Origin of the sequence: Serratia sp. N21D137, from assembly GCF_047530005.1 — a bacterium.
Taxonomy (GTDB): domain Bacteria; phylum Pseudomonadota; class Gammaproteobacteria; order Enterobacterales; family Enterobacteriaceae; genus Chania; species Chania fonticola_B.
Genome location: NZ_JBLJAJ010000032.1, coordinates 1 through 55,701 on the forward strand (window position 1 = coordinate 1; position 55,701 = coordinate 55,701).

Sequence of the window (55,701 nt, forward strand, 5' to 3'; positions counted from 1 at the left end):
AATTTGCCTGGCGGCAATAGCGCGGTGGTCCCACCTGACCCCATGCCGAACTCAGAAGTGAAACGCCGTAGCGCCGATGGTAGTGTGGGGTCTCCCCATGCGAGAGTAGGACACTGCCAGGCATCAATTAAGCCAAGAGGCCATCCGCAAGGATGGCCTTTTTGCTATGGGTCGGAAACAGAAATGCCCCTCACCCCAGCCCTCTCCCAGAGTACCAGACGAGAACATCCTGAACACCGTGCGCGGGGAGAGGGAACTGTCCGGCGTCGTGGATGAGTGAGTGCGGCTACGGCAAGTCGGAACCTTTGATGAACCCATGCCGTTTCGGCAGTGATGAGTAATCAGAAAGATAAGAAGTTCAGAGGAATACCAGCGGACTCGATCGGTTCCCTCTCCCTTTGGGAGAGGGTTAGGGTGAGGGGTCATTACCAAGCTTCAACGCGCCAGATGATAAATACTGTACCCTGTCGCAGCCCCTGCCACATCCCAGGCAAAATCCTTCCAGCTCCAGCCCGTACCGCCTTCGCGGCTGTCATACAGCTCTTTTGCCGCGCCCAACCCAACCGAAAATAGCAGGCCAAAACTGCGACTACGTGCCTCATTCCAGTTCTGATGATCGCCATAAGCTGCGCCAGCGGCGGCAAATGCAGCGGAAGCCACAAAGTGCTGAGCCTTGTCTTTACCGGTCCAACTATCATTGGCCATATGGGTACAGCCACTGGAGAACAACAGGACCGGAAGGAGGATAAACGGGCGGAGTGGGCGCATAGTGAAAACATCCTGTCTCAATATGGACAAAAAAGCCCGGCATTGCCGGGCTGTGGTGCGGTTAATTATAGCGAGTTTACAATATACGGCTAATCAAGCGATCGATACGGATCCGACGCAGACGACGGATCAGTTTACGCACCTTGACCGGATATTCCTGAATGCTTTGCAATTCGAGATAGTGGCCAACCACTGTGGTATGGGTACGGATCGTTTCCAACTCTTTATGCCGTTGTTCCTGCATTTCGTGCTTGGGATCGTGGAACAGAATGGCGTTCTCCAGATCCAGCCGCCAGGCGCGCGGGTTGAGGTTGTTACCGGTGATCAACTGCCACTCGTCATCGACCCACATCCCTTTGAGGTGATAGCTGTTATCGCCGTCTTTCCACAGGCGCACAATCAGCTGGCCGGTATCAACATAGCGTTGCAGGCGGCTCAGGAAGCGGCGCAGGTTGATTTCATAGAGATAAGGCAGCGCACCGATAATCTTGAACGGCTGATCTTCAGGAATGTAGAAGTCATTGGCCGTCTTGTCACCCACGATGATCTCCACCTGTTTTCCTTGGCGCAGCAGATAAATGATATTGCGCACCAGCAAGGCTGGCAGGTTGAAGTAAGGCGTGCACAGCGTCAGTTTCTGATCGGTGCTGGACATCAGGTGGTGGATCGTTTTGTTCAGAATGCTCTGTTTACCCAGGCCGACTAACGGGGTGACGGCTAGCTCATCATTACTGGCGTTCCCCTGAAATTGATAGGCGGCACGGCGTAGGGCAAAGCGGAACAGGCGGATTTCGTTTTTGATCTCGAGGCTTTTGGGCCTGTCAGCACGATCAAGACGCTGCACGGCACCGGCGGTTAACAGATGCTGTTTGATGTAATCGCACAGGGTCACCGCCAACGGGTTATTGGTGATCAGTTGATAGCGATCGTAACGATACTTATCATGCTGATGCAGATAGACATCATTAATACTGGCACCGCTGTAGATCACCGTATCGTCAACGACAAAGCCCTTCAAATGCAGTACGCCCAGCGCTTCGCGAGTATTGACCGGAACGCCGTAAATCGGCACCGAAACCTGCGGGTGCTGTGCAGCCATAGCGCAGTACCAGTCGGCATTGGTATTGGCCGCTGCCGCACCGATACGCCCACGTTGAGCACGATGCCAGTCTACCAACACGCAGATCTCCAGCTCAGGGCGCTGCTGCTTGGCTTGATAGAGCGCATTGAGGATATCGCGGCCCGCATCGTCATGCTCCAGATAGAGCGCTACCAGATAAATGCGGGTTGTTGCGTTAGCGATCGATTCCAGCAGCGTTGCACGGAAATCAGCCGGCGTAAAAAGGGTACGGACATCAGCAACCGTCTGGGGGAGTTTGGGCAGTTGTGCAAGGTGTTGTTGATGTTTGCTACGTTTAAATTTTGACAACATCACAGTGCGCTTCTTCTCTCATATTTGGATGGCCGGAACGCCACTTCCATGAATAAAATGCTTCGAACAATCGGGCGATAATACCACTAGTTGCCCCGATTGTGCGTATGTTTTGGCGTTAAGTAGTGGATTCGTATTACATTGCGACAGCGGTCACGGCGTCGCCCCATCCTGTAGCGGCAGGGTTAAATTGACAATCCCTTCGTCAATTTGCACATCGACCTTGAACCCCAGCTTTTGAGCCAGTGTGACCATTCCGCGGTTATTCGGCATCGTAATGCCTGTCAGGCGGATCAAGCCTTGCGCACGCGCATAGCCAATCATTTTCATCAAGAGCTGTCGGCCCAGACCCAGACCTTTCAGATCGGAACGTACCAGTACGGCGAATTCGGCGTCGGTGTTGTCCGGATCTGACAGGGCGCGCGTCACGCCGATGATCTCTTCGCCATGGCGTACCGCTACGAAAGCCATTTCTCGATCGTAGTCGATTTGGGTCATGTTAGCCAAATCGTCGTGGCTAAACTCGTTGATCTCACTAAAGTAGCGGTAATAGAGATCTTCTTTGGTGACGCGGTCGATAAAGTGCTTCAGCGCCGGTTCATCCTCCGGCAGGATCGGGCGGAACAGGCATTGAGAACCGTCTTTTAATTCAATGGTTTCTTCCAGCTCATGGGGGTAAGGGCGGATCGCCAGGCGTGCCTGTGGATCGCCACAGAAAGGCGTTAACTGCATGGAAACGTCCAGCAGGGTAAATTCGCTGCCGGAGGCTAATACCGGATGAATATCGAGGCGTGAGATCTCTGGGCAGTCAAGGATCAGGTTGGAAACCTGCACCAACAGGCGGCTTAAGCCGGGGATATCAAGCGGCCGCAGCGCACTGCGCCCACGGATTTTGCCTCCTTTCACCGCCTGCAACACCAGATAACGCGCCAGCGCCATATTCAGCGGCGGCAGGGCAACGGCGACTTGGTTTTCCTTGCGCCATTCGATGCCGCCTTCGCCGAGCATTATCAGCGGGCCGAAGGTGGCATCCTGTTCAACGGCAATCCGCAGCTCCTGTGCCCCGGCACGGTTGGCCATGCTTTGCACTAACAGACCGTGGATGCGCGCTTGCGGGTAAGTACGCTTCACCCGATCGAGGATCGCTTCCGCCGCACGTTGCACCTCGGTGGCGGTACGTAAATAAAGCATGACCCCCTGAACTTCGGATTTATGCGAGATATCCGGAGAGCGCAGCTTGAGCGCTACCGGGTAGCCAATCTGTTCGGCAATGTGCACCGCTTCAGCGCTGTCACTGGCAATCCAGGTTGGCAGGGTGCTGAGGCCGTAAGCCTGCAAAATCGGTTGGACTTCATGGGTATCCAACTGGCTAGCCCCTTCGCCCAACGCTTGATGAATTAACTGGTGCGCGGCAGCGGTATTGGCCGTAAGCCCAATCGGTAGCGCCGGGGTTTCCTTTAGTTGCTTCTGGTTACGGCGGTATTCCACCATATGCATAAACGCGGTGACCGCGCCTTCTGGCGTGCGATAGGTTGGGATCCCAGCCTCGGTAAACAGGCGGCGGGCCTCCTGAGAGGAGTATTCGCCACACCAGTTGGTTAACAGCGTAATGCGTTTCCCACGTGGGTGCTGGCGGATGGCCTCGATCAGCCGTTCGGCGGTCTCAGTGCCCGGAGAGGCGGCGCTAGGGGCATGGATCAGCAGCAGGGCATCATAGTCGTGGCTGTCGAGCAGCGGTTGCAGAGCGGCCAGATAGCGCTTGGGGGTTGCATCATCACGCAGATCGATAGGATTTCCTGGCCGGATAAACTCCGGTAGGGCAGTGCTCAGCTTCTCCTGAGTCTCATCCGTCAACGTTGCCAGCTTACCGTTGCGGGAGAGTAATTGGTCCAGAGCCATGGCTGCGGGGGCCGCACCGTTGCTGATAATCATTAGCCGCTCACCGCGCAGCGGGTGCATATGGCTTAAGGTTTCCACGGCGGAAAACAGCTCGTGAGTATCCTGTACACGCAGCAAACCGGCGCGTTGGATGGCAGCATCGTAGGCGGCGTCCAATCCCTGCTGGCTGTTGAGCAGTAGCTGCGCCTGTTGGCTACGGCCACTTTTGATCACCAGGATCGGCTTATTGCGTGAGGCACTGCGGGAGGCGGAAAGAAAACGCCGTGCGTCGTTGATGTTTTCCAGATACAGCAGAATGGCGCTGGTTTTGCTGTCGCGGGCCAGGAAGTCGAGCAGATCGTCGACGTCGATATCCAGGCTATCCCCTAACGCGATGAAGTAGGAGAAGCCAACCTCCCGTTGTTGCGCCCAGTCCAGAATGGTGTTCGCCACGGCGGCAGACTGGGAGATAAACGCCAGCTTGCCTTTCTGAATGGGGACCGGCGAAAAGCTGGCGTTGATACCTTGCCAAGGCGCCAGCAAGCCCAGGCTGTTTGGCCCCAGCAGGCGCATTGAGTAACGTTGTGCGGTGGCCTTCAGCTCGGCGAATTGTTCCACGGGGGAGGAAAGTACGATGGCGGTTTTGCAGCCGCGCTCACCCAGGGCTTCGATCAGTGCCAGGTTACGCTGGGCATTGGTACACAGCACGGCCAGATCGGGGGTTAGCGGCAGGCTGGCTACGTCGGGATAGGCCATCACGCCGCAGACAGCCTTGTAGCGAGGCGTGACCGGCAGTATCGGGCCGGTAAAACCGCCAGCCAGCAGATTGCGCATCATCAGGTAGCCAGCCCGGCCGGGCTGTTGCGAAGCGCCGAGCACGGCAATTGATTTGGGACGTAATAGCGCTTCTAACCCTCTCTGGCTCATTTGCGGCTCCTGCTCCTGATCGGCTTGCCTGAAAGAGGCAAATTATCGTCTGATTCTAGGCGCTTTGTGGCAGATTTGCTGTGACCGGTGCCTCTGGGCGGTGAGGTTTCCCGGCCAGATACTGTTCACGGAAGTAATTGAAATGTTGGCTCAGCCCGGTCGTGGCCTGTTCATCGCCTGCCTGTTGGAGCAGGGCGGCAGCGACTTCTGCCGTACAGTGCTGTTCGGGGCGGCTGGCAACACGTAGCAAATAGTCCGATGAGGCCAACACGTTCAGTGAAAAGACCGGGAACTGATTCAGATAGGGGCTTTTACGGAACATCTTGCGCGCTTCCGACCAGGTACCGTCGAGCATGATAAATAAAGGCGGCTTGCCACCGGTGGGCACGCTGCTAACCACCGGGCGATCCGCATCGGCATAAGAGGCCGGGAATACTACGTAGGGTTGACGAGTAGGATCGTTGATGGCTGCTAACAGGCCCGGATCGACTTCGGTACGCGACCAGGTAAACGCCAGGGTATCAGGCAGGATATCGGCGATCAGGCGTCCGGTGTTGCTGGGTTTCAACGGTTCTGCGCCGAACATGATCAGGCAAAAGCGGCTGTTGGCCTGCTGCGGTTTGATGGTGGCACACAGGCAGTTTTGCTGCGGCAGCAAACAACCCTGACAGCGCACGGCGCGGCTTCCTCTGGCCAGAAACGGGCGGGTGGCGCGGTCTAAACGGTTTTGGCGCAGACGAAGTACGGCGTTGTCAGTCATAACGATCCTGAAAAACTGCCATTGTAGCGCAGAAAAAAGCCCGGCGGGAGAGGCGCACGGGCTTTCTGGGTGATGAGATGCCGACAACAACTGGCGGCATAGTAAGCGCTTTTGCGTTAAACTAGCTCGTTAAGCCAGTTATCGAACGGCGCTTTCGGCATCGCGCCGTTGAGCATATCGACCATCTTGCCTTCACGGAACACCATGATGGTAGGGATGCTGCGAATGCGGAAGCGGGCGCTCAACTCGGGTTCGGCTTCGGTGTTGACCTTCACGAAACGCACCTTGCCAGCACGCTCCTGTGCCACGTCTTCAAAGATCGGCGCGAAGCTGCGGCACGGGCCACACCACGGGGCCCAGAAATCGACCACGATCGGCAAGTCGTCTTGCAGGAGCTGGTCCAACGTGGCGGCGGTGGCGTTAATCACTTCACCGTCGAACAATTCATGGCCGCAGCGGCCACATTTAGCGCCGTCCGCCAGACGTTCTTCCGGCACGCGGTTGGTGGCATTACAAGCTGCACAAACTGTATTCATGGTTACCTCTGGGGCTGACGCAGCATGTTAGCCGCGTATATGTATCCTTAATGTTGCTTATTATCGGTAAAAGCGTGGCATTCGACCAAGTGATTTGTTCGATGAATTTGATAGATGCTAGCTTTTAGCGCAAGTTGGTGGCTTAGCGCACCAACATCAGGTAATCTTCGCGCCCTGCGCGTTGGTGGAGAAGACAATGAACGATTCATTTAGTGGCAAGAACGGTAAGGTTAAAGTGATGTTCGTCCGTAGTGACGACGATAGCGGCGACAACCGTAACAAGAATAAACGACCTGACGGCAAAGGCCGCCCGGCTGACAATGCACGCTCTGGCCGTGCCGGTCAGGATAAGGCGCGCGGTGGTGACCGTCGGGGTACCGATCCCCGTCGCAGCAGCAGTGAAAGCGATCGTCCTCGCCGTCCGGCGCGCACCGAAGACAGCGGTGGTTATGAATCACCGTGGAAAACCGTGTCCCGTGCTCCGCAAGAAGAACCGGCGTTCGATCATGGTGGCATCAGTGGCAAAAGCTTTATCGATCCCGAGCAGCTGCGCCGCCAACGTGCGGAGGAAACCCGTGTTTACGGTGAGAATGCCTGTAAAGCCCTGTTCGCCAGCCGTCCAGATGCCATCGTCCGTGCCTGGTTTGTGCAATCCGTAACCCCACGTTTCCGTGAGGCACTGCGTTGGATGGCGGCTAACCGCAAGGCTTACCATGTGGTAGATGAAGAGGAACTGGCCAAAGCGTCCGGTACCGAACATCACGGCGGCGTGTGCTTCCTGATTAAAAAGCGTCAAGGTCTGGATGCGCAGGCTTACCTGCAGAATGCACCGGCCAAAGATTGCGTGCTGGCACTGGAAGAAGTGGGCAACCCACACAACCTGGGTGCGATCGTTCGTTCTTGTGCTCACTTTGGCGTGAACGGCGTATTGCTTCAGGATCCAGCGGTGCTGGAATCTGGTGCTGCGGTGCGTACGGCTGAAGGCGGGGCGGAACACATCAAGGCAATCAATGCCGATGACTTCCTGTCCGTGCTGGATACGTTCCGCAAAGCGGGTTACACCATCGTCACCACCTCCAGCCATAAAGGTACGCCGTTGGCGCAGGCTAAACTGCCAACCAAGATGGTGCTGGTGTTGGGCCAGGAACGTGATGGCCTGAGTGACAGCGCTTGGCAACAGGGTGATATGAGCGTGTCTATCGGCGGGACTGGCAAAGTAGAAAGCCTGAACGTCTCGGTAGCGACCGGTATTCTGTTGGCCGATTGGTGGCGTCAGAACCAGGCGTAATGCTTTACGCGATTAAAATCCGATTAATGACAAAGCCCTGGCCGTAAAGACAGGGCTTTGATCTATCAGAGTCAGTAGAAAACCGGCTGACTATCATGGAGTGTCTTCAGGAGGCTCGTCATCCGGCGTTTTACCGCGGATAGAAAGGTATTCTGAGTTTATTTGCCGCAGGTTACGCATAAATGGTTCATCGTATTAATTGTCACCCTCAGCGAAAAGCATTTTATGATCTGAGACAGCATGAATGACCGCCTGCTCATAGGCTGAGTCATACCCTGCAGGGGGCGGTATAATTTCACCACGAAAGGAGACAACCACTAGAGGATCATGTTTTCCGGCAATAACGCGGCCATGAAAAAAGCCAGCGTAAAACCCAAGACCGGCTCGAACGCGCCCGTCGTCTTTGAGTGAATCGCTGGCTTTCAGCCTACCCCAACCTTCTTCATCGCTTTCGGTATAGATTTCGAAGTAGTTACGTTGTTCAACCTTTTCTACAAGTCGTGTCAACGTGTCGATAAGACGTTCACCAAGAGTAATGTTCATCTTGCCTAACTTCGCTATCCCGTACCCTAATTTGGTACTGGCATAGGCAAAACTTTCCGTGTAATCAACCCTTGATACGAAACGTTTCTCTATCGCCACGGTAGTGTTCTTCCCTCTTGATCCTTGCTTCGGCTTCGTCAAACATGGTTATCAACTGGTCTGCTTTTTGACGACGTGTCCCTGTTAAACGAACCACTGGCGCGTTCAGGCCGAGTACTTGTGCGTTGTTCTGTGGAGTGTGTTTCATAGAGAACCTCCGTTAATCTACCCATACAGTATAAACTGTGTACAACCACAAATATAGCTGAAACTAGTAGTGTGATATGGGACGGTTCAAAGATGAATCGCCCATATCACAGAAGATCCGATAGGGCCTTCGCCATTCACATAAGCCTCTGTGGGCGTGACTCGATCAGTGGGCTCCGCCCCCACCGCCCCCGGAACTGAACGGTGGTTTGGCGAACCAGACCAGCGCCAGCAAGATCAGGAACACCCCCGCCGAAAGCCAGAATATCTCGTTGGCCGAGATGATCAGCCCCTGCGCGGTGATCTCGTTGGCGATATACGCCGAAGCCTGCTGCTTGCTCATGCCGAGCTGCTCCAGCTTGCTGTACATCTCCTGCGACTGCGGGTTAAACGGATTCACAAACTCGCTCAGTTGCGAGTGATGCATCGCCTCCCGGCTGGTCCACAGCGTAGTGGTGATCGAGGTGCCGATAGAGCCCGCCAAGGTACGGGTAAAGTTCGACAGGCTCGATGCTGCCGCTATGCGATCCGGCGGCAACCCAGACAGGGTAATGGTCGTCAGCGGCATAAAGAAGCAGGCAATCGCAAAGCCCTGGAAGAACTGCGGCCAGGCGGAAGCGCCAAAATCCATCCCCGGCTCAAACGTGTAGGCGCGCCAGTAGAAGCACACGGCATACATGATGAAGCTGAAGGTGACCAAACGGCGCATATCCAGCCGATGACCGAAGCGGCCGATAATCGGTGACAAGATCACCGGCAGCAGCCCGATCGGCGCAGACGCCAAGCCGGCCCAGGTGGCAGTGTAGCCATATACCTCCTGTAGCAACTGTGGCAACAGCACGATCGCTCCGAAATACAGCATGTAGGCCAGGCTGATACACAGACAGCCGATGGTAAAGTTGCGCGATTTGAACAGCGACAAATCCACCACCGGGTGATCGTCCGTGAGCTCCCATACCACCAGGAACACCAACGCCACCACGGCCACGACGGTCAGGACAATGATCTCGGTCGAGTTGAACCAGTCCAGCTCCTTGCCCTGATCGAGCATGATCTGCAGCGCACCGATGCCAACCACCAGCAGTACCAGCCCGACGGTATCGATCGGTTTGATCTCGGTTTTGGTTTCCCTGCCTTTCAACGTCGACATCGCGACCAGGATCACAAACAGCCCAATCGGAATGTTGATGAAGAAGATCCAGCCCCAGTGATAGTTATCGCTGATATAGCCGCCCAGGATCGGCCCGAAAATCGGCGCGACGATCACGGTCATTGACCATAGCGCCAGGGCCATCGAACGCTTGGCGGGGGGATAGTTATTCAGCAACAAGCTCTGCGACAACGGGATCAGCGGCCCGGCGACGATGCCCTGGATCACGCGGAAGAAGATCAGCATGCCCAGACTGTTAGAGATACCGCACAGCCAGGAGGCCAGGGCGAACAGCGCCGTGGACCACAGGAACAGGCGAACTTCACCCACGCGTTTCGCCAACCAGCCGGTGATCGGAATGGAGATGGCGTTGGCCACCCCAAACGAGGTGATCACCCAGGTGCCCTGCGAGTTGGAAGACCCGAGGTTACCCGAGATGGTCGGTATCGCCACGTTGGCAATGGTGGAGTCCAGCACCTGCATAAAGGTCGCCATGGCGAGCGCGACCGTCATCCAGGCGAGCTGGGCACCTTCAAGCGGTTTCTGTGCCAAGGTAGCCTCCCGCTCGCTTAACCGGCGTTTGCATGGATCACATCGGCGATCATCTGATTTACCGGCGCCAGATCCAGCGTCAGCGCGTTGGTTTCAAACAGCGGTTTTTGGCGTACCGTATCGGAGAGCACCAGGCCGTCCAGATTGGTGGTGTCGACTTTGACCAGCGTAGAAAGACCGATACGCAGAGGATGCTCAGCAACCTGTTGCGCATCCAGTTCGATACGCACGGGTAAACGTTGCACCACTTTGATCCAGTTGCCGGTCGCGTTCTGTGCAGGCAACAGTGAGAATGCGCTGCCGGTACCCATATCGATACCCACGACCTTGCCTTTGAACACCACGTCGCTGCCGTACAGGTCACTTACCACGGTAGCCTCTTGGCCGATACGCATATTGGCGATCTGCGTTTCTTTAAAGTTGGCGTCCACCCAGACATGGTCCGGTGCCACTATGGCCATCAGAGGCGTTCCAGGGGAGATCTGTGCCCCCACCTGAACGCTACGGCGTGAAACGAAGCCGGTGATTGGGCTGACGATGCGGGTACGCTGCAGCGCCATCCAGGCGTCGCGCATCTGTGCGGCGGCTTGCAGCACGGCGGGCTGTTTATCCAGCGGGGTATTCAGCACCATCGCCTGATTGGCATTATATTGCTGCACTGCGACTTCCAGTGCCGCTTTGGCATTGTCTACCGCGTCACGCGCATGTTGCAGCTCTTCGCGGCCAATGGCATCGGCGTTGCCCAGCACGATACGACGCTTGAGATCGTTTTCTACCTTGCTCAGCTCGGATTTGCGCAGCGCAATGTTAGCCTGATACTGCTTACCGTTGATCACCAACTGATGCGTTTGGCGCACGCTGTTGGCCAGCGCGGTTTTGGCCCGTTCAAACGCCTGTTCGGCGTCGGTAGGATCCAGCGTTAACAGCACATCGCCTTTGCGGACAAAGTCGGTGTTATCAAAGGTCACGCTGTTCACGCTACCGGAGACCTGTGCCATGATCTGCACCTGATTACCGGCCACGTAGGCATCGTCGGTTTCTTGGTGATGACGCAGCACCAGGAACCAATAAACTAAATAGGCCACCCCAATAATCACAAAAATAAACGTCAACAGCAGCAGCCAGAATTTACGCTGCCGTTTTTTGCCAGCCGGTTGCTGCGGGGTTTGAGTTTCCGCACTTGCACTCATGGTATTCTCCACGCTCTAAAATTATGCTTTAGGTTCCGCTGCCGCCGGGGCCTGGTAGCCACCCCCCAACGCGCGTACCAATGCTATCTTCGCCTGCATCAAGTTGCTGCTGGCATTCAGTTGTGCCTGTTGCTGCTGTAATAGCTGCGTCTGGCTGGTCAACAGTTCATCACGCCCAATAATTCCTGCCTGGTATTTGGCGTTGGCGACCCGGTACACATCCTGCATGGATTGGGAGGCAGAGGTTGCCTGCAGCAGCTGCTTGCTACTGCTCTGTTGAATGGTGATGGCGTCGGCCGTTTCCTGTAACGCATTGACGAGCGTTTGGTTATAGGAACCCACCGCCTGATCGTAGAGTGCAGACTCTTCACCCAGCTTGCTGCGTAGCGCACCGGCATGGAAGATTGGCAGGGAAATGGCTGGAACCACGCCCCACGCCTGGCTGGCGGCCTCAAACAGATTCGGGCTGGTGCCGCCGACGTTGGTGGTGGTCAAGCCAGCAAAGGCCGAGATCGACAGGCTAGGGTAAAACTCTTTGCGTGCCGCACTGACCCGTTGGTTATAGGACTCTACCAGTTGGCGCTGTGCCACGATGTCCGGGCGTTTACCCAGTAACTCTGCGGTGAGTTCGCCTTTGGGGGCTAACTGTTCTTCGCTTGGCATGGCCACCGGATGCAGAGACTGCATCGCATTCGGGCCAAGACCGGCCAGGGCGGCCAACTGGTGTTTGAGTTGTTCAATCTGTGACTGCAGCTGGATGATCTGCTGCTTGGCACTGTCTGCTTGTGCCTGGGTCTGTTGCGGGATTTCCACGCCGTAGATCCCGGCTTTATATTGCTTTTGGCGCAGGTCTGCCAGGCGTTGATTGTTATCCACCTCTTGTTGCAGCACATTCTCCAGCGCGTAATTCGCCTGTAACTGGTAATAGGCTGAAGCTACCGAACTGGTCAGCGTCAGAGCGGCCTGTGCCTGCTCGGCACGGGCTGCGTCGATCTGCGCTTTTGCCGCATTGACCTGATTGCGATATTTGCCCCACCAGTCAAACTCATAGGCCAGATTCAGGCCCAAGGAGTTAGAGGACTCATACACCGGGTTGGGCGGATAACCAAAGCCCAGGTTGGTGTTTTGCGCCACACGCTGACGGTTGATGCTGGCATTCAGATCCAGGTTGGGGCCGTTGGCGGCACTGGCTTCACCTGCCACGCTTTGGGCTTCACGCACGCGAGCGCCCGCCTGTTGCAGCGAAGGCGAGTTTTGCAGCGTCTGGGTCATCAGGCTATCAAGCTGGGGATCGTTAAGCGTGCGCCACCATTGCGGGCTGATGGCAAGCGAGCTGACTTTCGGCTGGGCAAGCTGCAGCTGTTGCGGATCCATCATCTTGGATTGCGGGGCAATATTATCGGTAGATGCGCACCCCGCCAGCAACAGAACGGCGAACAGCGGGGTGAATCTCCAGTTTAACGGGGATCGCATAAAATGATTACCTGAACAGGAATTATTGGGATAACTGTTCTGAAACTTCCATCTGATCCAAACGGGTCAACAATTTGCGCGTCAGCGTTTCAAGCTGCTGCTGCTCCTCGTCGTTCAGCGTAGACCACAGAAAGTGCAGACATTTATGCTGCGGTGGCAGCAATTGTTCGAGAAACGCTTCCCCAGCCTGAGTCATATGCAGATGCAGGCAGCGGCGATCGTGATCGCTTTCCCGGCGCTCAATCCAACCGCGTTTCTCTAGTTCATCGGCAATGCGGGTGGCATTGGTGCGTGACGAACCCAGGGCCGAGCTTAGCTCAGAAGGCTGAATACTGTGGTTTTCCTGCGCATCCAGCGTAATGAGAGCCATAAACAAGGTTTCGTTGATTCCCTGTGCTTTCAGCATTTTATTGCGATTTTCCAACAGCTTGCCTTGCATATGCATGCACAGGCGGGTCAGCAGGATTTCCTGGTAGGGGAAGTCTTTCTGACGTTTGGCGCGGAAATTCAGCATTTGCTCTATGGGGGTAAACGAGCTTTCCATAATTTAGTGCCTCATTAATTTCGTTCGGTATAGTAACGATAGTGATTAATAATGTAAATCTTCAGCCAGGGGAATAATTTAGCAATTCGTGTCATTTGTAAGTTGTTTGTAAATGCTTAACGCCACAGACTCTAAGGTCTTGTGATTGAAGGCACAAATTCTGCCGTTCCGCAGGCTGAGATAGGTAAGGTTTGTTTAAGTCACTGGGCGGGGCACTACGGCATCCTGCGGAGGGGATAGAAAGAAAACTTACCTGAGTAAGGTCGTTCATGGTGGTCCGGGGCGCAGGGTGCATAGGTCGCCAATAATTTACCGCGACAATATTACCAGAGTGTAAGTAATTTTCACACCCTGCGGCCTAATAAATTTCCTGGGTTATTATTTTCTTGCTAACTAGATAGTGGCCGGACCCTGCGGGTCATAGCGCTTGCCACGCCACCAGGTCAGCAGATTCAGCACGCACAATACGCCACCAATCGCCGCTACGCCGTTCCAACCAGCATGTTGATAAGCGGCGGCGGAAAGTACTGAACCCACGGCACCCCCGATAAAATAGCTGGTCATGTAACCGGCGGTCAGGCGATTACGCGCCTCCGGCATGATGCGATAAATCACGCTTTGGTTGGTGACATGCACCCCCTGTACCGCCAGATCCAGCACCAGAATGCCGATAATCAGCGCCCAGAGAGAGTACGGGGCCAACGCAATCGGGATCCAGGACAGCAGCAACAGCACCAATCCGACGCTGGTGGTTAGCCCTGCTTTGCCCTTATCGGCCAGATGACCGGCACGTGAGGCTGCCAAGGCGCCAGCAGTACCCACTAGACCAAATAGCCCAATTACGCCTTCGGAATAGTTGAACGGTGGGGAAGCCAGCAGGAAAGCCATTGAGGTCCATAGCACGCTGAAGTTGGCGAACGACAAAGCGCCAATGATCGCGCGGGTACGCAGCAACGGGGTGAAGCAGAACAGGGAAAAGATGGATTTCAGCAACTGCGGGTAGTTCAGGCCGGAATGCAGCTTATAGCGTGGCAAGGCGCGCCACAGCAGCAGGGCCATCAGGATCATCAACACGCTGGCCACCCAGTAGATGGTACGCCAGCCGCCGAGGGCCGCTAAAGCACCGGCGACGGTACGTGCCAGCAGAATGCCGAGCAGCAGGCCGCTCATGATCACACCGACGGTTTTACCGCGTTTTGCCGGGTGCGCCAAGGTGGCGGCGAGTGGCACTAAAAGCTGGGCCACGACGGAGAACAAGCCGGTAAGGGCCGTTCCGAGGATCATCATCGATAGGGTGCTGGAGGATGCGGTGATCAGCATGCCCCCGGCGGCTAACAGCGTCATAAAGACGATCAGCCCGCGGCGCTCAAACATATCGCCCAACGGCACCAGAAACAGCAGGCCAACCGCATAGCCTAGCTGGGCAGCGGTGACGATAAATCCGGCCTGGTTAACCGAGAGATTAAAGTTTTGTGCGATGGTTTCCAGCAGCGGCTGGGCGTAGTAGTTGCTGGCAACCGCCAGGCCGGTGGCCATTGCGATTAACAGCGTCAGTGCAGGGCTAAGCCCCGGGTGTTCGGTTGGTTGGTTCATAGGTCTTCAATAATGGAAATCTGTGATCGAAGTATCAGGCAGAATAGAATGTTAAACCAATGTATAATTTTCATCTGATCCATCTCATTTCGCGATAGATAGCATGAATCTAAAACAGATCCGTTATGCCCTAGCGGTGGCCGAGGAGCAGAGCTTTACCCGTGCTGCACAGCGCTGCCATACGGTGCAGTCTGCCCTGAGTCATCAGGTCGCCAAGCTGGAAGAAGAACTCGGTTGTACGCTGTTTGAGCGCACTTCGCGTCGCGTTGAGCTGACCACCGCTGGCCGGGCTTTCATTCAACCGGCGCAGCGGTTGTTGGCCGCCAAGCAGACGTTGGTAGAGGAAGTGGTGGCGGCCGCTGGTACGGTATCCGGTACGCTGACGATTGGCACTATTTCAACCATCAACGCGATTGACCTCACCGAAAAGCTGGGGGAATTCCACCGTCATCATCCGGCGGTGAATATCCGGCTGTACGTTGGCATTAGCGAGGTGTTGCTGGAAGATATTCGCCAGCAGAAGACCGATGTGGCATTTGTTGGCATCTGGCCGGGCGATAAAGACATGCTGCCAGAGTCGCATCGCCAGTTGACCGATGAGCCGCTGGTGGCGTTGGTGGCCGCAGAACATGCTCTGGCGGGGTATCAACGTATCAATCTGCAAACGCTATCAGAAGTGCCGCTGGTGGATTTCTATAGCGGAACCGGGGCACGGCGGCAGACCGACCGGGCCTTCCAGGCGGCAGGGATCAAACGCCATGTGAGCTTTGAGATCGACCATATCGAATGGTTGGAGAATCTGGTACGGCGAGGTTTGGCGGCGGGAATAGTGCCAATTTCCACCGCCCAGCGTTTGAGTTCGCTGGTGGCTATTCCGATCGTCGATGGTCCACGTCGTCAGGTGTATTGCGTGTGGAACTCACCTCTGTCGAAGACGGCCGAACGATTTTTACAGTTTACCGAGATGATGTTGCCGGAATGAGGGCGCAGCGTCTATGCCGCGCCCATGGGGCTATTATGACTTGGCGGCTTCAGCGGCGGTTTTCACCCAGCCGTCAAACGTGGCTTGGTGAGCCTTGATCCAGCCATTGACATGGTTTTGGATATCAGCCTCGGAGGACTGGCCTGCATGCATCCGCAGGTTCTGCGCGTTGACGTCGGCAATCGGCAGTTTCATGATGGCAAACAGCTTGGCGGCGGCAGGGTTGGCCTGCGCCCACTGCTTATTGGCGGCAATATGCATGTTGTTGACCGGGAAGCCATAGTTGGCCCCGTTCGGCAGCTTGGTATCGACATCTTTCAGCTCGCCCGGCAGGGAAGAGAACGGCACCTGTAGCCAGACAACGTCACGCCCTGGCACCATCACATCGCTGACCCAGTACGGCGTCCAGGTGTAATACAGCACCGGCTTGCCTTCTTTGAAGCGGGTGATGGTATCGGAGATCATGGCGGCGTAGTTGCCCTGATTATGCTCCACGGTTTTGCCCAAGCCATAGGCGTCAATATGGTGATTAATCACCGTTTCACAGCCCCAGCCCGGGGTACAGCCGGTCAAGTCGGCCTTGCCGTCACCGTTGGTATCAAACAGCTTGGCAATTTTCGGATCTTTTAGTTGCTCAACGTTGGTAATGTGATACTTCTCGGCGGTTTTTTTGTCGATCAGGTAGCCCTGAGCGGCACCGCTGACGTAAGCCCCTTCGCGATAGAATTTTTTATCGCCCCCGGCGGCCTGATATTGATCGGCATGTAACTGATCCCAGTTCACCGCCAGAAAAGTAGCATCCCCTGCGGCGATGGAAGTGTAGGCCACGTTGTAGTCCACCTCACGCGGCTCTTTCACGTCATAACCGAGTTTTTCCAATGCCTTGCTGACCAGCAGCGTTTGGAAGGTCTCCTCGGAGATGGTGCTCTGTATCGGTTGTACCGAAATACCTTTTCCTGGCAAATCAGCAGCGGAAGCAACCTGTGAACCAAGCAGTGTGGTAAGGGCAATCGCCCAGATCCCTGTAGTGCGCATAGTTTTTCCTCTGTTATTGATGTTGTTTGGAGATAGCCCGCCAGGGCAGTAAGCCGCTGGCGGGTGGAACGATCAGGCTTTTTTGATAAACGGGCGAGCGATCAACCCGATTGGGCCGTGGGTATACCAGCGGCCTAGCCCTTTACTGCGGCGATCGCGCCCCAGCGACTGGGTGAGACGATCGAGAATAATGGCAAGAATAACGATACCGACGCCACCTACGGCGGCCAGCCCCATATCCAGGCGGCCGATGCCACGCAGCACCATCTGGCCCAGACCGCCTACGGCGATCATCGAGGCGATAACCACCATCGACAGCGCCAGCATCAGCGTTTGGTTAACCCCGGCCATGATGGTTGGCATGGCCAGCGGCAGCTGCACTTTAAACAGCAGCTGGCGCGGGCTGGAGCCGAAGGATTCGGCGGCTTCGATCAGATCTTCCGGCACCTGTTTGATGCCCAGGATCGTCAGACGTACGATGGGCGGCAGGGCGAAGATGATTGTTACCACTACCCCTGGCACGTTACCAATACCGAACAACATGACGATCGGCACCAGATAGACGAAGGCTGGTGTGGTCTGCATGGCATCAAGCAGTGGCCGGATCACCTTGGCGGCATGTTTGCTGCGTGCCAACCATATGCCCAACGGCAGGCCGATCAGGATGCAGAAGAACAGGGCGGTGAGCACCAGCGCCAGCGTGACCATCGCCTGTGACCAGGCCCCGATAGCGCCGATGGCGACTAACGACAGCAGCGTGGCGGCTCCCATGCCGAGGCTGGATATCTGCCAGGCGATCAGCGAGAACAGCAAAATGGCGACTGGAGCAGGCATACCCAGCAAAAACTGCTGGAAACCGCTGAGGATGAAATCTACCGGCACGCGAATACCCTGGAACAGCGGACGGAAGTGCAGTACCAGCCAATCAATGGCGTGGGTGACCCAGCTGTCAAACGGCACCCAAGCCTTGTGGAACGGATCCAGCAGGCTAAAGTGCTCGGGCTCCACTGGGGCGCTGTTAAGCCAGTCAGCGCCCGATGCGGCCTGATTAGCGGCATCGTGGGGTACGCTGTCTGCCGGTGCGCCGGTTGACCAGGGATCGCTGCTGGTAGCAGCCTGAGTTGCCGGGGCGTCGTTAGGGGATGTGGCAGCTGTTGCCCATGGATCCTGATAATCACTCATTCGTAGGGCCCTCTTTATCTAAAGCCTGCAGCAGCATGCCTTTGGAAATGATACCGATATAGTTGTTGTCTTCCCCGACCACCGGCACGGCGCAAGGAGCCTGTGCGACCAGTGAGATCAGTTCGCTCAGCGGCATATCCGCCGGAACGGGCAGTGGGGCATCCAGCAAGGCGTCGTCCAGCGTTTGATTGGCCGCCAGCGCCTGCTTGAGAGAGTCTATCGATACCACGCCGATAAATTTCTGGCCGCGTTCAAGCACGTAGCCATAGTCACGGTCTTCATCACGCAGGATCTGCAACGCAGAGCGCGGACCAAAACCGGGGGTCTTACGGATCAGGGTCACCGGGCGACGTTTGGCGATATCTTTGGCACTGAAAACGTGGCTGATATCGACGCCGCGGAAGAAGGTGCGCACATAATCGTTGGCCGGATTATTTAATATTTCATCCGGGGTCCCCACCTGGATCACTTCGCCGCCTTGCATAATGGCAATGCGATCGCCAATACGCATCGCTTCATCCAGATCGTGGGAAATAAAGACGATGGTGCGCTGATGTTTCGCCTGTAATTTGACGAGCTCATCCTGCATCTCGGCACGAATTAATGGGTCCAGCGCAGAGAAGGCTTCATCCATTAACAATATATCCGGATCGTTAGCCATGGCGCGGGCTAAGCCGACACGCTGGCGCATACCACCGGACAGTTCATCGGGATAGGCATTGGCATAATTTTCCAGCCCAACCTGACGCAAAGCGTCCAGCGCTTTTTCCTGGCGTTCCTGTAAAGGAATACCCGCTAATTCCATGCCGAAGGCGGTATTATTTAATACGTTCATATGCGGCATTAAAGCGAATGACTGGAACACCATGCTGATCTTATTACGCCGCACGGTGCGTAGCGCAGCATCGGATATTTTGGATATATCCTCGCCGTCAATCAGCACCTCACCGCGGGTGGGTTCTATCAGACGATTGAGAAGGCGTACCAGGGTGGATTTACCGGAACCGGAAAGCCCCATGATGACAAATATCTCGCCTTCTTCAATGGCCAGAGAGGCGTTCTTGACGCCCAGTGATAACCCCGTTTTTTCCAGCAGCTGGTCTTTCGTCAAACCTTTGTCTATCAGCTTAAATGCGCGTTCCGGGTGCTCACCAAATATCTTATATAAATTTTTAACTTCTAGTTTAATTGCCATGCAATTCGCTGTTTCCTTTGGTTTATTATCAAACGCTAAAATTGTCCTAATAGAAAATAAGAGTGCCCTATACCCTAACACACTGACATTCTGAGACAACCCTCAATGTTCATATCGCAGGATTTTTCTGGTGATACCCGGTTTGATGATTGGGTATAATTACCCGGTTTTTACGCGGTTATTTAACCGTAATGAGCAATGGGTAATGGCAGGATATATTGGTGACTATGGCAACTATTGGCAGGGAATATTGGCAGTGTCAAACGGGTAATTAATGCACGCATGGTAAAGTTCTGCGTGCATTGAGGAACGGCAGGAAAATCAGCAGATTTACCACCGTGGATCAGAGCGTGGGTTCGTCGCTGCTGGTGGGAATGACGACCAGTTCCACTTGCTGCTGCTGTAACACCGATCCCATTGCTGAGGGGGGAGGTAGGTCGGTAAATAACGCGGTCGCCTGTCGGGTATTGCCGATTTCTACTGCCGCCGAAGCATGGAACTTGGTGTGGTCCGCAGCCAGCAGAATATGACGTGAGTGTGCCATCATCGCTTTCACCACGCTGGACTCATTCACGTCAAATTCCAACAGATCGCCGTTGGCTTCGATTGCCCCTACGCTGGTGATCAGATAGTCGGCGCGAAAGCCTTCCACAAAGCTTACGGCGCTGGGGCCGATGATACCGCCGTTATTGTGGCGCAGCGTACCGCCCGGCACCATCACTTCGAACTCGGTGTTTTTATACAGGATATGCGCCACCCGCAGGCTGTTGGTAATGATGCGCAGATGGCTGTGGTTCATCAGCGCCCGGGCAACATGCTCAACGGTGGTGCCGATGGTGATAAAAATGGTGGAACGATCGGGAATATAATCGGCAATGGCCTCCGCAATGGCTATCTTCTCTTGCGTGTAAGAGAGTTCCCGTTGCTCAAAGGCCGTGTTGACCACACTAGAGGCACGGCCTGCCCCGCCATGATGGCGGCTAATCAGCCCCTGCTCGCTCAGTTTGCGGATATCGCGCCTGACCGTCTGCGTTGACACTTCCAGCAATTGCGCCAGCTCGTCGATGTTCATATAGCCGCGCTTGGCGATCAACTGGATCAGCTGATCGTGGCGTGGGTTGCCGGTAAGTTCAGTCAGACTCATGCTCCACTCCCTTAATATTGTCATCGGCCAACCATATTATACAAAACTGGCCAGGAAAGAGTCAGTTTGATCACAATTGGGGATGCCCGCGCGCCCGCCAGGACGGGTACACTTCAATGCGGCAACTGCATTGGCGTAACGCACCGCCTGAGCTATATCGGGTTGTGAACCCAGGGCTACCGCCAGCGCACCGTGGAAAACGTCGCCAGCCCCCGTGGTATCCACCACCTCAACCGAAAAGCCTGGCTGATGTTTCAGTTGAGCGTTTTCCAGCCAGAAACAGCCATGTTTACCCTGAGTGACATAAACTTGTCCGTTTTTGTCATTTTTTGCTGCACGCAATCCCTGCTCGATATCCGTTTTTCCTGTCATCCGCAGCAAACCCGGCTCGGAGAAGGCGGCATGGTCGGCCAAAGCAACCAGCGGGCGGATATCCTGCGGTGTGACATCGGCGTCCAACAGGGTAGTGACACCTGCGCGCCGGGCCAAGGTGAAGACAGTCAGCGCGCCCTGATGCCAACGCACGTCCGCCAACACCACATCGTACTGGCTAAAGTCGATGTCATGCAGCCATTCGGCATCCTCGGGTAAGTCTGGGCTGGGATGGTTGATGATCATGCGTTCTCCCTGGGCATCCACCAGCACAGCCGATTGCGATGAGCGCGCCTGTGGGCAACGGCGGGCATGTCTGACATTGACGCCATAGCTGCCTAACTCGGCCAACAGGGTTTGCCCGGTGGCATCGTCCCCGACCCGGCCAATGAAATCTACCTCTGCGCCCAATCTGGCTGCGGCTACCGCAGCCGTTGCCGCTGGGCCTCCGCCAATTTCGCGGTAGTCGTTGGCAACATATTTCCCCCCGCCTTCAGGCAGTTTCTCTACGTAATACAGGCGGTCTTGCACTGCAATGCCTACGCATGCGATTCGAGTCATGGTCTGGATCCCTGGATGTTGAACTGTGTAAGCGAACGGTTTCCAGCAAAAAGTGGCTACCGATCACGCTGCCACCATTTTAATTCACTCAAATGTTAAAAGAGTGACGGCTGTCAATTTTTTGACCATAAATTACAAATACGATCAAAAACAGACAAAAACGGTCTGGTTTATGGCCGATGAGATGACACAGACATGACACAGGTAACCAACAGGAGAGAACCATGGCACAGATCGCATTTATCGGGCTAGGGCAAATGGGCGCACCGATGGCCAGCAACCTGATTAAGCAGGGGCACCGGCTGAACGTTTTTGATATCAGCCCGGCGGCGGTCAGCACCTTGGTTGCTCAGGGGGCCAAGGCGGCAACCAGCCCGGCGCAGGCGGTACAGGACGCGGAGTTCGTCATCACCATGTTGCCTAACGGCGAACTGGTACATGAGGTGCTATTTGGTGCCGAGGGGGTGTGCTGCACCTTATCGCCTGCGGCATTGGTGATGGATATGTCCACCATCCACCCAATGCAAACGGATCGGCTGATTGCCCAGATGCAGGCTCGGGGTTTTAGCCTGATGGATGCCCCGGTCGGGCGGACTTCAGACCATGCTCAGGCTGGCACGTTGCTGATCCTGGCCGGTGGGACTGCCGAGCAGGTGGAGCGTGCGACGCCAGTGCTGATGGCGATGGGCTCGGAGCTGATCAACGCCGGTGGGCCGGGCATGGGGATCCGCGTGAAGCTGATCAACAACTACATGAGCATCGCGCTCAACGCGCTGTCTGCCGAAGCTGCGGTGCTGTGCGAGGCGCTGGGGCTGTCGTTTGACGTTGCGCTGCAAGTGATGAGCGGCACTCCGGCAGGCAAGGGGCATTTCACCACCACCTGGCCAAACAAGGTGCTGAAGGGCGATCTCAGCCCGGCGTTCATGATCGATCTGGCGCACAAGGATCTGGGCATAGCGCTGGATGTGGCCAATCAGTTGCACGTCGCCATGCCGATGGGGGCAGCCTCACGCGAGGTTTACAGCCAGGCGCGGGCCAGCGGGCGTGGGCGTCAGGATTGGAGTGCCATTTTGGAACAGGTTCGGGCTGCTTCGGGCAGAGCGGATCACGCGTAACACTTAACGTAATTGCGGTTGCTATGCAGCGCGCAGAGGGGAGAAGAAATGCCTTATTTATCTGGTAACACCATGATCCAACATGCATGGGAAAACGGCTATGCCATCGGCGCGTTCAGCGCACACAACGCCGAAACCATTCGCGCCATTTTGCTGGCAGCCGAACAGGAGCAGGCCCCGATCATGATCCAGGTGGGGCAGAAAGTGATTAGCGTGATGGGGCTGGAGCCCATGAAGGCGATGATCGATGCGTTTATGCACGATATCACGGTGCCGGTGTGCATCCACCTGGATCACAGCCGCAGCTTCGAACAGACCATGCAGGCGGTGCAGGCCGGGTTCCAGTCGGTGATGTTTGACGGCTCTCACCTGTCATTTGACGAAAACGTGCGGATCACCCGTGCCGTGGCGGATGTGGCCCACGCGCTGAACATTGGGGTCGAAGGTGAGATCGGCAAGATCGGCGGCACCGAGGATGATATTTCGGTCGACGAAAAAGACGCCCTGATCACCAGCAGTGACGAAGCGCTGCAGTTTGCTCAATCGACCACGGTGGATTATCTGGCGGTGTCTATTGGCACGGCTCACGGCCTGTACAAACAGGAGCCCAAGCTGGCGTTCGAACGCCTGCAAGAGATCCGCGAGATCGTCAAAAAACCGATTGTCCTGCACGGCGGCTCCGGCGTACCAGACGATCAGATCCGCAAGGCGGTTTCACTGGGCGTCGCCAAGGTGAACGTGGACACCGAACTGCGGCAGGCTTTCACCCAGGGCATGGCTGAAGTGCTCGACAAGGATCCGCACGAGTTTGTCTTGGCGGTGTCGCTCGGACATGGCCGTGATGTGATGCAGGCCAAGGTCGCCGAAAAAATCAGACTGTTTGGCAGCCAGGGTAAAGCCGCTCAGTTTTAAGCATCCGTTGCGCGGCAAACTGCCGCGCTCACCATAGGGCACAGATTATGACAACCATTCAACGCCAGCATTTTGGCGAACATCAAGGGCAGGCCGTTTCCCTTTTCACGCTGACCAATGCCAACGGGATGCGGCTGTGTGTGACCGATTACGGCTGCATCATTACTCAGCTTTGGGTGCCGGATCGCCATGGGCAAGCGGAAGATGTCGTGATGGGGTTCGACAATTTGGCGGCTTATCAGGCCGGGCATCCGTTCTTCGGCGCGATTGCCGGGCGCTGTGCCAACCGTATTGCTGGTGGCCGTTTCAGCATCGACGGTCAGGAATCTATTCTGGCCACCAACGAGCTTCCTACCGGACAACACCTGCACGGCGGACGTCGGGGTTTTGACAAATATGTCTGGCAGGCACAGGAAGACGGCGACGGCATTATTTTCAGCCGTACCTCTATCGATGGTGAGGAAGGCTATCCGGGCAATCTGCAGGTTAGCCACCGCATCGGCCTGACGGAAGATAACGTGATGACGCTGAGCTTTGAGGCACAGACCGATAAGCCGACGCTGGTCAACCTGGTTAATCACAGCCACTACAACCTGCGCGGGCATCAGCACCTGATCCACGATCAGCAGCTCAAGATCGACGCCGACTTTATGACGCCGGTAGATGAAACCACCATGCTGCCCACCGGTGAAATCCGCCGTGTTGCCGGGACGGCATTTGATTTCCGCAACGCCCGTCGTCTTGGGGACGCCATGCTGCACCGCCCGGCGCAGGATTTTGATATGAACTACGTGCTTAAACCTGGCGATGGTGCTTTGCATCCCGCCGCCAGCCTGATTTGTCCGCAGACCGGGCGAGTGATGGAAGTACACACCTCGCTGCCGGGCGTGCAGTTTTATAACGCCTTCAAGCTTTCCAACAAGATCTGGAATGGCAAGGCTGGCCATCGCTATCAGGCGTTTTCCGGCATCTGCCTTGAAACCCAGGCGTTCCCAGACAGCATTCACCACGCCCATTTTGGCAACGTGGTGCTGCGCCCAGGGGAAAACTATTACAGCCAGACTGAACACCGCTTCAGCACCGTGGCATAGATTTATTCGATTACTGGAAGCAATGTGATGAAAAATAAAGCAAAAGTGGGCGTGTTGGCGCTTGGCCGCGCGACCTTCGATGTGCCCTACGCGCAAGAGATGCTGGCGCAAGCCTGGCAGGCGCTGAGCGGGATGGATATCGAGCTGGTGGGGGAACCGGTATTACAGTTTGATGCCGAATCGGCTCTGCAAATACTGCCCGCACTCAAACAGGCCGATCTCGATCTGCTACTGATCCTGCAAGTGACCTTTACCGATGCCTCCCTCACCACCGAAGTGGTGCGAGATTTCCCGGTGCCCACTGCGATGTGGTCATTCCCGGAGGCCCGTACCGGTGGCCGTTTGCGTCTGAACTCTTTCTGCGGGGTGAATCTGGCTTGCCATGCCCTGAGCCGTGAAGCCATCAACGTGCAAACGCTGCACGGCCTGCCGGACGACAGCCGGGTGATTAACGAATTACAGCAGTTGGCGCAGGCCGCGGCGATCGTTAAGCGCTTCAAACAGGCCAAGGTGATGGTGATTGGTGAACACCCGCTGGGTTTTGACGCCTGTAACTACAACCAGCAGCAACTGACGCAGCACTTTGGCGTTGAGGTGACTCGCCAGCCGGTGCTGGAATTTATTGAAGAGGTGAAGGCGCTGCCGGACAGCGTGGCCGATGCGCCTTATGCGCGCCGTGCCAAGGATTTCCCTAACCTGGCAGAGATGGATCAAACGGCCACCCGCAAAACGCTCAAGGTTTACTCTGCCCTGCGTGAAAAAGCGCAGCGTGAAGGTTACACCGGCATTGCCGTGCGCTGTTGGCCGGATTTCTTTACCGATTACGGCTGCGCTGCCTGCGGGGCGTTGGCGTTGATGAACGAAGATAAAGTGCCGTGTGGCTGTGAAGCCGACATGTTTGGCGTGCTCTCTTCGCTGATGGCGCAGTGGGCCTCTGGCAATGCGGCGTTCAATACCGACCTGGTGGATATCGATCCGCAGGATAACAGCGTGGTGTTCTGGCACTGCGGGCAGGCACCGATCGAAATGGCCGATCGCGATGGCCCGGTGCAGGCCACCATCCACTCCAACCGCAAGCTTCCTCTGCTGTCTGAGTTTGCTCTCAAACCGGGGCGCATCACGCTATGCCGCATCACTCAGGGTGAGGGCAAGCTGCGCCTGATGCTGGCCGGTGGCGAAATGATCAAGGCTCCGCTGGCGTTTTCCGGCACAGCCGGGACGGCGCGCCTGGATGTGGATGCAGACACTTACCGCCAGCGCCTGATTGCGGCGGGTATGGAGCACCACACCTCGCTGGTTTACGGCGAGCACCGCCCGCTGCTGCGCAAAGTGGCCGGTCTGCTTGGTTTGGACGTGATTGAACTGACCTGAGCGGGCGACCAACGCTTGGAAAAATACGGCATTTAACCTTTTGGAGAATGGATCATGGTTTCTCAGCAAGGCTTGGAACTCACGCAACACGCAGGTGGATTTACGTTGACCTTTCAGCAGCGTGTGCTGATACAACACACGGCTGCGGCTCCGTGCCTGTGGATTGGGCGCGGCAAGGCGGATATCGAGATGTTCCGCGGCAACTTCAGCATCAAAGACCAGCTCAGTGAAAAACTGGCGCTGACCGAAACCCAGATCGTCCCGCAGGGCAAAGGCTGGCTGATCCGCTTTAGCCGGGGCGATGTGGCCCAGTGCACGCTGGCAATCACTACCGATGCGCAAGGGCGGTTGGAAATGCAGCTGCGCAACAGCGATGAGCAGAACAACCGCATGTGGTTGCGCCTGGCTGCCCGGCAGCAAGATCACGTTTATGGCTGCGGCGAACAGTTTTCCTATTTCGATCTACGCGGCAAGCCTTTCCCGTTATGGACCAGCGAGCAGGGGGTTGGGCGTAACAAGCAGACCTACGTTACCTGGCAGGCAGACTGCCAGGAAAACGCCGGTGGTGATTACTACTGGACCTTCTTCCCGCAGCCGACGTTTGTCAGTAGCCAGAAATATTACTGCCACGTAGAAAACAGCTGCTACATGAACTTCGATTTTTCTGCCCCAGAGTTCCATGAACTGGCGATCTGGCAGGATCAGGCGGTGTTGCGCTTTGACTGCGCCGACAGCTACATCAGCCTGTTGGAAAAGCTGACCGCGTTGCTTGGCCGCCAGCCGGAACTGCCGGACTGGGTGTATGACGGCGTCATCCTGGGCATTCAGGGCGGCACCGAGGTCTGCCAACAGAAGCTGGACGTGATGCGCGAGCACGGTGTCAAGGTTAGCGGGATCTGGGCGCAGGACTGGGAAGGACGGCGGATCACCTCTTTTGGCAAACGCCTGATGTGGAACTGGCGCTGGGACAGCGAGCTGTACCCGGAGCTGGATAAACGCATCCCGCAGTGGAAAAAAGAGGGGGTACATTTCCTGGGGTACATCAACCCTTATGTGGCCATCGAGAAAGAGCTGTATGCCGAGGCAGCCGAGAAAGGCTATCTGACCAAGGATTACGATGGTAAAGATTATCAGGTCGAATTTGGCGAGTTTTATGCTGGCGTAGTCGATCTCACCAAGCCAGAAGCTTATGACTGGTACAAGAACGTCATCAAAAAGAACCTGATCGAGTTTGGCCTCGACGGCTGGATGGCGGACTTCGGCGAATATCTGCCGACCGATACCGTTTTGCATAACGGCATCGATGCGGAAATCATGCATAACGCCTGGCCAGCGTTGTGGGCCAAGTGCAACTACGACGCGCTGGAAGAATGCGGCAAGCTGGGCGAGATCCTATTCTTTATGCGCGCGGGCTACACCGGCAGCCAGAAGTATTCGGTGATGATGTGGGCGGGCGACCAGAACGTGGACTGGAGCCTGGACGACGGCCTGGCTTCGGTGATCCCGGCGGCGCTGTCGTTGGCGATGACCGGCCACGGTCTGCACCACAGCGATATCGGCGGTTATACCACGCTGTTTGAGATGAAACGCAGCAAAGAACTGCTGATGCGCTGGTGCGAGTTCTGCGCTTTCACGCCGATGATGCGTACCCATGAAGGTAACCGCCCAGATGATAACTGGCAGTTCGATCATGATGTGGAAACCATCCGCCAGTTTGCCCGCATGAGTCAGGTCTTCACCTCCCTCAAGCCGTACATCAAGCAGGCGGTGGCGCTCAATGCGCAGTCCGGCTTACCGGTGATGCGCCCGCTGTTCCTGCATTATGAAGACGATGCTCACACCTACAGCCTGAAATACCAATACCTGTTTGGCCGCGATCTGCTGGTGGCTCCGGTGCATGAAGAAGGGCGCACCGACTGGACGCTCTACCTGCCGCAGGATAGCTGGATCAACCTGTGGACCGGTGAGCGGCATAGCGGAGGGGCAGAGGTGACGATAGCAGCACCAATGGGCCAACCGCCGGTGTTCTATCGGGCGGATAGCGAATGGGCGGAGCTGTTTGCCTCGCTACGCACGCTGTAATCACCAACTGTCAGCCGCCCGTAGCCCAACCGGCAAGGGCGGCTATCTCTGGGAATAGGTGTTTTCCAAGGAGAATCACCATGAGTGAAGCTAACCAGGATCCGGTGAAGCTGATATTGCCCCTGCGCGAGAAATTCGCCTATGGCATGGGCGATGTCGGTTCCAACCTGCTGTTGTGTGTCGGCACGCTGTATCTGCTGAAATTCTATACCGACGTGTTGGGGATCCCCGCCGCGTGGGGCGGGCTGATCTTTCTTATCTCGCGTTTTTTTACCGCCTTTACCGACATGGGGACCGGGCTGATGCTCGATTCCCGGCGCAATATTGGCCCCAAAGGCAAGTTCCGGCCATTTATTCTTTATGCCTCAATGCCGGTGGCGTTGCTGGTGGTGGCCAATTTTATCGGCGTGGGCGCTTCGTTGGATGTCACCATTAAAACGGTGATCGCCACGCTGATCTTTATGGCATTCGGGCTGTTCTTCAGCATGATGAACTGCTCCTACGGCGCGATGGTGCCTGCGATGACCAAAAACCCGCAGGAACGGGCGCAACTGGCTGCCTGGCGGCAGGGCGGGGCGACGGTGGGTTTGTTGTTGTGTACCGTAGCGTTTGTGCCGATCCTGTCGCTGTTTGACGGGCGCCCACAGGTGGGTTATCTAGTGGGGGCGGCTATCTTCGCTTTCGTCGGCATGCTGTGTATGTGGTGGTGCTATTCCGGTGTCAAAGAGCGTTATGTCGAGATCCCGAAACCGGGTGCACCCAAGCCGGGTCTGTTGCAGTCCTTCAAGGCTATCGCCGGTAACAAACCGCTGTTCGTACTGTGCGTGGCCAACCTGTGCACGCTGGCGGGCTTTAACATCAAGCTGGCGATCCAGATTTACTACACCCAATACGTCCTCAACGATATCACCCTGCTGTCCTATATGGGTTTCTTCAGCATGGGCTGCATCCTGCTTGGGGTGCTGCTGGTTCCGACGGTGGTGAAACGCTTTGGCAAGAAAAACGTCTATCTGGGTGGCCTGTCGCTGTGGATCCTGGGCGATGCCATGAACTATATGTGGGGCAATACCTCCATGCTGTTTGTGTTGTTCTCCTGCCTGGCGTTCTTCGGTACGGCCTTCGTCAACAGCCTCAACTGGGCGCTGGTGTCGGACACCGTGGAATACGGTGAGTGGAAAACCGGCGTGCGTTCGGAAGGCACGGTTTATACCGGCTTTACCTTCTTTCGCAAGGTTTCCCAAGGGTTGGCAGGCTTCTTCCCTGGCGTGATGCTGGCCTATATCGGCTATGTTCCCAACGTGGCGCAGGGGCCTGGCACGCTGGAAGGCTTACGGCAGCTGATCTTCCTCTATCCCTGTGGCCTGGCCGTGCTGACCGCATTGACCATGGGGCTGTTCTATCACCTGACGGAGAAGAACTACCTCAAGATCGTCGGTGAGCTGGAAGAGCGCAAGCGGGTACCAAGCCCGGCGCTATAAGCAGCCAGGTGTTAATCGGGGCGAATGTATTCGCCCTTGTAACAAGAAAGACGCAGGGTGTAAGACAATAATAAGGATCTGCCAGATGGCCAACTCTCTATCCTACCAAGATCCCGTTACGCTACGGTTGCCGCTGCGCGAAAAGTTCGCCTACGGCATGGGGGACTTCGGTTCCAACCTGATGCTGTGTATCGGTACCCTGTATTTGCTGAAGTTCTATACCGATATTCTGGGATTACCCGCCATCTACGGCGGCGTGATCTTTTTGATCGCCAAATTCTTCACCGCCTTCACCGATATGCTGACCGGCGTGCTGCTGGATTCCCGGCGTAATATCGGTGCCAAGGGCAAGTTCAGGCCGTTTATCTTCTATGCCTCGCTGCCAGTAGCCTTGCTGGCCGTGGCCAACTTCCTCAATAGCGGGTTCAGCCTGAATACCAAAACCGTCCTGGCCACCGTACTGTTTATGCTGTTCGGCTTGTTCTACAGCCTGATGAACTGCTCCTATGGGGCGATGGTGCCAGCCATCACCAAAAACCCGCAGGAGCGTGCGCACCTTGCCGCTTGGCGGCAGGGAGGTGCAACGCTGGGGCTGCTGTTATGCACCGTGGGCTTTGTCCCGATCCAGATGTTGTTCACTTCACGCCCGGAGATAGGCTATCTGGTTGCCGCAGTGGTGTTTGCGACCTGTGGTGTGTTTTGCATGTGGTGGTGCCATGCCGGGGTCAAAGAGCGCTATGTTGATGTGGTACCGGCGCATCATAAACCTGGCATCTTCAAATCCTTCCGCGCCATTTTCCAGAACCCGCCATTGCTGGTGCTGTGCATTGCAAACCTGTGTACGCTGGCAGCGTTTAATATCAAGTTGGCGATCCAGGTCTATTACACCCAATACGTATTGCACGATATCCATTTGCTGTCCTATATGGGCTTTTTCAGCATGGGCTGCATTTTGATTGGCGTGCTGATGGTGCCAGCGGCAGTGAAGCGTTTTGGTAAAAAGCGGGTCTACCTGGGTGGCCTGTTGCTGTGGTGCCTGGGAGATCTGTGTAACTACGCCTGGGGCGACAGCTCGCTCTCTTTCGTAGCGTTCTCCTGTATGGCCTTCTTCGGCACGGCCTTCGTCAACAGCCTGAACTGGGCGCTGGTGCCCGATACCGTTGATTACGGCGAATGGAAAACCGGCATCCGCGCGGAAGGCTCGGTGTATACCGGCTATACCTTTTCACGCAAGATCTCCGCCGCGCTAGCCGGATTGTTACCGGGCATTATGCTGACGCAGATCGGCTACATACCGAATGTTGAGCAGTCTGCCTCGGTGCTGAAAGGCCTGCACGAGTTAATCTTTATTTATCCCTGCGTATTGGCGATGGTTGCCGCCGTCATGATGGGGTTTTTCTATAAGTTGAATGAGCAGCTATTTATGCAAATCATCACCGAGATTAATCACAAAAAAGGAAACCGCGACCAACAGGCCGAGCCTCATCCGGCAATCAATACGGCAATAATCAAAGAAGTCTAAGCCACAGCATTACCAATAATAACGCACAGCTGTCATGCCTAACGGCATGACGGCGGGATTTCTGCAGGCTTTTATCAGGAACAATGTCACAAGGAAATTTAACCATGTCTACTTTCTGGGGTTCTGGCAGCAATAAAACCAAGACGATACTGCTGGTGGCGGCGTTGTTTGCCTCAGCCAGCGCTCAGGCCGGGCGTGCCTATCTGGAAACTCGAGAGGCTTATAATACCGCCTCTGAATTAAACGAAATCATCCTGCGCGGCGGCTATAATTTTGATGGTGGAGCCGGTGTGATGGCCACCAACGCCTATAACATTGGCAAGTTTGATCAGCTTAAGCACAGCTATAACGAGCTGGAGGGTTGGTATCCATTGTTCCGGCCAACGGATAAATGGACGGTGTCTCCTGGTGGCCTGGTCAACTCGAGTAGTGCGGGTTCTGGCGGTGCTATCTATCTGGACAACAACTATAAATTCCTGCCGTTTTTCAACCTGACCGTGCGTTATCGCTATAACCATAATAACTACGATTCCATCGATTTTAACGGCAACCCAGCACGTAATGATACCCATGAAATTGCCAACTACTGGAACTTTAAGCTCAGCGATGAGTTAAATTATACCTTCGAGCCACATTACTTTATCCGGGTTAACGATTTCCACAGTAAGAATGGCAAGAGTCACCATTGGGAGATCACCAATAAGTTCAGCTATAAAATCGATACCCATTGGATGCCCTATCTGGAGCTGCAATGGTTGGACCGCTGGAACGATTATAATAAGGAGCAGTATCGTATCCGCGTAGGGTTGCGGTATACCTTTTAAGCCACACCAATAAAAAACCCGGCCAAGTCTTGGCCGGGTAAAAAGAGCTGAATGTAACATTGATGCCGATATCGAAGGGGATATCTGTGAATCAGCATAACCCCGCAATATGACAGGCAGATGTCAGCCTAAGCCTTGCGGTATAGACGACGAGGATGACCGATATTGCCGTAGAGCATTTCAACGTGCACAAACTGGGTTGCTACGCAGTATTCCAGATAGCGGCGTGCGGTGGTTTTGCTAATGCCGGCGTGTGACACCACGTCTTCCACCGCGTGGGCTACCTCCGGTTGCTCGATGAACAATGCCTGCACCAACTCCAGAGTAATGGTTTCAATCCCTTTGGCGCTGGGCTCGTTGGAAAACTGCTTGGACTGCAGGTTATACAACGCATCGACGCTGCTCTGGTCGATGACCTTGAAGGTGCGTTGGGTCTGCACAAACTGCATAAAGCGTTCCAGCGAATTGCGCAGCCGCTTATAGGATACCGGTTTGATGATGTAGTCGAAGGCCCCGTTGCGGATCGCCTGGCTACAGGTATTCATATCGCTGGCGGCGGTGATAAAAATCACCGAGCAGCCGGGCTTTTTCACCGCGGCTTCTTCCATTAGCGCAATCCCCTGGCCGTCCGGCAGAAAGTTGTCCAGCAGGATCAACCGGGGCTGGTGAGCATTCACTTTTGCTCTGGCTTCCGCCAGGGTCGCGGCATAGGCCACCACCCGCAGGTTGAAATGTTTCTCAAGAAATTCGGCGTGTAGCGTAGCCAGTTGCGGCTCGTCTTCCACGATCAGAACGTCCAGTGTCTCAGGTTGCATAGGTCGGATCCGGGTGCTTAAGCTTTGGGGATAAACAGCGAGAAAATGGCGCCGTGCGGATCGTTGTCCGACACTTCGATGCTGCCATGTGCCTGAGCGACGTGGCTGGCCACCAGGTGCAGGCCGATACCGTGGTCGCCCTTATCTTTGGTTGTCACGCCTTGTTCAAACAGCGTATCACGAACCTGCGGTGCAATCCCGGTGCCGCGATCGGCCACTTCGATCACCAGCTCGTTGCTGCTGTCATTGATATAGAGTTCTACCGCTTCGTGCGGCGCTGCGCAACGCAGCGTAGCATCGAACGCATTATCCAACAGGTTGCCAATAATCGACATCAGCTCGGTTTCATTCAGCGCGGCGGGGATTTGGCGCAGCTGGCAGGCGGGGTCGAAGCGGAGTTCAATGCCTTTTTCCCGTGCGCTGGAGTATTTGCCCAACAGCAGGCCACACAAGGCGGCGGAGCTGAAGCGCTGGGAAATGAAATCGAGGATCTCCTGCGCACCTTCCGACTGGGCCTCCACATAGCGGACGGCTTCGTCATAACGTTGCATATGCAGCAAGCCAGCGAGCGTGGCCGTCCAGTTCAGCTGTTCGTGGCGCATGATGCGCAGGTTGTCAGCATAGCGTTTTACCTGGCTAAGCTGGCTGCTGAGGGTGTTGATGTCGTTCTTGTCGCGAAAGCTGATCACCCAACCCTGTAGCTCATCTTCCTGCATGATCCGCACCCGGCTGGCAATGACTCGCACATGGTTGAAACGGCACACCTCGTCATGGGTGTCGTGCCCCAGCTGCGTAGCGGCAAAGAAATCGGGCTGCGACTGGATGATCTCACCGATATGCTGGCCCAACAGATTATTGGCCGGTTGGCGCAGGTCCAGCAGCTCACGCGCGGCGTGGTTAATGGTGATGATGCGCAGTTGCGGATCTATGGCGATCACCCCTTCATAGATAGCTTCCAGCAGGGCTTTTTGCTGGCGCACCAGCAGCGCGATCTCTTTCGGCTCTAATGAAAACATCTGGCGTTTCAGGTTTTTCGATAATAGCCAGGAAAAGATAAACAGTGCCATCAATAGCAAAACGATCGAGGCCACGATCTGGGTCAGCGTATGGGCATTTAAACTGTCGATATGGGATTTAAGATACCCGACGGAAACAATACCGATCACCCGGTTATTGTCATCCACAATCGGTGCCTTGCTGCGTAATGAAATACCGATCCCCCCATTGCGGATCGAGATAATGCTTTTGCCTTCCAGCACTTCTTTATTATCGCCCCCCACCATGGGGGTGCCCAAACGGTCGGCGTGTTCGGAATGGTAAAGGTGAATGGTATGGCTATCGCCGATCACAATATAGCTGGCATCGCTGCTGGCGCGGATTTTTTTCATCAGTGTAGCGATATATTGCGTGTCGTTATTTTCAACTGCGGTGACCAGGGAGGGGATCAGCGCAATCTCACGTGCCTGCACTTGGGCGCGGGCACCCAGATCCCGGTGCAACTGCGCATCCAGTTTGTAGTAAGTGTAAACCCCGATCAGCGTCAGCAACACGCAGGAAAAGGCGACCAGGCACAGGAACAGCTTGATATGAAAAGAGAGTTTGATGTGCATGGTTTGCCGCGAGTCCTGGTGTCCGTTTGGGTGACTACCCTATCATGAGTCGCCCTTGAAGTAATATTGCCCAAGATCAAGTTGTGAGCAGCGGCACGGCTTTATTGTAAGGAGGAATGAAAACAAACCTATTATTAAACCCATTAACTCCACAGGTTATTTTACATAAATCGTATTAACACCATAGAAACCATAATCCCCATTAAAAACCCTTGTTTATTTTGAACAAAATCACAGCGGTGACTCCAAGCGTTTCTCTATGATGGCCGAACAAACAATAAGAGGCCAGATTATGAGCACAACCGATGATTCCTACCTCGCTACCAAAGATAAAACTGCCGATATTCCGCTGCGCGAAAAGTGGTGGCATATTCTGGATAATTACAAAATAGGAATTATACCGCTGCCCTTCTTCGTGCTGGCCGGAGTGCTGATCCTGCTCGATTGCCTGGCAGGGAAATTACCCAGCGATATCGTGGTGATGGTGGCGACGCTGGCGTTCTTCGGCTTTGCCTGTGGTGAGTTTGGCAAGCGTCTGCCGCTGGTGGGGAAAATGGGGGCTGCCGCCATCTGCGCCACCTTTATACCTTCCGCACTGGTGCACTATGGTTTGCTGCCGGACGTGGTGGTTGAATCCACCACCAAATTCTACAAGTCGACCAATATTCTTTATCTCTACATCTGCTGCATCATCGTCGGCAGCATTATGAGCATGAACCGCCAGGTGCTGATCCAGGGCTTCCTGCGTATCTTTGTGCCGATGTTGTGCGGTGAGGTTGCCGGTATGCTGGTCGGGATGGCGGTGGGTATGGCGTTGGGCCTGGATCCGTTCCAGATCTTCTTCTTCCTGATCCTGCCGATCATGGCCGGTGGCGTGGGGGAAGGGGCGATCCCATTGTCGATGGGCTATGCCGCCATTTTGCATATGGAGCAGGGCGTAGCTTTGGGGCGTATCCTGCCGATCGTGATGTTGGGCAGCCTGACGGCGATCGTGATTGCTGGCCTGCTGAACCAATTGGGGAAACGCTATCCGCACCTTACCGGCGAAGGCAGCCTGATGCCGAGCAAGCAGGGTGATAGCGAGGTCGCGGCAACGGAGAAACTGAGGGGTAATGTGGATGTTGCCACTATCGCCTGTGGCGCGCTGCTGGCTATCCTGCTGTATATGGTGGGTATGTTGTTACACCGGCTGATCGGCTTACCGGCCCCGGTGGGGATGCTGTTTGCCGCGGTGGCGGTGAAGCTGGCACACGGCGTTTCGCCACGTATTCAGCAAGGATCGCAGGTGGTGTATAAATTCTTCCGCACCGCCGTGACCTATCCGATCCTGTTTGCCGTAGGGGTTGCTATTACGCCGTGGCAAGAGCTGGTGGATGCCTTCACCGTACAGAACCTGATTGTGATCGTGGCCACGGTAAGCACGCTGGTTGCCACCGGTTTCCTGGTTGGCAAGAAGATTGGTATGCATCCGATCGACGTGGCCATTGTTTCCTGCTGCCAGAGTGGACAAGGCGGAACCGGTGACGTGGCGATCCTGACGGCGGGCAACCGGATGTCACTGATGCCCTTCGCCCAAATCGCAACGCGCATCGGCGGAGCGATCAACGTTTCGCTGTCGCTGCTGATGCTGTCGCATTTCTATTGATTACCCCTTGTATGTTTAAAGGGGGCTAGCGGTGAGGTTAAATGACTCTTGCTGATGAAAAAACAACCATAGCTATTGAGTATTCAAGAGTGGTGTAGCACAATTGAGCTACATTTTTTGTCATCGCCGAGGTTTGACCATGTCAACCACCACCATCCGCCTGCCTGAAGAACTTAAAGCTCGCGTCGCGGCCGCAGCAGACAAGGTTGGCGTGAGTTCTCACAGTTTTATTCTGCAGGCTATTACGGAAAAAACTCAGCGGGAAGAGTTACGTCGCGATTTCGAGGAACAGGCGGAACAGCGTTATGCCAACATTATCGCCACGGGTGAGACCATTTCCTGGGACGATATGCGCGGTTATCTGGAAAGCTATGTAGCCGGAAATAGCACGGCCACCCAGCCTGTAGCGAAAAAACTGGGGGGGCGATGACCAAAATCGAGTTGGCGCCAGAGGTCAGGGATGATATCGAGCGTATTCTCGACCATTTGGCGCATTATGAGGTAGCCGATACCGGGCAGCGAATTCAGGAGATTATCCAGGCGATTACGGTACTGGAACATAATCCGTTGATTGGCAGGCCACTTGGCTCAGGAACGCGTGAGTTGATTATTGGCCAGCAAACGCGAGGATATTTGGCGCTTTATAAGTACGTGCCCGATATTGATACGGTATTTGTTCTGGCCATCCGTAGCCAGAAGGAACTGGGTTATTAATTGTTGAGGTTTTAGCTAGAGGCGCAGCATCCTGTTCCCTATCAGGCTCAGAATTCCCAGTCCTCATCTTCGGTATTCACCGCCTTGCCCATCACGTAGGAAGAGCCGGAGCCGGAGAAGAAATCGTGGTTCTCATCGGCGTTGGGTGACAGCGCCGACAGGATTGCCGGGTCTACTTGTGCCATTGCCGGTGGGAACAACGCCTCGTAGCCCAGATTCATCAGCGCCTTGTTGGCGTTATAGTGCAGGAAGGTTTTCACCTCTTCCGTCCAGCCCACCCCGTCGTAGAGCTCTTCGGTATAACGTACCTCGTTGTCGTAGAGATCCTGCAGCAAATCGAAGGCAAAGTTCTTCACCTGCTGGCGGCGGGCTGGGCTGGCCTGCTCCAGGCCTTTCTGAAACTTGTAGCCAATATAGTAGCCATGCACCGCTTCATCGCGAATGATCAGGCGGATCAGATCGGCGGTGTTGGTCAGCTTGGCCCGGCTCGACCAGTACATGGGCAGGTAAAAGCCGGAATAGAACAGGAACGACTCCAGAAACACGCTGGCGACCTTTTTCAACAGCGGATCGTCGCTGCGATAGTGCGCCAGAATGATGCTGGCCTTTTTCTGTAGCGTGGCGTTTTCCTCGCTCCAACGGTAAGCCTCGTCAACATCCCGGGTTTGGCACAGGGTGGAGAATATCGAACTGTAGGAACGGGCGTGTACCGCCTCCATAAAGCTGATGTTGGAATACACCGCCTCTTCGTGCGGGGTAATAGAATCGGCGATCAGCGCCGGTGCGCCAACGGTATTCTGGATGGTGTCCAGCAGCGTCAGCCCGGTAAATACGCGGATGGTGAGCTGTTGTTCCTTGGCGGTCAGCGTGGCCCAGGACGGAATATCGTTCGACAGCGGCACCTTTTCCGGCAGCCAGAAGTTGCTGGTCAGCCGGTTCCACACCTCCAGATCCTTGTCGTCATCAATCTTGTTCCAGTTGATGGCCTGCACTCGTTGCATTGTCATAATCTTCCTCACAGCGCGCAGGACACGCAGCCCTGCACCTCGGTGCCTTCCAACGCCATCTGGCGCAGACGGATGTAATAAATGGTCTTGATGCCTTTACGCCAGGCGTAGATTTGCGCGCGGTTAATATCGCGGGTGGTGGCGGTATCGCGGAAGAACAGCGTCAGCGACAGCCCCTGATCCACATGCTGCGTGGCGGCGGCGTAGGTATCGATAATCTTTTCCGGGCCAATTTCGTAGGCGTCCTGGTAATACTCCAGGTTGTCGTTGGTCATGTAGGGGGCTGGGTAATAGACCCGGCCAATCTTGCCCTCCTTGCGGATCTCGATGCGTGAGACGATCGGATGGATGCTGGAGGTTGAGTTATTGATGTAGGAGATGGAGCCGGTAGGCGGCACCGCCTGCAGGTTCTGGTTATACAGCCCGTGCATCATCACCGCAGCGCGCAGTGCCAACCATTCCTCACGCCCAGGTATGGCGATATTGGCGTTGGCAAACAGTTCGCGTACCCGCGCGGTTTTTGGCTGCCACTCCTGCTCGATGTATTTGCTGAAATACTCCCCGCTGGCGTAGGTGGAGTTCTCGAAACCGGCAAAACTGCTGCCGCGTCCTATTGCCAGCCGGTTGGAGGCGAGCAGGGCGTGGTAGGTCACGGTGTAGAAGTAGATATTGGTGAAGTCGATGCCTTCGTCCGAACCGTAGAAGATGCGTTCGCGCGCCAGATAGCCGTGCAGGTTCATCTGGCCCAGGCCGATGGCATGAGAAGCCTGATTCCCGGCGGCGATAGACGGCACCGAGCCGATATCGCTCATATCCGCTACCGCCGTCAGCCCGTAGATCGCGGTTTCCACCGCCTTGCCGAAGTCTGGCGCATCCATGGCTTTGGCAATGTTCAGCGAACCCAGGTTGCAGGAGATATCTTTGCCGATCTCGGCATAGCTCAGGTCCTGATGGTACCGGCTGGCGCTGTTAACCTGCAGGATCTCCGAGCACAGGTTGCTCATATTGATGCGCCCGGCGATCGGATTGCTGCGGTTGACCGTATCTTCAAACATCATGTACGGATAACCGGATTCGAACTGGATCTCCGCCAGCAGTTGGAAAAACTCACGGGCGTTGATGCGGGATTTGCGGATGCGTTTGTCATCCACCATCTCACGGTATTTTTCGCTAACGCTGATCTCAGACAGCGGTACGCCGTACACCTGTTGCACATCATAGGGAGAGAACAGGTACATCTCTTCGTTATTTTTTGCCAACTCGAAGGTGATATCCGGGATCACCACCCCCAGCGACAGGGTTTTGATGCGGATTTTTTCGTCGGCATTTTCCCGCTTGGTATCCAGGAAGCGCAGAATATCGGGATGATGGGCGTGCAGATACACCGCTCCGGCGCCTTGACGTGCCCCCAGTTGATTGGCGTAAGAGAAGGCATCCTCCAGCATTTTCATTATCGGGATCACCCCGGAGGACTGGTTCTCAATGCGCTTGATCGGTGCGCCAACCTCGCGGATATTGCTCAGCAGAAAGGCCACACCGCCGCCGCGTTTGGAGAGTTGCAGTGCCGAATTCACCGCGCGGCCAATCGACTCCATATTGTCTTCAATACGCAGCAGGAAGCAGGAAACCAGCTCGCCGCGCTGCTGTTTGCCGCAGTTGAGGAAAGTGGGGGTTGCGGGTTGGAAGCGCCCGGAGATGATCTCTTCCACCAGATCCTGCGCCAGCGCGGTATCACCCGCCGCCAGCCGTAACGCAACCATGCACACTCGGTCTTCATAGCGTTCCAGATAGCGCTGGCCATCGAAGGTTTTCAGCGTATAGCTGGTGTAATACTTGAAGGCGCCGAGGAAGGTCTCGAAGCGGAATTTCCTGGCATAGGCCTGTTGGAACAGCTGCTTGATAAAGGCGAACTCATACTGCTCCAGCACCGCTGCTTCGTAATATCCCTCATCCACCAGATAGCGCAATTTCTCCGCCAGATTGTGGAAGAACACGGTGTTTTGGTTCACGTGCTGCAAAAAGTATTGCCTGGCGGCCAGCCGATCCTTATCGAACTGGATGCGCCCTTCTGCGTCATAAAGGTTGAGCATCGCGTTGAGCGAATGGTAATCCAGCGTGGCGCTGGCGGACCTGGTCAGTTCTGTCGTTGCCAAAATGCGGTGACTCCCTGTTGAACGATTGCGACGTCTTGTGTGGTGCCGAGTAGCTCAAATCGATAAAGCACCGGTACCTGGCATTTTTTGGCGATGATGTCACCGGCGATGCCATACGCGGCGCCGAAATTGGTGTTACCTGCGGCAATCACACCGCGCAGGTAACCGCGATTCTGCGGATCATTGAGAAAACGGATCACCTGGATCGGTACGGCACCGACGCTGCTGCCGCCGCCGTAACTGGGCACGATCAGGATATAAGGGTGCTCCATCAGTACTTTTTTACTGCCCGCGATCGGGATGCGTATCGCGGGCAGTGCCAGCTTCTCAACGAATCTGTGGGTGTTCTCCGAACTGCTGGAGAAGTAGACCAGCGGATCCATGGCACACCTCAGGAGGTTAGGGCGTTGGCTAACGCGCCGATCTTGTCCGGGCGGAAACCAGACCAGTGATCGTCACCGGCGATAATCACCGGAACTTGTTGATAGCCCAGTGAGTTAACGTGGTTCATCGCCTGCTGATCCTGAGTCAGATCGACCACGCGATAGTCGATCCCTTGCCTATCCAGAGCACGGTAGGTGGCATTGCACTGGACACAATCTGGTTTGGTGTAAATAATAATACTCATGATTCGCATTTACCTTTTGTATTGAAGGAAAGGCGGATAAGTCAGAAAGTTGAGCATGATAGGGCGTTTCTGACGGCGTCACCAACCCAAGCGTTTCCCCCTGTGTTGATGAATGAATACTATATGTGGATATTTGTATTATCAACACCACTATATGTGGTGTTTTTCGGTTTTTTGGGCGCAGGCCGCGCCGAGGCTGGAAAAGCGGTGGGGAAATATTTTTTGCGATGAGGATCGAGCAGGCCGGGTTGCCCCGGCCAGCAAAATTACTGCCGCATGCTGACTGCCAGGCGGTTAAAGGCGTTCATAATGCTGATGGCAAAGGTCAGATCGCTGATTTCGGCATCGCTGAAATGGGCTTTCAGGGCGTCAAAGGCACTGTCCGGTGCGCCGGTTGCCGCAATCAGGGTCACCGCTTCGGCCCATTCCAACGCGGCACGTTCTGCCTCGCTGAATTCATGGCTGACGCGCCAGCCCGCCAACGTATCCAGCTTGGCGTGGTTCGCTCCCCCTGCACGCAGCGCTTTGCCGTGCATATCCAGGCAAAAAGCGCAGCCGTTGATCTGCGAAACGCGCATAAACATCAGCTCAATGATCGCTTTATCCAGCGGGCCTTTCTCTAGCCCGCCCAATGCGCTCACCATGGCTTTATAAGGGGCCGGTGACAGTTCGGCGTACTGCAAACGTTGCTTGATCATGTTCAAACCTCGGATTAATGACGTAACCAATGTATGGCGCTACTTTAGCCGCGATATGGACTATGCTATAGAGCCATAAAATGATTATTTAACCAGGCCATGACACGCCCTATTTTTGCTGCCCTACGGCTGGATCCCCAACTGGCCGAGCCCCTATACCGACAGATCTATCTGCGGATCAAAGACGCGATCGTGCAGGGAACCCTGGTGGCTAACAGCCGTTTACCTTCGGTACGCGGCTTGGCAAGCGATTTGGGGGTAGCACGTGCGACGGTAGAAAATGCCTACTCTGCGCTGGTGGCTGAAGGTTTTCTGCAAAGCCGGGGCCAGGCGGGAATCTATGTTTCCTCCCAGTTGCTGAAAATGCCTGAGCGCCCCAAGCTGTCAGCGGTACCCCCCTTGGCGACTCCGGCGCCCTCCGCATTTCAGTCTCATCCCGCCGGGCCGACTCAACCCTTCCAGCTTGGCCTGCCCGCGCTGGATGCCTTCCCACGGGCGGTATGGCAGCGCATCGTTGCCCGGCAACTGCGTGGCACCACGATGGCTTCACTGGCACACCCGCAACCTAATGGCCTGCCGGAACTGCGCGAGGCAATCGTGCATTACCTGCACCTTTCCCGTGGCATTGTCTGTCGGCCGGAACAGGTATTTATCTGTGCGGGTTATCAGGCTTTGCTAGAGCTGGTGATCAACGCGTTGTTGAAACCGGGAGAGGCGGTCTGGCTGGAAGACCCTGGTTATCCGGTTACCCAGCCGCTGTTTAGCGCCGCCGGCATGCAAATTGTCCCAGTGCCGGTTGATGAGGAGGGGATGGATATTGACGCCGGTATTGCCACCCGGCCAGACGCCCGCATGGCGGTGCTGACGCCGACTCACCAAAGCCCGCTGGGCGTTACCCTCAGCCTGGCCAGGCGTATGGCGCTGCTGGATTGGGCAACCCGTCACTCGGCATGGATCATCGAAGACGATTACGACAGCGAATGCCGCTACTACGGCAAACCTTTGCCGCCGTTAAAAAGCCTCGATCGTCAGGGGCGGGTACTGTACGCCGGGACCTTCAGCAAAACCCTGTTTCCGGCGTTACGCATGGCCTATCTGGTGGTGCCCGCAGAGCAGACGGCGGCTTTTGAGCGCTGTAGCCAGCTGCGAGGCTGCGGTTGCCCACCGTTACTGCAAGCCGGAGTGGCCGATTTTATCAACGGCGGGCATTTTTACCGCCATCTGAAGCGCATGCGGTTGCTGTATCGCCAGCGGCGCGCATGGTTGGTGCAGGCCTTGACACAGCGGCTTGCAGACTATTTGACGGTGGCACCGCAGGCCGGGGGCATCCAGATGTTGGCGCATTTGCAAGCTGGGCTCAATGACAGTGAGCTGGCAAAGAGAGCTTGGCAACAGGGGTTGTCGATACAGGCATTGTCGGATTGGCAGATGTCTACGCCTGCCGATAATGGTTTATTGATGGGCTTTGGCAACTTCACCAGCTATAGCGAAGCGGAGCGCGCGGTGGACCGGCTGGCGGCGATTATCGAGGGCGGAAAATAAAGCGGCCCACGGAAAACCGTGGGCCAGACGCACATTTGTTTTTATGGTTAAAACCAGCTACATGGGTTAACGCCGTGCAAGCAAGACGCCGAGGACGATACCAACAGCGGCACCGATGCCTACGCCCTGCCAAGGTTTTTCTCGTACATAGCTATCGGCATTGCCGGCTACGTCGCGAGCATGTTGTGTCAGGCTGCTGGAACCGCTGAAGCGTGCACGGGCATCGCGTAATATCCCTTTTGCCTTGCTGTGCAGTTCATGCAGTTCTTCTTTGGTCTTGCTGCTGGAGTCACGTAATACTTCATCCAGCGTATCGGCCAGCAGGTTCACGTCCTGATCGATGTCTCGTTCTACTTTATCTGTCTTGTTAAACATTCGACTCTCCGTTACGACACATGTCCTTTAAGTGTAGACCATTTTGAGAAGTGTGCTGGCGATCACGAAAATTAATGGCTATCCCCGCGAAAAACGAAGCTTTTTTCGGGGCTTATCCCCGCCTAAGGGCCTGGCGACAAGCTCTGTACATTTGGTTACTCAGCGAAACCAATCACTCACGGAAACGGCGAATTGATTCCTCTATTATCTCCTCAACGGCCCAACCGGGCTTACCGAAAAACACAATCTGAGGATTTAAAGATGAAAAAAGTATTAGCGCTGATCGTTGCTGCCACCATGGGCCTGTCTTCTGTTGCTTTCGCTGCTGATACTGCGGCTGCACCGGCACCTACTGCGGCTCCTACTACTGCGGCTCCTGCGGCTGAGAAAGCTCCAGCTAAAGCGACTCACCACAAGAAAGAACACAAGAAAGCCACCAAAAAAGCACCAGAGCAGAAAGCTCAGGCCGCTAAAAAGCACAGCAAAAAAGCGCCAGTAGCTCAGAAGGCTCAGGCTGCCAAAAAGCATCACAAAGCCGCCACCAAACCCGCTCAAAAAGCTCAGGCCGCTAAAAAACACCACAAAGCTGCCGCGACCAAAGCTCCAGTAGCTCAGAAAGCTCAGGCTGCTAAAAAACACCACAAATCAAGCAAGAAAGCCGCAGCTCCTGCAGCTAAATAAGTGAAGATAGCGGAGCCGTCAAAGGTTCCGCCTCCTCTGCTGAATACTCTGACACCCGGTTTTCCGGGTGTCTTCTTTTGAGGTGAGGTCATCATGATGAACCGCTACCTGTTTGAAGTGATCTTCAGTGCCGTCACGCTATGTGGTCTGGTGGTTGCCTGGCAATTGTTCCTGGCCAGCAGCTTCCTGTAATTATTGCCCGATAGGCGTTTCGTGCAGGTGCAGCCAGCGTAGCCCGTCTGCGGTCTGAGTAAAGACCACGGTGGAATAACGCAGGGTCGCAGGTTGGCCTGGCAGCGTTTGCTTCTCGCGATAGTTGACTATGGCCCCCGTTGGCCATTCTGCGACCATCTTCATTTCTTCGATCGCAATCTCCAGCCCCGGCTTTGCAGCCCGATGCGCCTGGAAAAATCCCTCCAGTTCGTTGGACCCCAGCTTGCTGCCGTTTAGGGCAATCATGCAAAAATCTGCCTGAAACCGCGCCAAGAGCGGTTGCAGTTCCCCAGCCCCTTTTCCCAGCCAGTCGGCGATAGCCACATGGGCGTCAATCACTTCGGTAAAATAACGATTCATCAGGATCCCTGTTCAGCGTTGAGATGGCGCACGATGGCGCGGTTGGTAATACGCAGGCACAGCAGCATCGGGAACAGCGTACTGGCTGCGGCGAGATAAAAACAGTAACGATAGGCCATGAGCGCTTCCATATGGCCGAGCAACAGATTGAGCAACAGGCTGAGCAGGGTAACGCCAAAGCAAAAGCTCAACTGGCGGTTGATATTCCATAGGGCGCTGGCATCGGCCAACTGGGTGTCGGCAATGGTGAGAAAGGCGCAGCTTTGTGCCGTGCTGCTACATAGGCTGCCACCCAGCCCCATCAAGGCAAACGCGAAGATTTGCCAGCTATGCTGCCCGGCATCGCCGATCTGCGATAAGGCCAGCATCCCCAGGCCTTGCAAAGCGCAACCGGCAATAAACAGCGGGCGCGGGCCGCAACGGTTGAAAACCTTGCCGGTCAGGGTGATAGCAGCGAAAGAGGCCAGTGACCAGGGAACCATCAGCCCGCCCACCTGAGTGGCCGACATACCCAGCTGGTTTTGCAGGTACAGCATCGCCACCAGGCTGACGCCGATGAACAGACCAGGGATGCACTGGTAGACGATCATGGCGATACGCAATTGTGGGTCCCGCACCAACCGCAGGTTCAGCAGCGGGTGTGGATGGCGCAGGCTGTGCCGCAGGTAGTAAGCAAACACCAACAGCCCAGCGAACAGCAAGATAGCGCCTTGCAACAGCAAATGGGGGTCGCTCAGACGGGTCAGGCCAAGCAGGATCAAGGTAAGTGCCAGGCAGGCGCTAATCAGCCCGGTGACGTCCAGCCGCTTAACCTCGCTGGCCGCAGGCTCGTTACGCAGCCACAGAACGGCCAACAGCAAAGCCAGTGCCGCCAGCGGCAGGTTGCTGTAAAACACCCAACGCCAGTCAAGATGATCGACAATCAGGCCACCCAATGCCGGGGAGAGCGCCGGAGCCAGCAGCCCCACCAGCATGATGGCGGCAGAAAGCCCGGCGCGTTCATGGCTGCGAAACAGCTGATAGGTGAGCGTTTGGCCAATCGGGATCAGCAACCCTCCGCCCATACCTTGTATCACCCGCCAGCCGATCAGTGCTTCGATCGAGCCAGCGCGGCCTGCCGCCGTGGTTGCCAGCATAAACAGCACCAACGACAGCAGAAAGACCTGCCGCTTGCCAATGCGTTGCGCTAGCCAGGCGCTGAGCGGGATCACCAGCGTCAGGCCAAGCAGGTAACCGTTGCTGATCCAGGCCAGTTGGCTGATGTTGGCCTGCAAAGCGTGTCCGATCGCCGGGTAGGCGACGTTGGCGATAAACATGTTGATCAGATCGACAAAGAATCCGAGCAGATAGACGATTGCCACTTTAGTGCGATAAGCCATGAAGCCTCCGGTTGAAGGCGTGCAGTGTAGCGGGCGGGAAAGGGCTGATAAATCGGCGCTGGGCGATTACACTGTCAAAAATATTTTGACAGTGGGTGGGTGAAAGATGCTCAATTTAGCCAGATTAGCGATGTTTGCGGCGGTGGTCGACACCGGCAGTTTTACCGCTGCGGCGGAGGCACTGGGGCAAACCAAGGCGGTGGTCAGCTTTAATATCAAGCAGTTGGAAAGCGAGCTAGGCGTTTCATTGCTGGTGCGCAGTACGCGGCGGCTGTCACTGACCGATGCTGGCGAGCGTTTTTATCCACGTTGCCAACGGCTATTACAAGATGCGGAGTACCTGCTCGACGATGTGCGTCGCGATCATCACGGCTTGAGTGGCATTCTGCGCATCACCAGCACGCCGGAATATGGTGCGCAGGTTGTGGTTCCGGCCTTGGCCGCCTTCGCGCAGTTGCATCCGCGCTTACGCATTCAGCACGTTTCTTCTTCCTATCACGCGGATCTGATTTCCGAGCGGTTTGACGTGGCTATCCGTCTGGGTCAGTTGGCGGACTCCAACCATCATGCGGCGCTGATCGATAACTTCGCTATCTTGCCGGTAGCGTCTCCGGATTATCTTGCACGGTGGCCGATCGCGTCATTGCCTCAACTGGCTCAGGCTGCCTGGCTGGCCCACAGCCGCCTCCCTTCGCCGCTGAGTTGGCAAGTGCTCACCCCTGAACGTCAGGCGGTGTTGTTCAGGGTGGAAGATGACGCCAGGCTGATGGCCGATAGCGCCACCGCGTTGCTGACTTTCGCGTTACAGGGGGCGGGAGTGGCCCTGCTGCCAGAATGGTTGGTACGGCCCGTTATTGCCAACGGGCAGTTATGCCACCTGCTGCCAGATCATCAGTTCCCGGTACAGAGCATTTATGCACTCTATCCCAACACGCGCCATGTGCCTGAGAAGGTCCGAGCGTTTATCGATTTCCTGCGGGCGCGGATAGCCACGGCTGAATAAAAGCCAGCACGGCAGCGATGGTTTGCTGGTGGGCGCGTTCACGCTCGGTGGGGGACGATCCACAGATAAAGGCTTCCCCTTCCTCCGCTAATATCTCTGGGGCGGCTGGGGTACAAAGCTGTAAGAAATCGAAGTGATTGCTGCCCGGCAAGACGACGGCCTTGATTGGCTGCTGCCCGCTGTGCGTTGCCAACGACTCAGCTCCCAGACTTTCCGGATCGCTGCCCGGCATAAAGCGTTGTGCGGCGATGACCAGCAGCGGCGCGTTGATTTTGCGCAGGCTGGCCGGTTGCAGATAGGGCACCATGCCTGGGTCCAGGGCGATGGCGAAGCGGATGCGGGCATCGGTGTAATTAGCGTCAAACTGGGTGGCAGAGATGCTGTTTTTGTTAACATCGGCATAAAACAGGCAGTTAGGCGAGCGAGGTTGGCGCTGGCAACCGGCGATAAAATCCTTTAACGCGACTTGGCCGCCAATTGCAGATATCGCGCTGTAACCCCCTTTGGAATGCCCTGCCACACCAATGGCCTGTGCGTTGATCCGCGGCTGCCATGTGCCATCCTTGAGCATGGCGTCGATCAGCGCCGAGATATCGCGCGTTTGTTGCCACAGTTCGAGCGATTTTGCCGGGATGGAATCACCGCTGGTACTGCCCGGATGATTGGCTGCAACCACGATCATTCCTTGTTCCACCAACGCCTTCGCCAGCCAGGCTTGGCTGCTATTGTTGCCACCGCTGCCGTGGCTGATGATCATCAAGGGAAAATGCCCGGTTGCCGTTGGGGCGTCTGGCAGAGCAGGGATGCCTGCAAATACCGGCCTGCCGCCAACCTGTTGCGGCTGGCCTTGGGCATGAGTGGGATAATAGATACGGCTAACCAATGGGCGATCGCCGTTATAAAACGTTTGCAGGCGGCTGGCAACCTGCCAGGGCGCGGCGGTGGCGACACTGCTAAACAGCAGGCACAAGATCCATAACTTTTTCATGATGACTCCTTCAAGGGGAAAACCAGACCATCGCATTCGCGTTCTCCTGGCGCGACCTCGATCGCGATCCAGGTCGTTAAGCAATTGTTTTAGCTGATTATGGTCACTACACTGGGGCGTTCCCGAATAACCACAGAGGTAACATGCCGCTTATCCCGCTGTCTTTTCTCTTCAGCCTGTTGTGCCTGGCGTTGATCGTGCGCTTGGGTTGGCCACGGCCACACCGTTGGCTGCTACAGCTGTTGCTGTTGATCTGCGCCTGGCAAAGCCTGCTGGTGGGGATCCGTTTTGGCTATCAGCAACCTTGGGTCGCTATTTTACAACCGCTGGGGGCCGCCCTGATCCCGCCCTTGTGTTATCTGGTGCTGATGCTGCAAGCCCGTGGGCCGATGGGCTGGCGCATTATTGGGCATCTGACGTTCCCGCTATTGGTGTTATTGGCGCAGTGGCGCGTCTTGGCAGCGCTGGATGGGCTGATCGTTATTGGTTATCTCGGTTATGGCGCGGCTATTTTGCTGTATCTGCGGCGCGGTGAGAATGCTTTGCAGCAGGTGGCGCTGGCGGACAGTTGGCTGAGCTATCGCTTATGGTGCGGATTGGGCGGCCTGCTGATCGTCTGCGGCCTGACCGAGTTGGCGATCACCCTGGATTATTCGCTATTAGCCGGAAGGCATGCTGGCGCACTGGCGGCCTTTGGCAATGTGATGATGGTCTTGGGGATAGGATTGGTGCTTGGCCGTGAGCGCCAACAGCAGGAACCCGAAGAACAGCCCTTGCCACCAGTGAAAACCGAGGCGCTAACAGAGGATGATGAGCACTGCTTTGAACTGATCAACCAGCGGCTTCGCCAGGACGATCTCTATCTGGAACCGGCGCTGAACCTGGCCCGGTTAGCGCGCAAGGTGGGCATACCGGCACGTAAGGTCTCCCAGGCGATTAACCAGCAAGCGGGGATGAACGTATCCCAATACGTGAATCAATTACGTATTCAGCAAGCGGCGCAGTGGTTGAGCAGCAGCGATCGCCCGGTGACCGAGATTATGCTGGAGGCCGGTTTCAGCACCAAATCCAACTTTAACCGTGAGTTTCTGCGGGTTCAGGGGATGAGCCCCAGCGAATGGCGTAGACAGCAGGCGGGGGGCCAATAGCTGCAGATTATTCCTAAACCAGAATGAGTACGGATAAATTAATTGTTTCATCTCCTGATTACGGTAAGGTCGCAAAGCTACCCAGAACTGATAGGAGAAATAGATGTATTTACGGCCGGATGAAGTGGCTAAGGTGTTAGAGAGTACCGGTTTTGAGCGTGATTATGTCACCGATCAGACCTACGGTTTTCGCAAGGGCGAGCACTACGTGTATGTGAATCGGGAAGCGCGAATGGGCAGAATGGCGTTGGTGATCCACCCGGCATTGAAAGAGAAGAGCCTCCATTTTGCCACGCCCACCTCGTTGATGCGTAACAGCGAGCAGTATCTTGAGTTTCCCCTGGATTTAAGCGGTGATACGCCCAACACGCGTTACGGCATTCCTCACGGTTTCAGCTCCCGCGATGCGCTCTCGCGCTATCTCTACAGCATGTTCCTTTAAACTCTCCCCCGTAAGCGGGGGAAAGCTTCACCAGTTGCCCAGTGCTTCCCGGTTATAGCGTTCGTTGTAGGCCCGGCGGAACTGCGCCAGTTCAAACGCATCCAGATCCAGTTCGGCAAAGTAAAACAGCGCCGCTTCGGTGTGCTCGGCGTGCAGTTCCGGCGACAGCCCGGCGCGCAGCAGCGTTTCCCGCCACAGGCCAATCTGCTCATCGTCCGCCTGCTTGATAAACGTCAGGTAGATAAACAGCATATAGGCGGCCTGATGCATCTCTTCGGTATAACCGTTGTTCAACATGCGGATAAAGCTTTGGCTGTGGCGGTTGCCCATTTCCTGCAGCATGGACTCCACCAGCATCGGTTTTACTTTCAGCAAATGCGCCAGTGAATCTATCGCCTTGCGGGTGTCGGAGGTCAGGACACGATAGCCAATAATGAAAACTACGATCAGGGCGGCGATGATGATCCACGTCATGTATGATTTTTACCGTCTTGGTGCGCAGCATCCGCGCCCGAAATTGTCAGTGTTGCTCGCCGCTGAAATTGTCTGCGGCCCGTTGTTTATTATGGACATGGCGATTAAAGGTGGCGGCATCTTGTGCCAGCGCATCCAAATGGGCACCCAGCATCTTGATCTGCTTGACCAGGGCATGCTGTTCCGGCACCGAACTGGCGGTGCTTAGTTTGTTGACCAGCTGTTCATTCTGCATGCGCAGCGCGATTTCACGCCGTTGCGCTTCGGCCAGCTGCTGTTGCAGAGCCTGGTAGCTTTGTTGCCATTCACGGTGCTGCTGTTCGAAGCTGGCTTGTAACTCATTCATTGCATTCTGAAACTGGATTTCCAGCTCGCGCATATTCATGGGTTGGATCCTTTGCGGCACTCAATAATGGCCTGCAGTATAACGAAAACCGCTCACAACCTCACCCGTTGCCGTCAATTCCTTACTTGCAACCCTGGCAAGGCGTCTTACAATCAAGCCATTCCCACTAAAAGCAATAGTCCGCCGGTGGGTGAAATCTCCCGAGAGTGATGTGAAATGAGCAACGAAGAGAACGATTTTTTTGCCCAGGCGATGGCCGATGTGAGGCCGTTATCCGCGGGGCAATCCACGCTGTACCTCAAGGCGCAGGATCCCGTCGATAAACGTGCTCGCCGGGAAGCTCAGGCGTTACAGTTGGAGAACTTCCTCAGCACCGGCTTTCTGGACATTATTCCCTGCGATATCCCGCTGGAATATAAGGGCGAAGGTATTCAGCAAGGGGTGCTAGACAAGCTGCGTCACGGCCACTATCCACCACAGGTCAGCCTCAACCTGTTGCGTCAGCCGGTCGAGAACTGCCGCCAGGCGCTGTTCCGCTTTATCATCCAGGCGGAGAAAGACAGCCTGCGTTCGTTGCTGATTGTGCATGGCCGTGGGCGGACAGATCAAAGCCATCCGAACATCATCCGCAGCTACCTGGCCAAATGGCTGGGGCAGTTTGAGCAGGTGCAGGCGTTTTGCCGGGCACTGCCACGTGACGGTGGTGAAGGGGCGTGCTATGTCACCTTGCGTAAGTCTGCTGCTGCCAAGGCGGATAACTTCGAACGGCATGCCAAACATAGCCGCTAAGGTATGAGCATGGCGGCGCAGGGGAGCGCCGCCACAGGGGAGAGCTAGCGTTTAAACCACTTATAATCCAGAGAGTAACGGCCAGCACCGGTGACGGCAAGCAGCAGCAGACCGGCGATAATACTGATGTTTTTAAAGAAGTTGATTTCGTTGCCGATCATTTCTGCCCCGCTAAAACGCCAGAACGGGTGGCCGATAAAGGCGGTACCCAGCACATAAAGCGCATAAATGATGGCTATCGGCCGGGTGAAGGCCCCCAGCACGATGAAGATACCGAAAATGAACTCCACCACCACGGCGACAACCGCGGCCAGGTAAGGCATTGGCGTACCGTAGCCCTCCATCGCCGTGACCGTGGCACCAAAGTTGGTCAGCTTCATCCAACCGAAAATCAGAAACAGGATCATCAGCAAAATTCTGGCCAACAGAATGGTGCCGTCTTTTACACTTTCGCTCATTGTGAACCCCTTAACCACTACCCAAAATAGGTTGCTGTACCTGGTAAATACTAGATCAACTTCACATTTTATCTAGGGAGATGGCGTGAGAGAGCTCACGGAATATCAGCAGACGCCGAAGTCGTCGTCTTCGTGATAGGGGTTCACTTCGTTGGCCTGCACCTCGGTGCGTTGCTCTACCCCCAGTTCGACCCAACTGCATATCAGCGCCTCTCCATCCTCTTCGATAACGGTCATTTTTGGCCCACCGGTTTTACGCTGCACAAAATCACCCACGCTAAATGACATATCGTTTCTCCAGATCTGTTAGGGGGAAAACTGAGTATAGGAGACCGGAGGGATCCCTCTATAAACATTCCTCAACTGCCATCTTACGCAGGGGGGGGCCTGCTTAGATGCCCGATAAATTGCCGTTTGTGCCTGAATTGGTTAAGTATTATGCTGGAAGCAGGAAAATCACGCTATTTAGGGAACATCATGACAATTGAAATTCGCGCGGCGGTGAAAGCCGATGCCAAGCTAATTCTGGATATGATCATCGAGCTGGCCGTGTACGAAAAGGCTCGTGATGAGGTGCGTACCAACCAGGCAGAGATCGAGGAAAGCCTGTTTGGCCCCAACGCCTGCGCAGAGGCGCTGATTTGCAGTGTCAACGGCGAGCCAGCAGGCTATGCGGTGTTCTTTATGAGCTACTCGACCTGGCTGGGTAAAAACGGCATCTATCTGGAAGATTTGTACATCACACCCAAGTTCCGTGGGGCGGGAACGGGCAAAGCCTTGCTGCGCCATATCGCTCAGCTTGCTTGCGAGCGCCGTTGCGGACGCCTGGAATGGAGCGTGCTGGACTGGAATCAGCCAGCGATTGATTTCTATCTCAGCATTGGTGCGGCTCCGCAAGATGAATGGGTGCGCTATCGTATGGAAGGCAAGGTACTCGAGCAGTTTGCCATGTCTTGATCTGCGCCCGTTTCGGGGGAGGCATCTCCTCCGAAGATTGAGATTTAATGTTTTTTCCACCGCTGGCGCTATCCTCCCGTCATAGTGCTGCACCAATACCTTCATTTTCTGCTCGGTTTATCCCCTGCTTTGTCCTGTGAGGTTTCCTACAACACCCATCGATGGGCGGCTTTGCCTCGTCTGGTTACACTAGAGCCAATAAAAATAAGGAGGTCTTATGCGGGACATTCAACAGGTTTTGGGGCGTTGGGGCGTGTGGGCACGGGAAAGTTCTTCTCTGGGATATTCGCATATCGCCGCCGGTTTTAAAGGGTTGCTGCCGGGCAGTAGCAAACAGCAGGCCTCTTGCTGTGACGAGGACGGCTTGGTCGTTGATCGCGCCGTTGCTCACCTGCAGGCCCTACGTCAGCCGGAGGAGTTGGAACTGATCTTGCGTTACTACGTTTACGGGCAATCGAAGTCCGCCATTGCTCGCGGCTGGAAATGTTCGGAAGGCCGGGTAAGGCAACAGATGCAGGTGGCAGAAAGTTTTATCGAGGGTTGTCTGGTCAGCCAGAATATTCGTTTGGAAATGGATAGATAAACGATGACCGATAATAAAAAATAAAGAATTTTTAAATTGAAGTAATTACTACCCCGCAATGCGGGGTGGTTTTGTTATTTTAAATTAATGGCGAAAAATAATTTAATAAAAATCTATTCGCTACGAGTTTTATCTAGTAAGTTGATAGCGTGGTTATTGCGTTTCGCAGTTGGTAAAAATATTTTTTAAAATAAACTTCTCGCTACGAATTATATCAGCTAGAGTGCTATTACTGGTTTAACCCAAGGTGATGCACTCTTATCAATAGGGTTCAATCAGGAGGCGCCATGAGCACCTTGCGTATCAATGATTTATTTGAGTCCAGGTTAACGGCCTGGGCTGAAGAGAAAAATATTAAATACACCTTGGCAAACGTGACGTTTACGGCGGATGACGATCTTCATCTGGAACCGTTTATTGCTCCGGAGCCTGCGGTGGCGTTAGGTATTTCCCAGGAGGTGCAGACCTACAGCGGGAATTATCAGGTTAATATTGTGATGAAGAAAGGGACGGGCGCGAAAACTGGCTATCAACTGGCGGAAGAGATAATTTCATTATTCCCCAGGGGATTGGTGCTGGCGGACGATGCTTTTAACTGTTATGTCAACGCTGGTGGCAATATCCTGCCAGCGATTGCCAAAGATGAATTATATACCCTGCCGGTCACCATCGGTTATTGGGCCGGGTATTAATGCCACAATAGTGTAGTCAACATCGCTGGGGGGGAACTCTCCAGCAAGTAAACCAAGCCTACCGCCATCCGGCGGTTTTTTTATATCTGAAATTGGAGAATTACCATGGGTTTTGCATTACCAAATGGCGCCACCGTATTTGCTGGCGCGCCAACAGCACCAGGCGTAGTCACTACCGCAGTCAGCAATGCTAACGGCGCCGTATTTACCGTGGCCACCGGCCACACTCTGAAAGTGGGTGACATCGTAATGGTACGCTCTGGTTGGGGCCTGATCGACAGCCTGGTGGCCAAGATCACTGCCCAAGTGGATACCAGTATCACCATTGGTGCCATCAATACTACCGACGTAAGTTTCTTCCCGGCCGGTGGCGGCAAAGGCTCCTTGCAGAAGATCGCCAACTGGACGCAAATTCCTCAGATCACCGAGGTAGCGCAGTCTGGCGGCGATCAGCAATACGTGCAGGTACAGTTCCTGGAAGACGATCGTCAGCGTAACCTGGCCACCTTTAAAGCGGCCAAAACGCAGACCTTTACCTTTGCGCACGATGCTTCTCAGCCGATCTACAGCCTGCTGCAGGATGCCGATCGCAATGGCGTCACGCTGGCGTTCTACATGCACGTGCCAAAAGCCAAGGAGCTGCGCTACTGGTCTGCGGTACCTGCGTTTGATCCGCAACCGACCACCGCGGTTAACCAGGTTGAAACCGTACAGGTGGCGCTGGCGGTGCAGTCTTGCGATATGACGTTCTACAAAGTGACTGCTTAAACAGTCCATCAGCGAGCCCGATATTTTTCGGGCTCGATTTTTTTGCCGAATTATTTAACGATAGAGAGATAATCATGACCGAATTTAACCTGACACCGAATCCAACCTTTAAAGTCGACGTTAGCATTCCTCGCGCAGGTGACAGTGATGGGGTATTGACGTTTACTTTCAAACACAAAAAGCGCAGTGAATTGGAAAAACTGGAGAAAGCGCTTCGTGAGGCCAGCGAAGAGCAGTTGAGCTCTGGCAACTATAGCAATCTACCGATGGCCGACTTCTTACGTGAGATCTGCGCTACTTGGACTTTACCCGATGAGTTGAATCAGGAAAGTCTAATCACTTTACTGGACAACTATCCACGTGCTTTTGATGCTATCGCTACGGCTTATACCAAAGAGCTGATGGCGGTACGAGAAAAAAACTAATCGCGCTTGCTGAAGCCTTCTATTCGCCGGAAACGCCCCGTGAAGAACTGGCCGCATTTGGTCTATCTCCCGATGACTATGAAACAACCGTTCTCGATGTTTGGCCGGATATGCAGCCTGCATTCCAACTTTTTCAGGCGATGGCAACCCAATGGCGTACCGGTATGGGAGGTATTACGGGGTTAGATTACAATTGCCTTCCCTGGTTAATGCGGGTTTATGCCGTGGAGGATGAAGCAAGCGTGTTAAATGACATCCGAATTATGGAAACCGCAGCGCTTAAGGTGATCCACCAAAAATAATCGTCTGCGATGATGCCAGCCTTGAGCTGGCTTTATTGTTATAGCCAGGAGTAAGGCATGGCAGATATTACAACTATGACGCTGCGTGTTAATGCCAGTGATTTGCAGCGGGCTAATAGAGATCTGGTTGATTTGCAAAGCAACATTTCTGTGGCAACGGGACGATTCGAAATGTTAAATCGTACGTTACGCGGCGGAATGCAGGAGATCAGCCGTTATAGCAATATTGGTAGACAACTGTCTCAGCTAGGAGAGAGTACCAATGCTTTTATAATTAACTTGAGAAGAAGCACTGCAGCAATAGAAGAATACCGGCAAGCGCTGGAAGGGATGCAGGGACAAGCTTCGAATACAGCTTCCATTTCTGGCTCTACCTCTGGAGATTTTGGTTGGAAAGAGGCTTTGGACCAAGGTTCACAGCTAGTAGATACCTATGATCAGGTGCAGAAAGTACTTGCTCCATTAGGAAGGATGGCTGCTCCGGTTGCTTTAACTGTGGGTTCAATCGCATTGCTTGGTACCGCATATTATCAAGGTGCAAAAGAGTCTGAAGAATTTAACAGGCAGTTAATCCTAACCGGTAATTATGCAGGGAAGAGCTCGGAGCAATTACAGGATTTGGCGCGTAAATATGCTGATTTGGGTGGCGGTATGGATACCGCCTCTGAAACCATAGCAAAAATAGTTGGAACTGGTGCATTCTCCGGTGAGCAAATTGACGGGGTAACAAAAGGAGTCTTGGCGCTACAACAAGCTACCG

Annotated in this window: 58 protein-coding genes and 1 rRNA gene (1 of these 59 only partly in view); 27 read left to right on the top strand and 32 right to left on the bottom strand. The window is 55.2% G+C overall.

What is annotated here, in order from left to right; translation table 11 throughout:
- Positions 1 to 6 precede the first annotated feature (6 nt).
- Positions 7 to 122 (top strand): 5S ribosomal RNA (rrf, locus tag ACMV5H_RS20790).
- 313 nt (positions 123 to 435) lie between these two features.
- On the opposite strand, the gene ACMV5H_RS20795 is transcribed toward rrf, so the two are convergent.
- The 5 genes from ACMV5H_RS20795 to trxC form a co-directional block, all read right to left on the bottom strand.
- The gene (locus tag ACMV5H_RS20795; RefSeq protein WP_037376546.1) at positions 436 to 768 is read right to left on the bottom strand and encodes a YfiM family lipoprotein; all 333 of its coding nucleotides are present in this window, start codon (positions 766 to 768) and stop codon (positions 436 to 438) included.
- Positions 769 to 844: 76 nt separating this feature from the next.
- Positions 845 to 2,200 carry a CDP-diacylglycerol--serine O-phosphatidyltransferase gene (gene pssA, locus ACMV5H_RS20800; RefSeq protein ID WP_179250841.1) on the bottom strand — a complete coding sequence of 452 codons (1,356 nt, stop codon included), beginning with the start codon at positions 2,198 to 2,200 and terminating at the stop codon, positions 845 to 847.
- A 153-nt stretch (positions 2,201 to 2,353) separates the two neighbouring features.
- A complete protein-coding gene (locus tag ACMV5H_RS20805) occupies positions 2,354 to 5,005 on the bottom strand; it encodes a bifunctional acetate--CoA ligase family protein/GNAT family N-acetyltransferase (RefSeq protein ID WP_115160019.1) in 2,652 nt (883 codons plus the stop codon).
- Between the two features lie 55 nt (positions 5,006 to 5,060).
- Complete coding sequence (locus tag ACMV5H_RS20810) at positions 5,061 to 5,765, bottom strand: tRNA-uridine aminocarboxypropyltransferase (RefSeq protein ID WP_414822389.1); 705 nt, start codon at positions 5,763 to 5,765, stop codon at positions 5,061 to 5,063.
- A 116-nt stretch (positions 5,766 to 5,881) separates the two neighbouring features.
- Positions 5,882 to 6,301, bottom strand: a complete 420-nt coding sequence (gene trxC, locus ACMV5H_RS20815; protein ID WP_021807597.1) for a thioredoxin TrxC — start codon at positions 6,299 to 6,301, stop codon at positions 5,882 to 5,884.
- Positions 6,302 to 6,497: 196 nt separating this feature from the next.
- Here trxC and ACMV5H_RS20820 point away from each other — a divergent pair, with 196 nt between their 5' ends.
- Entirely contained in the window at positions 6,498 to 7,589 is a 1,092-nt protein-coding gene (locus ACMV5H_RS20820; RefSeq protein WP_024484850.1) for a tRNA/rRNA methyltransferase, read from the top strand.
- Between the two features lie 195 nt (positions 7,590 to 7,784).
- Here ACMV5H_RS20820 and ACMV5H_RS20825 read toward each other — a convergent pair whose 3' ends face one another.
- The 7 genes from ACMV5H_RS20825 to ACMV5H_RS20855 form a co-directional block, all read right to left on the bottom strand.
- Positions 7,785 to 8,231 (bottom strand): hypothetical protein, encoded by a 447-nt coding sequence (locus ACMV5H_RS20825; protein ID WP_414822390.1) that lies wholly within the window; start codon positions 8,229 to 8,231, stop codon positions 7,785 to 7,787.
- Complete coding sequence (locus tag ACMV5H_RS20830) at positions 8,197 to 8,379, bottom strand: hypothetical protein (protein WP_147281025.1); 183 nt, start codon at positions 8,377 to 8,379, stop codon at positions 8,197 to 8,199. Before ACMV5H_RS20830 ends, ACMV5H_RS20825 begins: the two co-directional genes overlap by 35 nt.
- 165 nt (positions 8,380 to 8,544) lie before the next feature.
- Positions 8,545 to 10,080 carry a multidrug efflux MFS transporter permease subunit EmrB gene (emrB, locus tag ACMV5H_RS20835; RefSeq protein ID WP_021178986.1) on the bottom strand — a complete coding sequence of 512 codons (1,536 nt, stop codon included), beginning with the start codon at positions 10,078 to 10,080 and terminating at the stop codon, positions 8,545 to 8,547.
- A gap of 17 nt (positions 10,081 to 10,097) precedes the next feature.
- A complete protein-coding gene (gene emrA, locus ACMV5H_RS20840) occupies positions 10,098 to 11,270 on the bottom strand; it encodes a multidrug efflux MFS transporter periplasmic adaptor subunit EmrA (RefSeq protein ID WP_024484847.1) in 1,173 nt (390 codons plus the stop codon).
- Between the two features lie 21 nt (positions 11,271 to 11,291).
- Positions 11,292 to 12,743, bottom strand: coding sequence for an efflux transporter outer membrane subunit (locus ACMV5H_RS20845; RefSeq protein ID WP_179250839.1), 1,452 nt, complete (start codon positions 12,741 to 12,743; stop codon positions 11,292 to 11,294).
- A 22-nt stretch (positions 12,744 to 12,765) separates the two neighbouring features.
- A complete protein-coding gene (mprA, locus tag ACMV5H_RS20850; protein WP_021807601.1) occupies positions 12,766 to 13,287 on the bottom strand; it encodes a transcriptional repressor MprA in 522 nt (173 codons plus the stop codon).
- 393 nt (positions 13,288 to 13,680) lie between these two features.
- Entirely contained in the window at positions 13,681 to 14,880 is a 1,200-nt protein-coding gene (locus tag ACMV5H_RS20855) for an MFS transporter (protein ID WP_414822391.1), read from the bottom strand.
- A gap of 103 nt (positions 14,881 to 14,983) precedes the next feature.
- On the opposite strand from ACMV5H_RS20855, the gene ACMV5H_RS20860 reads away from it, so the two are divergent.
- Positions 14,984 to 15,862 carry a LysR family transcriptional regulator gene (locus ACMV5H_RS20860; RefSeq protein WP_021807603.1) on the top strand — a complete coding sequence of 293 codons (879 nt, stop codon included), beginning with the start codon at positions 14,984 to 14,986 and terminating at the stop codon, positions 15,860 to 15,862.
- Between the two features lie 33 nt (positions 15,863 to 15,895).
- Here ACMV5H_RS20860 and proX read toward each other — a convergent pair whose 3' ends face one another.
- From proX to ACMV5H_RS20885, 5 genes are all read right to left on the bottom strand, one after another.
- Positions 15,896 to 16,897: a glycine betaine/L-proline ABC transporter substrate-binding protein ProX gene (gene proX, locus ACMV5H_RS20865; protein ID WP_021807604.1), complete on the bottom strand. Its 1,002-nt coding sequence runs from the start codon at positions 16,895 to 16,897 to the stop codon at positions 15,896 to 15,898.
- 72 nt (positions 16,898 to 16,969) lie between these two features.
- The gene (gene proW / locus ACMV5H_RS20870; protein WP_021807605.1) at positions 16,970 to 18,079 is read right to left on the bottom strand and encodes a glycine betaine/L-proline ABC transporter permease ProW; all 1,110 of its coding nucleotides are present in this window, start codon (positions 18,077 to 18,079) and stop codon (positions 16,970 to 16,972) included.
- Positions 18,072 to 19,274 (bottom strand): glycine betaine/L-proline ABC transporter ATP-binding protein ProV, encoded by a 1,203-nt coding sequence (gene proV, locus ACMV5H_RS20875; protein WP_021807606.1) that lies wholly within the window; start codon positions 19,272 to 19,274, stop codon positions 18,072 to 18,074. The genes proW and proV overlap by 8 nt, the downstream gene beginning before the upstream one ends.
- A gap of 343 nt (positions 19,275 to 19,617) precedes the next feature.
- A complete protein-coding gene (locus ACMV5H_RS20880) occupies positions 19,618 to 20,418 on the bottom strand; it encodes a DeoR/GlpR family DNA-binding transcription regulator (RefSeq protein ID WP_414822392.1) in 801 nt (266 codons plus the stop codon).
- 36 nt (positions 20,419 to 20,454) lie between these two features.
- Entirely contained in the window at positions 20,455 to 21,351 is an 897-nt protein-coding gene (locus tag ACMV5H_RS20885; protein ID WP_414822393.1) for a sugar kinase, read from the bottom strand.
- A 224-nt stretch (positions 21,352 to 21,575) separates the two neighbouring features.
- Here ACMV5H_RS20885 and yihU point away from each other — a divergent pair, with 224 nt between their 5' ends.
- From yihU to ompL, 8 genes are all read left to right on the top strand, one after another.
- Positions 21,576 to 22,466, top strand: a complete 891-nt coding sequence (gene yihU, locus ACMV5H_RS20890) for a sulfolactaldehyde 3-reductase (RefSeq protein WP_021807610.1) — start codon at positions 21,576 to 21,578, stop codon at positions 22,464 to 22,466.
- 48 nt (positions 22,467 to 22,514) lie between these two features.
- Entirely contained in the window at positions 22,515 to 23,378 is an 864-nt protein-coding gene (locus ACMV5H_RS20895; RefSeq protein ID WP_021807611.1) for a class II fructose-bisphosphate aldolase, read from the top strand.
- Between the two features lie 47 nt (positions 23,379 to 23,425).
- The gene (locus ACMV5H_RS20900) at positions 23,426 to 24,469 is read left to right on the top strand and encodes an aldose epimerase family protein (protein WP_021807612.1); all 1,044 of its coding nucleotides are present in this window, start codon (positions 23,426 to 23,428) and stop codon (positions 24,467 to 24,469) included.
- Between the two features lie 27 nt (positions 24,470 to 24,496).
- Entirely contained in the window at positions 24,497 to 25,840 is a 1,344-nt protein-coding gene (locus tag ACMV5H_RS20905) for an L-fucose/L-arabinose isomerase family protein (protein WP_071683988.1), read from the top strand.
- Between the two features lie 54 nt (positions 25,841 to 25,894).
- A complete protein-coding gene (locus ACMV5H_RS20910; protein ID WP_115160025.1) occupies positions 25,895 to 27,922 on the top strand; it encodes an alpha-glucosidase in 2,028 nt (675 codons plus the stop codon).
- Between the two features lie 80 nt (positions 27,923 to 28,002).
- Positions 28,003 to 29,400: an MFS transporter gene (locus ACMV5H_RS20915; protein ID WP_414822394.1), complete on the top strand. Its 1,398-nt coding sequence runs from the start codon at positions 28,003 to 28,005 to the stop codon at positions 29,398 to 29,400.
- Positions 29,401 to 29,485: 85 nt separating this feature from the next.
- Complete coding sequence (locus ACMV5H_RS20920) at positions 29,486 to 30,922, top strand: MFS transporter (RefSeq protein WP_414822395.1); 1,437 nt, start codon at positions 29,486 to 29,488, stop codon at positions 30,920 to 30,922.
- 104 nt (positions 30,923 to 31,026) lie between these two features.
- Entirely contained in the window at positions 31,027 to 31,746 is a 720-nt protein-coding gene (gene ompL, locus ACMV5H_RS20925) for a porin OmpL (RefSeq protein ID WP_071683984.1), read from the top strand.
- A 128-nt stretch (positions 31,747 to 31,874) separates the two neighbouring features.
- On the opposite strand, the gene ACMV5H_RS20930 is transcribed toward ompL, so the two are convergent.
- Both ACMV5H_RS20930 and ACMV5H_RS20935 read right to left on the bottom strand, forming a co-directional pair.
- Positions 31,875 to 32,561: a response regulator gene (locus tag ACMV5H_RS20930; RefSeq protein ID WP_179252125.1), complete on the bottom strand. Its 687-nt coding sequence runs from the start codon at positions 32,559 to 32,561 to the stop codon at positions 31,875 to 31,877.
- A 17-nt stretch (positions 32,562 to 32,578) separates the two neighbouring features.
- Positions 32,579 to 34,171, bottom strand: coding sequence for a sensor histidine kinase (locus ACMV5H_RS20935; protein WP_021807619.1), 1,593 nt, complete (start codon positions 34,169 to 34,171; stop codon positions 32,579 to 32,581).
- Between the two features lie 292 nt (positions 34,172 to 34,463).
- On the opposite strand from ACMV5H_RS20935, the gene ACMV5H_RS20940 reads away from it, so the two are divergent.
- From ACMV5H_RS20940 to ACMV5H_RS20950, 3 genes are all read left to right on the top strand, one after another.
- Entirely contained in the window at positions 34,464 to 35,816 is a 1,353-nt protein-coding gene (locus ACMV5H_RS20940) for a 2-hydroxycarboxylate transporter family protein (protein ID WP_414822396.1), read from the top strand.
- A 139-nt stretch (positions 35,817 to 35,955) separates the two neighbouring features.
- A complete protein-coding gene (locus tag ACMV5H_RS20945; RefSeq protein WP_021807621.1) occupies positions 35,956 to 36,246 on the top strand; it encodes a CopG family ribbon-helix-helix protein in 291 nt (96 codons plus the stop codon).
- Positions 36,243 to 36,530, top strand: coding sequence for a type II toxin-antitoxin system RelE/ParE family toxin (locus ACMV5H_RS20950; protein WP_021807622.1), 288 nt, complete (start codon positions 36,243 to 36,245; stop codon positions 36,528 to 36,530). Before ACMV5H_RS20945 ends, ACMV5H_RS20950 begins: the two co-directional genes overlap by 4 nt.
- A 47-nt stretch (positions 36,531 to 36,577) precedes the next feature.
- Here ACMV5H_RS20950 and nrdF read toward each other — a convergent pair whose 3' ends face one another.
- The 5 genes from nrdF to ACMV5H_RS20975 all read right to left on the bottom strand — a co-directional run bounded on the left by nrdF (position 36,578) and on the right by ACMV5H_RS20975 (position 41,016).
- On the bottom strand, positions 36,578 to 37,537 hold the full coding sequence (gene nrdF / locus ACMV5H_RS20955; protein WP_037376549.1) for a class 1b ribonucleoside-diphosphate reductase subunit beta: 960 nt from the start codon (positions 37,535 to 37,537) through the stop codon (positions 36,578 to 36,580).
- Between the two features lie 8 nt (positions 37,538 to 37,545).
- Positions 37,546 to 39,690 carry a class 1b ribonucleoside-diphosphate reductase subunit alpha gene (nrdE, locus tag ACMV5H_RS20960; RefSeq protein ID WP_223498264.1) on the bottom strand — a complete coding sequence of 715 codons (2,145 nt, stop codon included), beginning with the start codon at positions 39,688 to 39,690 and terminating at the stop codon, positions 37,546 to 37,548.
- Complete coding sequence (nrdI, locus tag ACMV5H_RS20965; protein ID WP_021807625.1) at positions 39,672 to 40,073, bottom strand: class Ib ribonucleoside-diphosphate reductase assembly flavoprotein NrdI; 402 nt, start codon at positions 40,071 to 40,073, stop codon at positions 39,672 to 39,674. The genes nrdE and nrdI overlap by 19 nt, the downstream gene beginning before the upstream one ends.
- Before the next feature lie 8 nt (positions 40,074 to 40,081).
- On the bottom strand, positions 40,082 to 40,318 hold the full coding sequence (gene nrdH, locus ACMV5H_RS20970) for a glutaredoxin-like protein NrdH (protein WP_414822397.1): 237 nt from the start codon (positions 40,316 to 40,318) through the stop codon (positions 40,082 to 40,084).
- Positions 40,319 to 40,584: 266 nt separating this feature from the next.
- Positions 40,585 to 41,016, bottom strand: a complete 432-nt coding sequence (locus ACMV5H_RS20975) for a carboxymuconolactone decarboxylase family protein (RefSeq protein WP_021807628.1) — start codon at positions 41,014 to 41,016, stop codon at positions 40,585 to 40,587.
- A 99-nt stretch (positions 41,017 to 41,115) separates the two neighbouring features.
- On the opposite strand from ACMV5H_RS20975, the gene ACMV5H_RS20980 reads away from it, so the two are divergent.
- Positions 41,116 to 42,558, top strand: a complete 1,443-nt coding sequence (locus ACMV5H_RS20980) for a PLP-dependent aminotransferase family protein (RefSeq protein WP_414822398.1) — start codon at positions 41,116 to 41,118, stop codon at positions 42,556 to 42,558.
- Between the two features lie 66 nt (positions 42,559 to 42,624).
- On the opposite strand, the gene ACMV5H_RS20985 is transcribed toward ACMV5H_RS20980, so the two are convergent.
- Positions 42,625 to 42,933, bottom strand: coding sequence for a DUF883 family protein (locus tag ACMV5H_RS20985; protein WP_209530172.1), 309 nt, complete (start codon positions 42,931 to 42,933; stop codon positions 42,625 to 42,627).
- A 261-nt stretch (positions 42,934 to 43,194) separates the two neighbouring features.
- Between ACMV5H_RS20985 and asr the strand changes: the two genes are divergently transcribed.
- Positions 43,195 to 43,614 (top strand): acid resistance repetitive basic protein Asr, encoded by a 420-nt coding sequence (gene asr / locus ACMV5H_RS20990; protein WP_414822399.1) that lies wholly within the window; start codon positions 43,195 to 43,197, stop codon positions 43,612 to 43,614.
- Between the two features lie 192 nt (positions 43,615 to 43,806).
- Here the strand turns inward: asr and ACMV5H_RS20995 are convergent, their stop codons facing one another.
- Together ACMV5H_RS20995 and ACMV5H_RS21000 are read right to left on the bottom strand one after the other, a co-directional pair.
- Positions 43,807 to 44,187, bottom strand: coding sequence for a DUF4440 domain-containing protein (locus ACMV5H_RS20995; protein WP_179252122.1), 381 nt, complete (start codon positions 44,185 to 44,187; stop codon positions 43,807 to 43,809).
- Positions 44,187 to 45,566, bottom strand: a complete 1,380-nt coding sequence (locus ACMV5H_RS21000; protein WP_414822400.1) for an MFS transporter — start codon at positions 45,564 to 45,566, stop codon at positions 44,187 to 44,189. Before ACMV5H_RS21000 ends, ACMV5H_RS20995 begins: the two co-directional genes overlap by 1 nt.
- Before the next feature lie 106 nt (positions 45,567 to 45,672).
- Between ACMV5H_RS21000 and ACMV5H_RS21005 the strand changes: the two genes are divergently transcribed.
- Positions 45,673 to 46,569, top strand: a complete 897-nt coding sequence (locus tag ACMV5H_RS21005; RefSeq protein ID WP_021807634.1) for a LysR family transcriptional regulator — start codon at positions 45,673 to 45,675, stop codon at positions 46,567 to 46,569.
- Here ACMV5H_RS21005 and ACMV5H_RS21010 read toward each other — a convergent pair.
- Positions 46,529 to 47,557: an alpha/beta hydrolase family protein gene (locus tag ACMV5H_RS21010; protein ID WP_179252120.1), complete on the bottom strand. Its 1,029-nt coding sequence runs from the start codon at positions 47,555 to 47,557 to the stop codon at positions 46,529 to 46,531. The genes ACMV5H_RS21005 and ACMV5H_RS21010 overlap by 41 nt on opposite strands.
- 143 nt (positions 47,558 to 47,700) lie before the next feature.
- Here ACMV5H_RS21010 and ACMV5H_RS21015 point away from each other — a divergent pair, with 143 nt between their 5' ends.
- Positions 47,701 to 48,705 carry a helix-turn-helix domain-containing protein gene (locus ACMV5H_RS21015; RefSeq protein ID WP_414822401.1) on the top strand — a complete coding sequence of 335 codons (1,005 nt, stop codon included), beginning with the start codon at positions 47,701 to 47,703 and terminating at the stop codon, positions 48,703 to 48,705.
- A gap of 103 nt (positions 48,706 to 48,808) precedes the next feature.
- Positions 48,809 to 49,147, top strand: a complete 339-nt coding sequence (locus ACMV5H_RS21020; protein WP_021178947.1) for a DUF2002 family protein — start codon at positions 48,809 to 48,811, stop codon at positions 49,145 to 49,147.
- A gap of 27 nt (positions 49,148 to 49,174) precedes the next feature.
- Here ACMV5H_RS21020 and ACMV5H_RS21025 read toward each other — a convergent pair whose 3' ends face one another.
- Both ACMV5H_RS21025 and ACMV5H_RS21030 read right to left on the bottom strand, forming a co-directional pair.
- Positions 49,175 to 49,621: a DUF1198 family protein gene (locus ACMV5H_RS21025; protein ID WP_059201588.1), complete on the bottom strand. Its 447-nt coding sequence runs from the start codon at positions 49,619 to 49,621 to the stop codon at positions 49,175 to 49,177.
- A gap of 46 nt (positions 49,622 to 49,667) precedes the next feature.
- The gene (locus tag ACMV5H_RS21030; protein ID WP_021178945.1) at positions 49,668 to 50,006 is read right to left on the bottom strand and encodes an MbeD/MobD family mobilization/exclusion protein; all 339 of its coding nucleotides are present in this window, start codon (positions 50,004 to 50,006) and stop codon (positions 49,668 to 49,670) included.
- A gap of 177 nt (positions 50,007 to 50,183) precedes the next feature.
- Between ACMV5H_RS21030 and smrA the strand changes: the two genes are divergently transcribed.
- On the top strand, positions 50,184 to 50,756 hold the full coding sequence (gene smrA, locus ACMV5H_RS21035; RefSeq protein WP_414822402.1) for a DNA endonuclease SmrA: 573 nt from the start codon (positions 50,184 to 50,186) through the stop codon (positions 50,754 to 50,756).
- A 44-nt stretch (positions 50,757 to 50,800) separates the two neighbouring features.
- On the opposite strand, the gene ACMV5H_RS21040 is transcribed toward smrA, so the two are convergent.
- Positions 50,801 to 51,214: a DoxX family protein gene (locus tag ACMV5H_RS21040; RefSeq protein WP_021178944.1), complete on the bottom strand. Its 414-nt coding sequence runs from the start codon at positions 51,212 to 51,214 to the stop codon at positions 50,801 to 50,803.
- A gap of 105 nt (positions 51,215 to 51,319) precedes the next feature.
- Entirely contained in the window at positions 51,320 to 51,502 is a 183-nt protein-coding gene (locus ACMV5H_RS21045; protein WP_021178943.1) for a YodC family protein, read from the bottom strand.
- Positions 51,503 to 51,691: 189 nt separating this feature from the next.
- Here ACMV5H_RS21045 and ACMV5H_RS21050 point away from each other — a divergent pair, with 189 nt between their 5' ends.
- The 7 genes from ACMV5H_RS21050 to ACMV5H_RS21080 form a co-directional block, all read left to right on the top strand.
- Positions 51,692 to 52,171: a GNAT family N-acetyltransferase gene (locus ACMV5H_RS21050; protein WP_179252118.1), complete on the top strand. Its 480-nt coding sequence runs from the start codon at positions 51,692 to 51,694 to the stop codon at positions 52,169 to 52,171.
- 217 nt (positions 52,172 to 52,388) lie between these two features.
- Positions 52,389 to 52,754, top strand: coding sequence for an antiterminator Q family protein (locus tag ACMV5H_RS21055; protein ID WP_021807641.1), 366 nt, complete (start codon positions 52,389 to 52,391; stop codon positions 52,752 to 52,754).
- Between the two features lie 287 nt (positions 52,755 to 53,041).
- Positions 53,042 to 53,446, top strand: coding sequence for a phage tail terminator-like protein (locus ACMV5H_RS21060; protein ID WP_115160036.1), 405 nt, complete (start codon positions 53,042 to 53,044; stop codon positions 53,444 to 53,446).
- A gap of 105 nt (positions 53,447 to 53,551) precedes the next feature.
- Positions 53,552 to 54,214, top strand: a complete 663-nt coding sequence (locus ACMV5H_RS21065) for a phage tail protein (RefSeq protein ID WP_059201585.1) — start codon at positions 53,552 to 53,554, stop codon at positions 54,212 to 54,214.
- A gap of 74 nt (positions 54,215 to 54,288) precedes the next feature.
- Positions 54,289 to 54,639, top strand: coding sequence for a phage tail assembly chaperone (locus ACMV5H_RS21070; RefSeq protein ID WP_029711939.1), 351 nt, complete (start codon positions 54,289 to 54,291; stop codon positions 54,637 to 54,639).
- Between the two features lie 47 nt (positions 54,640 to 54,686).
- Positions 54,687 to 54,941, top strand: coding sequence for a DUF1799 domain-containing protein (locus ACMV5H_RS21075; RefSeq protein ID WP_037435565.1), 255 nt, complete (start codon positions 54,687 to 54,689; stop codon positions 54,939 to 54,941).
- Between the two features lie 57 nt (positions 54,942 to 54,998).
- Positions 54,999 to 55,701, top strand: partial view of a phage tail tape measure protein gene (locus ACMV5H_RS21080; RefSeq protein WP_414822403.1) — the 5' portion only. 1,595 nt of this gene lie beyond the right edge of the window; only the first 703 of its 2,298 coding nucleotides appear in the window; its start codon is at positions 54,999 to 55,001; the stop codon falls past the right edge of the window.

Coding starts and splice junctions, on each gene's coding strand:
- ACMV5H_RS20795 (WP_037376546.1), bottom strand. CDS start 768: ATGCGCCCACTCCGCCCGTTTATCCTCCTTCCGGTCCTGTTGTTCTCC.
- pssA (WP_179250841.1), bottom strand. CDS start 2,200: ATGTTGTCAAAATTTAAACGTAGCAAACATCAACAACACCTTGCACAA.
- ACMV5H_RS20805 (WP_115160019.1), bottom strand. CDS start 5,005: ATGAGCCAGAGAGGGTTAGAAGCGCTATTACGTCCCAAATCAATTGCC.
- ACMV5H_RS20810 (WP_414822389.1), bottom strand. CDS start 5,765: ATGACTGACAACGCCGTACTTCGTCTGCGCCAAAACCGTTTAGACCGC.
- trxC (WP_021807597.1), bottom strand. CDS start 6,301: ATGAATACAGTTTGTGCAGCTTGTAATGCCACCAACCGCGTGCCGGAA.
- ACMV5H_RS20820 (WP_024484850.1), top strand. CDS start 6,498: ATGAACGATTCATTTAGTGGCAAGAACGGTAAGGTTAAAGTGATGTTC.
- ACMV5H_RS20830 (WP_147281025.1), bottom strand. CDS start 8,379: ATGAAACACACTCCACAGAACAACGCACAAGTACTCGGCCTGAACGCG.
- emrA (WP_024484847.1), bottom strand. CDS start 11,270: ATGAGTGCAAGTGCGGAAACTCAAACCCCGCAGCAACCGGCTGGCAAA.
- ACMV5H_RS20845 (WP_179250839.1), bottom strand. CDS start 12,743: ATGCGATCCCCGTTAAACTGGAGATTCACCCCGCTGTTCGCCGTTCTG.
- mprA (WP_021807601.1), bottom strand. CDS start 13,287: ATGGAAAGCTCGTTTACCCCCATAGAGCAAATGCTGAATTTCCGCGCC.
- ACMV5H_RS20855 (WP_414822391.1), bottom strand. CDS start 14,880: ATGAACCAACCAACCGAACACCCGGGGCTTAGCCCTGCACTGACGCTG.
- ACMV5H_RS20860 (WP_021807603.1), top strand. CDS start 14,984: ATGAATCTAAAACAGATCCGTTATGCCCTAGCGGTGGCCGAGGAGCAG.
- proX (WP_021807604.1), bottom strand. CDS start 16,897: ATGCGCACTACAGGGATCTGGGCGATTGCCCTTACCACACTGCTTGGT.
- proW (WP_021807605.1), bottom strand. CDS start 18,079: ATGAGTGATTATCAGGATCCATGGGCAACAGCTGCCACATCCCCTAAC.
- proV (WP_021807606.1), bottom strand. CDS start 19,274: ATGGCAATTAAACTAGAAGTTAAAAATTTATATAAGATATTTGGTGAG.
- ACMV5H_RS20880 (WP_414822392.1), bottom strand. CDS start 20,418: ATGAGTCTGACTGAACTTACCGGCAACCCACGCCACGATCAGCTGATC.
- ACMV5H_RS20885 (WP_414822393.1), bottom strand. CDS start 21,351: ATGACTCGAATCGCATGCGTAGGCATTGCAGTGCAAGACCGCCTGTAT.
- yihU (WP_021807610.1), top strand. CDS start 21,576: ATGGCACAGATCGCATTTATCGGGCTAGGGCAAATGGGCGCACCGATG.
- ACMV5H_RS20895 (WP_021807611.1), top strand. CDS start 22,515: ATGCCTTATTTATCTGGTAACACCATGATCCAACATGCATGGGAAAAC.
- ACMV5H_RS20900 (WP_021807612.1), top strand. CDS start 23,426: ATGACAACCATTCAACGCCAGCATTTTGGCGAACATCAAGGGCAGGCC.
- ACMV5H_RS20905 (WP_071683988.1), top strand. CDS start 24,497: ATGAAAAATAAAGCAAAAGTGGGCGTGTTGGCGCTTGGCCGCGCGACC.
- ACMV5H_RS20910 (WP_115160025.1), top strand. CDS start 25,895: ATGGTTTCTCAGCAAGGCTTGGAACTCACGCAACACGCAGGTGGATTT.
- ACMV5H_RS20915 (WP_414822394.1), top strand. CDS start 28,003: ATGAGTGAAGCTAACCAGGATCCGGTGAAGCTGATATTGCCCCTGCGC.
- ACMV5H_RS20920 (WP_414822395.1), top strand. CDS start 29,486: ATGGCCAACTCTCTATCCTACCAAGATCCCGTTACGCTACGGTTGCCG.
- ompL (WP_071683984.1), top strand. CDS start 31,027: ATGTCTACTTTCTGGGGTTCTGGCAGCAATAAAACCAAGACGATACTG.
- ACMV5H_RS20930 (WP_179252125.1), bottom strand. CDS start 32,561: ATGCAACCTGAGACACTGGACGTTCTGATCGTGGAAGACGAGCCGCAA.
- ACMV5H_RS20935 (WP_021807619.1), bottom strand. CDS start 34,171: ATGCACATCAAACTCTCTTTTCATATCAAGCTGTTCCTGTGCCTGGTC.
- ACMV5H_RS20940 (WP_414822396.1), top strand. CDS start 34,464: ATGAGCACAACCGATGATTCCTACCTCGCTACCAAAGATAAAACTGCC.
- ACMV5H_RS20945 (WP_021807621.1), top strand. CDS start 35,956: ATGTCAACCACCACCATCCGCCTGCCTGAAGAACTTAAAGCTCGCGTC.
- ACMV5H_RS20950 (WP_021807622.1), top strand. CDS start 36,243: ATGACCAAAATCGAGTTGGCGCCAGAGGTCAGGGATGATATCGAGCGT.
- nrdF (WP_037376549.1), bottom strand. CDS start 37,537: ATGACAATGCAACGAGTGCAGGCCATCAACTGGAACAAGATTGATGAC.
- nrdI (WP_021807625.1), bottom strand. CDS start 40,073: ATGGATCCGCTGGTCTACTTCTCCAGCAGTTCGGAGAACACCCACAGA.
- nrdH (WP_414822397.1), bottom strand. CDS start 40,318: ATGAGTATTATTATTTACACCAAACCAGATTGTGTCCAGTGCAATGCC.
- ACMV5H_RS20975 (WP_021807628.1), bottom strand. CDS start 41,016: ATGATCAAGCAACGTTTGCAGTACGCCGAACTGTCACCGGCCCCTTAT.
- ACMV5H_RS20980 (WP_414822398.1), top strand. CDS start 41,116: ATGACACGCCCTATTTTTGCTGCCCTACGGCTGGATCCCCAACTGGCC.
- ACMV5H_RS20985 (WP_209530172.1), bottom strand. CDS start 42,933: ATGTTTAACAAGACAGATAAAGTAGAACGAGACATCGATCAGGACGTG.
- asr (WP_414822399.1), top strand. CDS start 43,195: ATGAAAAAAGTATTAGCGCTGATCGTTGCTGCCACCATGGGCCTGTCT.
- ACMV5H_RS20995 (WP_179252122.1), bottom strand. CDS start 44,187: ATGAATCGTTATTTTACCGAAGTGATTGACGCCCATGTGGCTATCGCC.
- ACMV5H_RS21000 (WP_414822400.1), bottom strand. CDS start 45,566: ATGGCTTATCGCACTAAAGTGGCAATCGTCTATCTGCTCGGATTCTTT.
- ACMV5H_RS21005 (WP_021807634.1), top strand. CDS start 45,673: ATGCTCAATTTAGCCAGATTAGCGATGTTTGCGGCGGTGGTCGACACC.
- ACMV5H_RS21010 (WP_179252120.1), bottom strand. CDS start 47,557: ATGAAAAAGTTATGGATCTTGTGCCTGCTGTTTAGCAGTGTCGCCACC.
- ACMV5H_RS21015 (WP_414822401.1), top strand. CDS start 47,701: ATGCCGCTTATCCCGCTGTCTTTTCTCTTCAGCCTGTTGTGCCTGGCG.
- ACMV5H_RS21020 (WP_021178947.1), top strand. CDS start 48,809: ATGTATTTACGGCCGGATGAAGTGGCTAAGGTGTTAGAGAGTACCGGT.
- ACMV5H_RS21025 (WP_059201588.1), bottom strand. CDS start 49,621: ATGACGTGGATCATCATCGCCGCCCTGATCGTAGTTTTCATTATTGGC.
- ACMV5H_RS21030 (WP_021178945.1), bottom strand. CDS start 50,006: ATGAATATGCGCGAGCTGGAAATCCAGTTTCAGAATGCAATGAATGAG.
- smrA (WP_414822402.1), top strand. CDS start 50,184: ATGAGCAACGAAGAGAACGATTTTTTTGCCCAGGCGATGGCCGATGTG.
- ACMV5H_RS21040 (WP_021178944.1), bottom strand. CDS start 51,214: ATGAGCGAAAGTGTAAAAGACGGCACCATTCTGTTGGCCAGAATTTTG.
- ACMV5H_RS21045 (WP_021178943.1), bottom strand. CDS start 51,502: ATGTCATTTAGCGTGGGTGATTTTGTGCAGCGTAAAACCGGTGGGCCA.
- ACMV5H_RS21050 (WP_179252118.1), top strand. CDS start 51,692: ATGACAATTGAAATTCGCGCGGCGGTGAAAGCCGATGCCAAGCTAATT.
- ACMV5H_RS21055 (WP_021807641.1), top strand. CDS start 52,389: ATGCGGGACATTCAACAGGTTTTGGGGCGTTGGGGCGTGTGGGCACGG.
- ACMV5H_RS21060 (WP_115160036.1), top strand. CDS start 53,042: ATGAGCACCTTGCGTATCAATGATTTATTTGAGTCCAGGTTAACGGCC.
- ACMV5H_RS21065 (WP_059201585.1), top strand. CDS start 53,552: ATGGGTTTTGCATTACCAAATGGCGCCACCGTATTTGCTGGCGCGCCA.
- ACMV5H_RS21070 (WP_029711939.1), top strand. CDS start 54,289: ATGACCGAATTTAACCTGACACCGAATCCAACCTTTAAAGTCGACGTT.